52 protein-coding genes, 1 pseudogene and 1 riboswitch (2 of these 54 cut by a window edge) are annotated in these 56,159 nt (G+C 63.4%); of the genes and pseudogenes, 22 read left to right on the forward strand and 31 right to left on the reverse strand.

Annotation, left to right across the window (positions count from 1 at the left end):
* Positions 1-290, forward strand: the 3' end of a protein-coding gene (locus DBR44_RS11930) for a C45 family autoproteolytic acyltransferase/hydolase (protein ID WP_124644257.1). 703 nt of this gene lie to the left of the window's left edge; the window shows 290 of its 993 coding nt (coding positions 704-993); its start codon lies off the left edge, out of view; the stop codon is at positions 288-290.
* Positions 291-519: 229 nt separating this feature from the next.
* A complete protein-coding gene (locus DBR44_RS11935; RefSeq protein ID WP_124644258.1) occupies positions 520-918 on the forward strand; it encodes a hypothetical protein in 399 nt (132 codons plus the stop codon).
* Between the two features lie 127 nt (positions 919-1,045).
* Here the strand turns inward: DBR44_RS11935 and DBR44_RS11940 are convergent, their stop codons facing one another.
* Positions 1,046-1,930, reverse strand: coding sequence for an endonuclease (locus tag DBR44_RS11940; protein WP_233578519.1), 885 nt, complete (start codon positions 1,928-1,930; stop codon positions 1,046-1,048).
* Positions 1,931-2,086: 156 nt separating this feature from the next.
* Here DBR44_RS11940 and DBR44_RS11945 point away from each other — a divergent pair, with 156 nt between their 5' ends.
* The 3 genes from DBR44_RS11945 (at position 2,087) to DBR44_RS11955 (ending at position 5,242) form a co-directional block, all read left to right on the forward strand.
* Positions 2,087-3,112, forward strand: coding sequence for a LacI family DNA-binding transcriptional regulator (locus DBR44_RS11945; protein WP_124644259.1), 1,026 nt, complete (start codon positions 2,087-2,089; stop codon positions 3,110-3,112).
* A 284-nt stretch (positions 3,113-3,396) separates the two neighbouring features.
* The gene (locus tag DBR44_RS11950; RefSeq protein WP_124644260.1) at positions 3,397-3,906 is read left to right on the forward strand and encodes a gluconokinase; all 510 of its coding nucleotides are present in this window, start codon (positions 3,397-3,399) and stop codon (positions 3,904-3,906) included.
* A 28-nt stretch (positions 3,907-3,934) separates the two neighbouring features.
* Complete coding sequence (locus DBR44_RS11955; RefSeq protein ID WP_199731032.1) at positions 3,935-5,242, forward strand: MFS transporter; 1,308 nt, start codon at positions 3,935-3,937, stop codon at positions 5,240-5,242.
* Between the two features lie 82 nt (positions 5,243-5,324).
* On the opposite strand, the gene DBR44_RS11960 is transcribed toward DBR44_RS11955, so the two are convergent.
* Together DBR44_RS11960 and DBR44_RS11965 are read right to left on the reverse strand one after the other, a co-directional pair.
* A complete protein-coding gene (locus DBR44_RS11960) occupies positions 5,325-5,615 on the reverse strand; it encodes a putative quinol monooxygenase (RefSeq protein WP_158613605.1) in 291 nt (96 codons plus the stop codon).
* Positions 5,616-5,686: 71 nt separating this feature from the next.
* Complete coding sequence (locus tag DBR44_RS11965) at positions 5,687-6,379, reverse strand: type 1 glutamine amidotransferase domain-containing protein (protein ID WP_124644262.1); 693 nt, start codon at positions 6,377-6,379, stop codon at positions 5,687-5,689.
* A gap of 268 nt (positions 6,380-6,647) precedes the next feature.
* Here DBR44_RS11965 and DBR44_RS11970 point away from each other — a divergent pair, with 268 nt between their 5' ends.
* The 3 genes from DBR44_RS11970 to DBR44_RS11980 all read left to right on the forward strand — a co-directional run bounded on the left by DBR44_RS11970 (position 6,648) and on the right by DBR44_RS11980 (position 10,104).
* The gene (locus DBR44_RS11970; protein WP_124644263.1) at positions 6,648-7,550 is read left to right on the forward strand and encodes an AraC family transcriptional regulator; all 903 of its coding nucleotides are present in this window, start codon (positions 6,648-6,650) and stop codon (positions 7,548-7,550) included.
* Between the two features lie 112 nt (positions 7,551-7,662).
* On the forward strand, positions 7,663-8,844 hold the full coding sequence (locus DBR44_RS11975) for an acetyl-CoA C-acyltransferase family protein (RefSeq protein ID WP_124644264.1): 1,182 nt from the start codon (positions 7,663-7,665) through the stop codon (positions 8,842-8,844).
* A gap of 216 nt (positions 8,845-9,060) precedes the next feature.
* Entirely contained in the window at positions 9,061-10,104 is a 1,044-nt protein-coding gene (locus tag DBR44_RS11980) for a substrate-binding domain-containing protein (protein WP_199731033.1), read from the forward strand.
* 16 nt (positions 10,105-10,120) lie between these two features.
* Here DBR44_RS11980 and DBR44_RS11985 read toward each other — a convergent pair whose 3' ends face one another.
* Entirely contained in the window at positions 10,121-11,398 is a 1,278-nt protein-coding gene (locus DBR44_RS11985) for an HAD family hydrolase (RefSeq protein ID WP_124644265.1), read from the reverse strand.
* A gap of 217 nt (positions 11,399-11,615) precedes the next feature.
* Here DBR44_RS11985 and DBR44_RS11990 point away from each other — a divergent pair, with 217 nt between their 5' ends.
* From DBR44_RS11990 to DBR44_RS12010, 5 genes are all read left to right on the forward strand, one after another.
* Positions 11,616-12,383, forward strand: coding sequence for a DeoR/GlpR family DNA-binding transcription regulator (locus tag DBR44_RS11990; protein WP_124644266.1), 768 nt, complete (start codon positions 11,616-11,618; stop codon positions 12,381-12,383).
* A 189-nt stretch (positions 12,384-12,572) separates the two neighbouring features.
* On the forward strand, positions 12,573-13,502 hold the full coding sequence (locus DBR44_RS11995) for a CysB family HTH-type transcriptional regulator (protein ID WP_124644267.1): 930 nt from the start codon (positions 12,573-12,575) through the stop codon (positions 13,500-13,502).
* 190 nt (positions 13,503-13,692) lie between these two features.
* Positions 13,693-14,055 carry a hypothetical protein gene (locus DBR44_RS12000; protein WP_124644268.1) on the forward strand — a complete coding sequence of 121 codons (363 nt, stop codon included), beginning with the start codon at positions 13,693-13,695 and terminating at the stop codon, positions 14,053-14,055.
* 113 nt (positions 14,056-14,168) lie between these two features.
* Positions 14,169-14,723: a lipid IV(A) palmitoyltransferase PagP gene (gene pagP, locus DBR44_RS12005; RefSeq protein WP_124644269.1), complete on the forward strand. Its 555-nt coding sequence runs from the start codon at positions 14,169-14,171 to the stop codon at positions 14,721-14,723.
* A gap of 184 nt (positions 14,724-14,907) precedes the next feature.
* Positions 14,908-15,312 (forward strand): hypothetical protein, encoded by a 405-nt coding sequence (locus DBR44_RS12010; protein ID WP_124644270.1) that lies wholly within the window; start codon positions 14,908-14,910, stop codon positions 15,310-15,312.
* An 81-nt stretch (positions 15,313-15,393) separates the two neighbouring features.
* Here the strand turns inward: DBR44_RS12010 and ureG are convergent, their stop codons facing one another.
* The 13 genes and pseudogenes from ureG to urtA all read right to left on the reverse strand — a co-directional run.
* Positions 15,394-16,005, reverse strand: coding sequence for an urease accessory protein UreG (ureG, locus tag DBR44_RS12015; RefSeq protein ID WP_124644271.1), 612 nt, complete (start codon positions 16,003-16,005; stop codon positions 15,394-15,396).
* A complete protein-coding gene (locus tag DBR44_RS12020) occupies positions 16,002-16,511 on the reverse strand; it encodes a GNAT family N-acetyltransferase (RefSeq protein ID WP_124644272.1) in 510 nt (169 codons plus the stop codon). The genes ureG and DBR44_RS12020 overlap by 4 nt, the downstream gene beginning before the upstream one ends.
* 83 nt (positions 16,512-16,594) lie before the next feature.
* A complete protein-coding gene (locus DBR44_RS12025; protein ID WP_124644273.1) occupies positions 16,595-17,278 on the reverse strand; it encodes an urease accessory protein UreF in 684 nt (227 codons plus the stop codon).
* Positions 17,275-17,772 (reverse strand): urease accessory protein UreE, encoded by a 498-nt coding sequence (gene ureE, locus DBR44_RS12030; protein ID WP_124644274.1) that lies wholly within the window; start codon positions 17,770-17,772, stop codon positions 17,275-17,277. The genes DBR44_RS12025 and ureE overlap by 4 nt, the downstream gene beginning before the upstream one ends.
* A gap of 67 nt (positions 17,773-17,839) precedes the next feature.
* Positions 17,840-19,540, reverse strand: a complete 1,701-nt coding sequence (gene ureC / locus DBR44_RS12035; RefSeq protein ID WP_124644275.1) for an urease subunit alpha — start codon at positions 19,538-19,540, stop codon at positions 17,840-17,842.
* Positions 19,537-19,842 (reverse strand): urease subunit beta, encoded by a 306-nt coding sequence (locus DBR44_RS12040; RefSeq protein WP_124644276.1) that lies wholly within the window; start codon positions 19,840-19,842, stop codon positions 19,537-19,539. Before DBR44_RS12040 ends, ureC begins: the two co-directional genes overlap by 4 nt.
* A 27-nt stretch (positions 19,843-19,869) precedes the next feature.
* Entirely contained in the window at positions 19,870-20,172 is a 303-nt protein-coding gene (gene ureA, locus DBR44_RS12045; RefSeq protein WP_124644277.1) for an urease subunit gamma, read from the reverse strand.
* A gap of 14 nt (positions 20,173-20,186) precedes the next feature.
* Positions 20,187-21,047 (reverse strand): urease accessory protein UreD, encoded by an 861-nt coding sequence (locus tag DBR44_RS12050; protein ID WP_233578521.1) that lies wholly within the window; start codon positions 21,045-21,047, stop codon positions 20,187-20,189.
* Between the two features lie 60 nt (positions 21,048-21,107).
* Positions 21,108-21,806 (reverse strand): urea ABC transporter ATP-binding subunit UrtE, encoded by a 699-nt coding sequence (gene urtE, locus DBR44_RS12055; protein WP_124644279.1) that lies wholly within the window; start codon positions 21,804-21,806, stop codon positions 21,108-21,110.
* A gap of 1 nt (position 21,807) precedes the next feature.
* Positions 21,808-22,644 (reverse strand): urea ABC transporter ATP-binding protein UrtD, encoded by an 837-nt coding sequence (gene urtD / locus DBR44_RS12060; protein WP_124644280.1) that lies wholly within the window; start codon positions 22,642-22,644, stop codon positions 21,808-21,810.
* Positions 22,641-23,741 (reverse strand): urea ABC transporter permease subunit UrtC, encoded by a 1,101-nt coding sequence (urtC, locus tag DBR44_RS12065; RefSeq protein WP_124644281.1) that lies wholly within the window; start codon positions 23,739-23,741, stop codon positions 22,641-22,643. The genes urtD and urtC overlap by 4 nt, the downstream gene beginning before the upstream one ends.
* A gap of 11 nt (positions 23,742-23,752) precedes the next feature.
* Positions 23,753-25,333: an urea ABC transporter permease subunit UrtB gene (gene urtB, locus DBR44_RS12070; protein WP_124644282.1), complete on the reverse strand. Its 1,581-nt coding sequence runs from the start codon at positions 25,331-25,333 to the stop codon at positions 23,753-23,755.
* A 152-nt stretch (positions 25,334-25,485) separates the two neighbouring features.
* A pseudogene (urtA, locus tag DBR44_RS12075) lies at positions 25,486-26,673 on the reverse strand (urea ABC transporter substrate-binding protein); the annotation flags it as partial.
* Positions 26,674-26,931: 258 nt separating this feature from the next.
* Between urtA and DBR44_RS12080 the strand changes: the two are divergent.
* Positions 26,932-28,113, forward strand: coding sequence for an MFS transporter (locus DBR44_RS12080; RefSeq protein WP_124644283.1), 1,182 nt, complete (start codon positions 26,932-26,934; stop codon positions 28,111-28,113).
* Between the two features lie 188 nt (positions 28,114-28,301).
* On the forward strand, positions 28,302-29,396 hold the full coding sequence (locus DBR44_RS12085) for an FUSC family protein (RefSeq protein ID WP_124644284.1): 1,095 nt from the start codon (positions 28,302-28,304) through the stop codon (positions 29,394-29,396).
* 1 nt (position 29,397) lies between these two features.
* Here the strand turns inward: DBR44_RS12085 and DBR44_RS12090 are convergent, their stop codons facing one another.
* The gene (locus tag DBR44_RS12090; protein ID WP_199731034.1) at positions 29,398-30,762 is read right to left on the reverse strand and encodes a TAXI family TRAP transporter solute-binding subunit; all 1,365 of its coding nucleotides are present in this window, start codon (positions 30,760-30,762) and stop codon (positions 29,398-29,400) included.
* A gap of 156 nt (positions 30,763-30,918) precedes the next feature.
* Here DBR44_RS12090 and DBR44_RS12095 point away from each other — a divergent pair, with 156 nt between their 5' ends.
* Both DBR44_RS12095 and DBR44_RS12100 read left to right on the forward strand, forming a co-directional pair.
* Complete coding sequence (locus tag DBR44_RS12095; RefSeq protein WP_124644285.1) at positions 30,919-31,377, forward strand: MerR family transcriptional regulator; 459 nt, start codon at positions 30,919-30,921, stop codon at positions 31,375-31,377.
* Positions 31,328-31,744, forward strand: a complete 417-nt coding sequence (locus tag DBR44_RS12100; protein ID WP_124644286.1) for a carboxymuconolactone decarboxylase family protein — start codon at positions 31,328-31,330, stop codon at positions 31,742-31,744. The genes DBR44_RS12095 and DBR44_RS12100 overlap by 50 nt, the downstream gene beginning before the upstream one ends.
* An 88-nt stretch (positions 31,745-31,832) precedes the next feature.
* On the opposite strand, the gene DBR44_RS12105 is transcribed toward DBR44_RS12100, so the two are convergent.
* From DBR44_RS12105 to DBR44_RS12115, 3 genes are all read right to left on the reverse strand, one after another.
* On the reverse strand, positions 31,833-32,753 hold the full coding sequence (locus DBR44_RS12105) for a DNA-binding response regulator (protein WP_124644287.1): 921 nt from the start codon (positions 32,751-32,753) through the stop codon (positions 31,833-31,835).
* Positions 32,753-36,142: an ATP-binding protein gene (locus DBR44_RS12110; RefSeq protein ID WP_199731035.1), complete on the reverse strand. Its 3,390-nt coding sequence runs from the start codon at positions 36,140-36,142 to the stop codon at positions 32,753-32,755. The genes DBR44_RS12105 and DBR44_RS12110 overlap by 1 nt, the downstream gene beginning before the upstream one ends.
* Before the next feature lie 118 nt (positions 36,143-36,260).
* Positions 36,261-37,142: a LysR family transcriptional regulator gene (locus DBR44_RS12115; RefSeq protein WP_124644289.1), complete on the reverse strand. Its 882-nt coding sequence runs from the start codon at positions 37,140-37,142 to the stop codon at positions 36,261-36,263.
* Between the two features lie 128 nt (positions 37,143-37,270).
* Here DBR44_RS12115 and DBR44_RS12120 point away from each other — a divergent pair, with 128 nt between their 5' ends.
* Complete coding sequence (locus DBR44_RS12120) at positions 37,271-38,470, forward strand: MFS transporter (RefSeq protein ID WP_124644290.1); 1,200 nt, start codon at positions 37,271-37,273, stop codon at positions 38,468-38,470.
* 15 nt (positions 38,471-38,485) lie between these two features.
* Here the strand turns inward: DBR44_RS12120 and DBR44_RS12125 are convergent, their stop codons facing one another.
* The 5 genes from DBR44_RS12125 to htpX form a co-directional block, all read right to left on the reverse strand.
* The gene (locus DBR44_RS12125; RefSeq protein WP_124644291.1) at positions 38,486-39,265 is read right to left on the reverse strand and encodes a CDP-diacylglycerol diphosphatase; all 780 of its coding nucleotides are present in this window, start codon (positions 39,263-39,265) and stop codon (positions 38,486-38,488) included.
* A 62-nt stretch (positions 39,266-39,327) separates the two neighbouring features.
* On the reverse strand, positions 39,328-40,539 hold the full coding sequence (locus DBR44_RS12130; RefSeq protein ID WP_158613606.1) for an MFS transporter: 1,212 nt from the start codon (positions 40,537-40,539) through the stop codon (positions 39,328-39,330).
* A 119-nt stretch (positions 40,540-40,658) separates the two neighbouring features.
* Complete coding sequence (locus DBR44_RS12135) at positions 40,659-41,945, reverse strand: voltage-gated chloride channel family protein (protein WP_124644293.1); 1,287 nt, start codon at positions 41,943-41,945, stop codon at positions 40,659-40,661.
* A 76-nt stretch (positions 41,946-42,021) separates the two neighbouring features.
* Positions 42,022-42,121: riboswitch (Fluoride riboswitch) on the reverse strand.
* Between the two features lie 111 nt (positions 42,122-42,232).
* A complete protein-coding gene (locus tag DBR44_RS12140) occupies positions 42,233-43,228 on the reverse strand; it encodes a TerC family protein (protein ID WP_124644294.1) in 996 nt (331 codons plus the stop codon).
* 109 nt (positions 43,229-43,337) lie between these two features.
* A complete protein-coding gene (gene htpX, locus DBR44_RS12145; protein WP_124644295.1) occupies positions 43,338-44,219 on the reverse strand; it encodes a protease HtpX in 882 nt (293 codons plus the stop codon).
* A 141-nt stretch (positions 44,220-44,360) separates the two neighbouring features.
* Between htpX and nhaR the strand changes: the two genes are divergently transcribed.
* Positions 44,361-45,254 (forward strand): transcriptional activator NhaR, encoded by an 894-nt coding sequence (nhaR, locus tag DBR44_RS12150; RefSeq protein WP_124644296.1) that lies wholly within the window; start codon positions 44,361-44,363, stop codon positions 45,252-45,254.
* Positions 45,255-45,465: 211 nt separating this feature from the next.
* Positions 45,466-47,514, forward strand: a complete 2,049-nt coding sequence (locus tag DBR44_RS12155) for a site-specific recombinase (protein ID WP_124644297.1) — start codon at positions 45,466-45,468, stop codon at positions 47,512-47,514.
* A 30-nt stretch (positions 47,515-47,544) separates the two neighbouring features.
* Here DBR44_RS12155 and DBR44_RS12160 read toward each other — a convergent pair whose 3' ends face one another.
* From DBR44_RS12160 to DBR44_RS12170, 3 genes are all read right to left on the reverse strand, one after another.
* The gene (locus tag DBR44_RS12160; protein ID WP_124644298.1) at positions 47,545-49,251 is read right to left on the reverse strand and encodes a putative 2-aminoethylphosphonate ABC transporter permease subunit; all 1,707 of its coding nucleotides are present in this window, start codon (positions 49,249-49,251) and stop codon (positions 47,545-47,547) included.
* The gene (locus tag DBR44_RS12165; RefSeq protein ID WP_124644299.1) at positions 49,245-50,339 is read right to left on the reverse strand and encodes a putative 2-aminoethylphosphonate ABC transporter ATP-binding protein; all 1,095 of its coding nucleotides are present in this window, start codon (positions 50,337-50,339) and stop codon (positions 49,245-49,247) included. The genes DBR44_RS12160 and DBR44_RS12165 overlap by 7 nt, the downstream gene beginning before the upstream one ends.
* A gap of 236 nt (positions 50,340-50,575) precedes the next feature.
* Positions 50,576-51,598 (reverse strand): putative 2-aminoethylphosphonate ABC transporter substrate-binding protein, encoded by a 1,023-nt coding sequence (locus DBR44_RS12170; RefSeq protein ID WP_124644300.1) that lies wholly within the window; start codon positions 51,596-51,598, stop codon positions 50,576-50,578.
* A gap of 251 nt (positions 51,599-51,849) precedes the next feature.
* Between DBR44_RS12170 and DBR44_RS12175 the strand changes: the two genes are divergently transcribed.
* Complete coding sequence (locus DBR44_RS12175; protein WP_124644301.1) at positions 51,850-53,451, forward strand: sensor domain-containing diguanylate cyclase; 1,602 nt, start codon at positions 51,850-51,852, stop codon at positions 53,449-53,451.
* Between the two features lie 362 nt (positions 53,452-53,813).
* Entirely contained in the window at positions 53,814-54,935 is a 1,122-nt protein-coding gene (gene ald, locus DBR44_RS12180; RefSeq protein WP_124644302.1) for an alanine dehydrogenase, read from the forward strand.
* Positions 54,936-55,013: 78 nt separating this feature from the next.
* On the opposite strand, the gene phnN is transcribed toward ald, so the two are convergent.
* Both phnN and DBR44_RS12190 read right to left on the reverse strand, forming a co-directional pair.
* A complete protein-coding gene (gene phnN, locus DBR44_RS12185) occupies positions 55,014-55,562 on the reverse strand; it encodes a phosphonate metabolism protein/1,5-bisphosphokinase (PRPP-forming) PhnN (protein WP_124644303.1) in 549 nt (182 codons plus the stop codon).
* Positions 55,552-56,159, reverse strand: the 3' portion of a protein-coding gene (locus DBR44_RS12190; protein ID WP_124644304.1) for a DUF1045 domain-containing protein. The gene runs 79 nt beyond the window's last position; the window shows 608 of its 687 coding nt (coding positions 80-687); the start codon falls outside the window, past its right edge; the stop codon is at positions 55,552-55,554. Before DBR44_RS12190 ends, phnN begins: the two co-directional genes overlap by 11 nt.

A 56,159-nucleotide genomic window follows, 5' to 3' on the forward strand; every position in this document is an offset into this window, starting at 1 on the left:
TGGAATGGCAGGCCCATGCCCGTGCCACCTTGTCGGAAGAGCGGGAATGGATGCTGAGCCAGGGCGTGCGCAAGGCGGAAAGTGCCGATGACGTGCTGCGCACCCTGCTGCGGCCGCCACTGTTCCAGACCGCCTATGGCCGTGGTTATGGCACGCTCTACACCGCGGCCTACCATCCGCAAACCCTGACCGCCGAACTGCTGTGGCCAGACATGCGCTGGTCACAGTACTGCCTGGATGTGCAGGAAGGCGTACTGAACATGCGCTTCGACGCCAATCACGGCGGCTAGTCACTCAGTAGCCAGTCCACAAGCCGCCCGGCTGGTCTGGGCGGCTGCGCACACCCCGCTGGCATTCTTTACGCTGAGCGCAGATGACAATTTCGCTCACTGTCATAAATTGGTCATCATTTTCAAACAAAGCCTGTGGCAGACTGTACCCCGGTTTTTACAACACTTAAGTTCAGCTGTTGTTACTTGACATGATTAAGTCAGCGCTGTGACACCGAGGAATGCCATCATGAACGCCGCCAAGAAAATCCGCCGTTTTATCGAAGAGAACAAGGATCATGAGCAAGTCCAGGTATTGAAGGACCTGGCCGCCGCACTGGAAATGGGCCGGCCCTTTGACTTGGGTACGCTATACCAGATCGATATGCGCTATTTCGAAGTGGCATTGGATCTGCTGAAAGACTGGCGCTTCGATCACCATATTGCCGCCCGCAGCAAGCTGCTGGAACAACTGCTCACCGAAATCGCCCCCGACCTGCGTGTGGATGACAGCAGCACCCCGGCCGCTGCCAGTGCGGACAAACCGGCCGCCGAGATCGCCGCACCAGAGGCAGAACCGCCGGCCGCCAGCGAAGCCGTCGCCGCCAAACCCGCGCGCAGCCGGCGCAAGAACAGCCCCGCAGCCTGAGCGGCGCGGGACGAAAGCTGCAAAAAATCTCGCAGATGACCCCGGCCAGGGCGAGCCGACGCCGACACGACAAGTCGTACGGCAAGGAGGCGCACCCCAGCAGCAGGGCGGCTATCGTTAGCGAGTCTTAGCCGCAGACATCAGCCAGCCGCGCCGGCTGGCTGACCAGGAAGTTACCCTCGCCCTGCAGGCTGACGATGCGGGCATTGCGCCGCGTCTCCCAGCCATCCACCGGATATTGCCTGGCCCAGGCACACATCAGCTGTCGGTCCTGCCGGCTCATGTTCAGCCCGTAACGCTGATGCATGTACAAGGTGATGCGGGCCGCACGCCCACGCACTTCTTCACGCGGCTGAACCCGCTTGCCGGCAAAATCGACTACGGTGCCGCACTGGCCGTAAATGCGGGTCGGTTGTTTGGCCCAGGCACCATAGGACAGATTGCTGCGATCGGCATTCACCTCGCCCACTGCCGGCACCAGATTGTTCAGGTCACCTTCCGCCAGCCGGTAAACCTCATCATTGCTCGAGCAATTCTTGCGGCCGCCCTGCTGCCAACACTGGCGCTGGTGGCCCAGCACCCAGGCCGGCACCACGTGTTCCCACTCGATGCGACGGGCGCGTTCCGGGTTCTTGCGCGGCACATAACCGCAGGACAACCAGTCCACCGCCTTGCCCTCGTAAGCACAGCCGCAATAAAAATCCTCCTGCATGCCGGCAAACACCTTGGGCAGCACACGCTTGGCCCCGTTGAAATCGCGATGGCCCACCGCCTTGTCACCCCGCACCAGCGCAGACAGCACCACCTTGCCCTGTTGCCCACCCACCGGCCCTGCCGCCTGGCCACTGCCACCCTCCAGCTGCCGCATCACGGTTTCGCCCAACTGGGCAAGCGCCTTCACCTCACGCGGCAGCTTGACGCCACCGTCCCGGTCGCAGCCGCACAATGCCAGCAGCAACAAGCCATAAAACAGTTTTTGCATTTCTACCGTGCCACCACCGCGTGCGATCACGCCGGGTCGACTCCTGTACTTTGGGGAGGGGCACTATAACCGCCGCCGCCGCATTTTCAAACAGGGCAGAGCAAGCGGCAAACAGCGTGGGCGGGCCTGACTGCGTTACAATTCCGCCACCGGGCAGCGTCGCCCGGCTTTCACAGCAGGTAGAGCATGTCGAGAAAACCGCGCCTTCGTTCCGGCACCGGCGTCACCATGCATGATGTCGGTCTGGCTGCCGGCGTCAGCGCCATTACCGTTTCCCGCGCCTTGCACTCGCCAGAGCGGGTCACACCGGCCCTGCGTGAAAAAATCCTGCAGGTGGTCGAACAACTGGGCTATGTACCCAACCGTTCGGCCCGCCAGCTGGCATCAGCGCGCTCGCACACGGTACTGGTGCTGATCCCCTCGCTGAGCAATACCGTGTTCATCGACGCGCTGGCCGGCATCGAATCGGTGCTGCAGCCGGCCGGCTACCAGATGCTGATCGGCAATACCCATTACAGCGACAGCGAAGAACTGGCGCTGCTGCGCGCCTATCTGCAACACAGCCCGGACGGTTTGCTGGTCACCGGGCTGAAGCAGGCCGAAGCATTCAGCCGCATTGTCGAGGAACGCCAGTTGCCAGCGGTGTACATGATGGATCTGAGTGATGATGGCAGGCCCTGTGTCGGGCTGTCGCAGGAAGCTGCCGGTGCCGCCATGACCCGCCATCTGCTGCAACGCGGCAGACGGCGCATCGCCTATCTGGCTGCCCAGCTGGACGAGCGGGTGCTGAAGCGGCTGCAAGGCTACCGGCTGGAACTGTCTGCTGCCGGCTGCCATGATCCGGCGCTGGAATGGCTGAACCCGGCACCGTCCAGCATGCAGTTGGGCGCGGACATGCTCGATCAGCTGCTGGCCGCCCATCCCGACTGCGACGCCGTATTCTGCTGCAATGACGACCTGGCCATCGGTGCCATTGCCCGTTGCCAGCAGCGCGGCATTGCTGTTCCCGGGCAACTGGCCATTGCCGGCTTCAACGATCTACAAGCCGCAGCCTGGACCACCCCGGCACTGAGCACCATCGCCACCCCACGCTTTGCCATCGGCGAAGCCGCTGCCCGTCTGCTGCTGCAACAGCTGCAGGGACAGCACGACGATACTGGCAGCCGCTGCCTGGATCTGGGCTTCCAGCTACAACAGCGCGGCAGTACCTGAGCACAGCTGCTGTGGTGGCTTGCCCACAGTAGCGCCCCCGCTGGCAAACCGCCCCAGACCATCCACGCCAGCAAACCAAACCCTTGATTCACATACGCTTTCAGCAACAGCCAATTGCGTGACGCGCCAGCCGTGCGCTGACCGGCAACGCATGCGCTGGCAAAGCGGCCATGTTCTGCTGCCATGCAGCATGAAAAGACATTGCCGTCGCAAATTTGTTAGCGCTAACATTTCGCACTCACCGCTTCGGCGGTTTTCTTTCACCGCAATATGTTAGCGCTAACATGAAAATTCCCAATATCGTGGTCATGGGGGTGGCCGGCTGTGGCAAAAGCAGCCTGGGCCTGGCTCTGGCCAATGCGCTCCATGCCAGCTACATCGAAGGCGACAGCTATCACCCGGCGCAGAATATTGCGCGCATGTCGGCCAGCATCCCGCTGACCGATGCCGACCGGGCCAGCTGGCTGGACCTGCTGGCACAGCGGCTGGCCAGCGGGGTGGCCCAGGGCGAAGCCATGGTAATGGCCTGCTCGGCACTCAAGCGCCGCTACCGCGATACGCTGCGCCGGGGCGATCCGGAGCTGCTGTTTGTTCATCTTGCTGGCAGCAAAGCACTGATTGCCGAACGCATGGCCGCCCGCAGCGCCCATTTCATGCCCGGCACCCTGCTGGACAGCCAGTTCCGCGATCTGGAAGAACCCGCCGGCGATGAAAGCTTTATCCGCTGTGATGTCAGCCAGCCAGTGGACAGCCTGTTACAGCAGCTGCTGCAACAGCTGGTGCAAGACCAATAACAACACATCCCTACCAAGGAGAATTCAGGTGACAACACAACACACCATGACCATGCCGCAACGTCGCTGGCGCATAGGCGGCCTGCTGGGCATTGGCGTACTGGTCAATTATTTCGACCGCATCAGCCTGTCGGTGGCCGCACCGCAGCTGCAACAGGAATTTCACCTGTCCAACAGTGATCTGGGCCTGCTGTTCAGTGCCTTTTTCTGGACTTATGCGCTACTGCAGATTCCGACCGGCATGATTCTGGACCGGTTTGGCGTGACCCGGGTGGGCCGCTGGGGGGCATTGCTGTGGGGGGTGGCCTCCACCCTGACCGCCTGTGCCGGCGGCTTTGGCGGTATTTTCGTGGCACGCGCCCTGCTCGGTGTGGCCGAGGCACCAGGCTTTCCGGTCAGCGCCAAGGCCACCGGCTACTGGTTTCCGCGCCGTGAGCGCGCCATGGCGACGGCAGTTTTCGATGCTGCGGCCAAGTTTTCCAATGTGATTGGCGTGCCACTGGTGGCGCTGACCGTGGTGCATCTGGGCTGGCGCTGGGGTTTTGGCCTGACCGCACTGCTCAGCGTGGCTTACTTCATCGCCTTTACCCTGATCTATCGCGACCCTAGCCAGGACAGCAAGCTGTCGGCCGCCGAATACCGCCATATCGTGGAGGGGGGAGCCACAGCGGAAGGAGTGGGCCAGAGCGGATCGCTGGCCATGCTGGCTTACCTGTTGCGGCAACGCAAGGTATGGGGGCTGTCCATCGGCTTTGCCGCCTATGGCTATGTGTTCTATCTGTTTCTGACCTGGTTGCCCGGCTATCTGGTGCAGACCATGCATATGAGCATTCTGAAATCCGCCAGCTATGCCGCCATTCCGTGGATATTCGCCACCCTGTCCGACCTGCTGGTAGGCGGCTGGCTGATCGACCACCTGATTGCCCGTGGCCACGATGAAACCCGCGTGCGCAAAGGCGTGTTGCTGGGCGGCATGCTGCTGGGGCTGGCGGTTTTCGGTGCCACCACCACCAGCGACCCGGTCATCGCCATCATCTGGATCACCATCGCGCTCAGCGGGCTGGCGGCTGCCGCACCGGTGGGCTGGTCGCTGCCCTCGCTGATTGCACCGCATGGCGGCACCGGCACGGTGGGCGGCATCATGAACTTCGCCAACAATATGATGGGTGCGGTAGCTCCCATCGTCACCGGCTATATCGTGGGCAGCACCCACTCCTTTACCAATGCTTTTCTGGTCGCCGGGGTGATGCTGATCATCGGCATGCTGGCCTTTGTCTTCCTGCTGGGACGTATCGAAGCCATTGCAGAACCACTGGCAGCGCGCGCCAGCCGCTGAGGAAGCAGTCGCAACAGCAATGACAAGGCCCGCTAGCAGCGGGCCTTGTTTCGACAGAAGCCTGTCGCGATGAAAGGGGGTATCAGTCCAAGGGCTGCAGCAGTTTTACCTCAACCGGTGCGGCCAGCTTGTCCGCCACCCACTCGCGGTAAGCCAGATAATGCGCGGCGACCCGATGCGCCTCGACCGCCGCCATATCCTGATAGGCCTCGAACACATGCAGCACATCGGACTGATCCGCTGGCTGCAATACCTGATATTGCTGGCAGCCAGCCTCCTGCCGGCTGGCTTGCTGCATGTCGCGCATGGCGACACACACCGCGGCAGTACACTCCGGCTTGCATTGCAAGGTGGCAAAGATGAATACACTCATGACGATTCCTTGTGCTGACTGCGGCCACGGGCCGGAACAGGCGTATCTTACGCTGTGATCCGGCCGTGCAGTCACGGCCATGAGTGCGTGCGCAATGCCTCCAGCAATAATTCGGCCACCCGTGCGGTGGAGGCCGGGTTCTGACCGCTGATCACACGCTGGTCCACCAGCGCGAACGGGTCCCACGGTTCCGGTGCCTTGTGATAACGGGCACCCCGTTTGACCAGCTCGTTTTCCGGCAGAAAAGGCAGCTGCCCGGCCAGCCCGGAAAGCCGTTCCTCGGTATTGGAAAAACAGCTCATCTGCTTGCCTTCAACCAGCAGGCTGCCATCGTCCAGCCGGATATTCAGCAAGCCGGCCACGCCGTGACAAACCGCACACACCACGCCACCCTGCTGGTAGATCTCGCGGGCAATGGCTTGCAGCACGGCATTGTCCGGAAAATCCCACACCGCACCATGGCCGCCAGCGAAATAAATGGCGGCATAGTCTTGCGGACGCACCGCGGCGGGCTGCAGCGTGCTGCCCAGCCGGTTCATGAAGCTCTTGTTCTGATACCACTCCCAATCCAGCTCGTCGGCCAATGCCAGGCTGAGCGGATCAATCGGCGTGTAACCACCGCGCGGACTGACAATGTCCACGGTATAGCGCGCAGCCTCTACCCGACTGACAAAATGGACGGCTTCCCCCAGCCATAGCCCACAGGCCCTGGCGCTTTGCGGGTATTTTTCAAAACTGCTGACCACCATCAAGATCTTTTTCATGACTGCGTCCTTTGCCGGCTTGCCACCTGCCCTGCGCACCGCTATTGACTTAGCAAACAATTTAAACTGTAGTAAATGAAAAGTAGCACTCAGGCAGAGTAGGAGATCACGCAAGGCTGGACAAGTGCGCAAACTCCGCCAGCCTTGCCTATTCCTACGCATTTTGCCGCTTAGCACCGCGTGCAAACGGCATCTCACCAGAACAGGCAGTTGGGCAGGCAGCAGGCTGCCCGGCCGCGCCGCTATCGTGTTGGCCGAGATAAGGGGAATGATGATGACTGCGAACAAGGCAATCGATCTGGCCACCCATATATTGCAACAGGCAGCGCAAGCAGGCTGGCACCCCAGCCGGCTGGATGGCGTCAGCCTGCTGCGCCAGGACAGTAACAGCCCCCCCACTCCGGTATTGCATGAAGCCAGCGTGGTGATCGTGGCTCAGGGCTGCCAGCGCGGCTATCTGGGTGAGCAGGTGCTGAGTGTCGATCCCGGGCATTGCCTGGTGGTCGCCACCCCCATGCAGTTCGAATGCGATACCAGCCTGCAGCAAGACGAACACCTGCTGGCACTGGTCATCCGCATCGACCCCAGCCTGGTAGACCAGCTACTGCGGCTGATGGATGACCCGCCCCAGCACAAAACCAGCGGCAAACCACAGGGCATGCTGCTTTGTCCCATGACGCCAGCGCTGCAGGACGCAGCGCGGCGCTTGTTGCACAGCCTGCAGCAGGAGCAGGAAAGCCGGGTGCTGGGGCCGGGCATCGTGCGGGAAATCCTCTACCGCATCCTGCTGGCCGATGCCGGACAAACCCTGCGGGCCTTGTTTGCCCGCCATGGGCGGCTGCGCCAGATACAACGCAGCATCGAACACATCCACCGCCATTACGCCTTGCCGCTCAGCGTGGCCCTGCTGGCCGAACTGGCCGGTATGAGCAGCAGCGCCTTTCATGAAAGCTTCAAGGCCGTCACCGGCTATGCCCCCATCCAGTATCTGAAAAACACCCGCCTGCATCAGGCACGCCATTTATTGCTGCAGGATGGCCACAATATCAGCCAGGCCGCTTATGCCGTGGGCTATGCCAGCCCTTCGCAGTTCAGCCGCGAGTTCAAGCGCCTGTTCGGCCTGCCGCCACGTGAGGAAATCCAGCGCCTGGCCATGGCAACGGACGGCTAGGCTGGCTGGGGCCGGCCACGCCGCATGGCTGGCAAAGCCCCGGTGACGCTGGTATCGTTGGCAGGCACATTTGATGCACTGCACAAGCAGCACAAAACGGGAGAAACAGAAGATGAAACAACGCGAGATCGTGGTACTGAGCGCGGTACGCTCCGCCATTGGCACCTTTGGCGGCGCACTCAGCCACCTGGAGCCGGCCGAACTGGGCGGCCTGGTCATGAAGGAAGCCATTGCCCGCTCCGGCGTGGCTGCCGAACACATCCACCATGTCACCGTGGGCAATTGCATTCCCACCGAAGCCCGTTACGCCTATGTAGCACGGCTGGCCTCCATCGCCGCCGGTCTGCCGATGGAATCGGTGGCCATGGCGGTAAACCGCCTGTGCGGCTCCGGCCTGCAAGCCGTGGTATCCAGCGCCCAGGCCATCATGCTGGGCGACTGTGATTACGCCATCGGCGGCGGGGTGGAAGTCATGTCGCGCGGCGGCTATCTGCTGCCGCAACTGCGCAGCGGTGCGCGCATGGGCAATGCCACCGCCATCGACATGATGACCGCCGCACTGACCGACCCCTTCGGCGTCGGCCACATGGGCATCACGGCGGAAAACCTGGTCGACAAATGGCAGCTGACGCGCGAAGAGCAGGATGCCTTCGCCCTTGCCTCGCAGCAGCGTGCCGCCGCAGCCATCGCGGATGGCCGTTTCGTTTCGCAGATCGTCCCCATCGTCACCCAGACCCGCAAGGGCGAAGTGGTATTCGATACCGATGAACATCCGCGCGCCACCACGCTGGATGCGCTGGCCAAGATGAAACCTGCCTTCAAGAAAGATGGCTCGGTCACCGCCGGCAACGCTTCCGGCATCAATGACGGCGCAGCCTTCCTGGTGCTGGCTGCAGCCGATGCCGCCGCAGCCGCCGGCCAGCAGCCGCTGGCCCGTATCGTGTCTTATGCCGTGTGTGGCGTGCCCAATCACATCATGGGCGAAGGCCCGATTCCGGCCACCCAGGCAGCACTGCAGCGTGCCGGGCTTAGCCTGGACCAGATCGACGTGATCGAATCCAACGAAGCCTTTGCCGCCCAGTCGCTGGCGGTGAGCAAGGCACTGGGCCTGCCTGCCGACAAGACCAACCCCAATGGCGGGGCCATTGCGCTGGGGCATCCGGTGGGTGCCAGCGGCGGCGTGATCGCCACCAAGGCGCTGTACGAACTGCAGCGCATCAAGGGCCGCTATGCCATCGCCACCATGTGTATCGGCGGTGGCCAGGGTATTGCGGTGATTTTCGAACGGCTGTAAATCAGCGCTTTTCGCCGCCCGCACACCGCCCGCTTGCCGGGCGGTTTTGCATTGCCGGCTGTCTGCTCTGGCACAAATGCGATCAACATAAAAGCTGTCAATACCGGATTACCGTATAAAATGACAGGAGATCAGCCTGAGCTGACCGGGTAGCCACGGCCGTCCACCCTTCCCTGTTCCAACCCACATCACTGGCCCTGCCGCCAGAAAGTTGCCATGGCGATGAAAACACTTGGCTTGCTGTTGCTGCTTGCGTTGGGACTGGGGCTGGCACAAGCGGCCCCGCCGCAGGCGCTGAGCTGGGATGGCCCGCGTGATGGCCCGGCCCGCCAGAGTGGCGTGCACAAGGTCACCTTCATCGCCCAGGATTTGCGCAATGGTGGCATAGGCGGCAGTTATCGCGGTTTTGCCAGTGCCGCCCGGCTGCTGGGCTGGCAAATACAGGTGCTGGATGCGCAGGGCAGCACTATTTTGCTGCGCAAGGGATTTGCCGAAGCGATGGCCTCGCGCAGCGACGGCATCATTCTGGGAGGTTTTCAGGCCAGTGATCTGGCAGCCGAAGTCGCCGCCGCGCAGCGTGCCCGCATCGTGCTGGTGGGCTGGCATGCCGCCGCCCAGCCCGGCGTGGTGCCGGGGCTGTTTTTCAATGTCAGCAGCGACCCGCTGGCCGTGGCGCGCCGCGCCGCCGAGCATGTCATCCAGGACAGTCGTGGCAAGGCTGGCGTGGTGATTTTCAATGACGAACGCTTTGACATTGCCAACGCCAAAACCCGCTTCATGCAAGAGCTGATCCAGCACTGCAGCGGCTGCCAGATGCTGGAAGTGCAAAACCTGCCGCTCAACCATGCCGACCAGCGCATGGATGCCGTGGTGAAGGAGCTGAACCAGCGTCATGGCCGGCGCTGGACCCACACCCTGGCCATCAACGATGTCTATTTCGACGAGATGAACTACCCCTTGCTGCATGCCGGCCGTGGCGACGTGCGCAATGTGTCAGCCGGCGACGGCTCCAGCAAGGCCATCAACCGCATCCGCGCCGGGCTGTCACAGCAACTGGCAACCGTGGCCGAACCGCTGGGTGCACAGGGCTGGCAGCTGGCGGATGAAATGAACCGGGCCTTTGCCGGTGCCAAGCCCAGTGGCTATATCAGCAAGCCGATACTGGTGACCCGCGACTTGCTGCAACAGCTGGGCAATCAGGATATCGACGCCAGCCTGCCCTACCAGCAGGCTTACCGGGCCATCTGGTTCCCCCGCTGAGCAGGCAGCCGGCGGCTCAGGCCAGTAGCTTGCGTTCGCTCTTGCCGTATTTCAGCGACTTCTCATCCGGCAACATCAGGCCGGTGCTTTCATCCCGTCCCTGCAGAATGAAGCGTGCCTGCGGCTGCCCCAGCTGCTCGGCAGCCAGCTTGCTGTCGGCCCCGATCTCGCCTTTTTTCATGCGGTTCACAATCAGCCCCACCGAAGTATCGGCAAAGTCACGCAGCATCCAGGCATCGCCATCGCTGTCACCGGCGACCAGGATAGGGCCATAACCCTTTTTCGCCTGCAGCTGCTGGCGAATGCCCACGGTCTTGCCCGGCCCCCAGTTGAAATGCCAGCCCGGCTGATAGCGGTCGGTGTATTTGCCATCCGCCATCTCCAGCCGCAGGCCGATGACATTTTCCGCCGGCACGCCGTAGCCAAAATCTTCATGACCGGCAAATACCCGCACCACATCGTCGATGGAGGCGGTGCTGACATACACATCAATGCCGTTGGCGCGCAGGGTATGCATCAGGCCACGGATTTCCTCGTGCACGCGGATGCCGTGAAAATGGGTATCGGCCACCACGCCAGCCTTGCCCGGCAAGCTGTGCGGGCTTTCGTAGCGCACCTTGCGCAAGGCATCGCCCAGCGCGGCCTTGTTGGAGGCCAGCGCCATCGCCTGCAATTCCGCCGGGCTCATGTTCTTGTAGAAATAGATGATCCACTTGTAGCCGATCTCCAGCGGGAAGCTGTCGCAGATGGCGTCATACATGAAATAGAGCTTGGCGCGGAAATCCTTGAACTGGTCGCTGGCCTGGATTTCCTCCAGGCTGCGGCTGCCGGCCAGGCCCTGGTAATTGGCATGCAGCCAGCGGTAGTCGGACTCCACGTCCGCCGCGATATCTGCCATCCGCACCGGCTTGCCGTCCACCGTCTTGTAGTCGGCCATGAAGGTGGCATCCGGCACATCGCGCCACAACACCCGGGCGAACTCATCCGGCGTCAGCTTGTATTGCAGATGGTTGATCTGGTACATCAGCAGCGCTTCTTCGCAGTCGTTCATGATGCAGGTGTTGTCCCAGTCGAACACCGCATACGGCTTGCGATCTGCCCGATAGCTGGCGCTGGCACTGCCATGCTGGCTCAGCAGCAATTGCAGCCGCTGTGCATTGCGCGGCGACCAGCGCGCACTATGCAACGGTACGGTGACTTTGCCGCTAGCGGCACGGGCGGTGGCGGAAGCCAGCAACAGGGGGCTGCTGGCGGATACGGCGGCAAGGGCATGGATGAACTGGCGACGCTGCATGGTCTCTCCCGGGGCGGTGTAGGGGTAGACGGGCAGGCAGTCTGCCCGTCAGCATGCCCAGCATAATAAACACCCAATATTACAACTTTGCCACAAAAGTACACAAAATGCCGAAATGCGACGCCGCCCACTCCCGTGGCAAACGGCTTGACAGCGCCCCGCCCTCTCTCGCAATGTGCACTGCCTTTCTTCCACCGCACTCCCGCAGGAGAAGCCCATGTGGCAACAGGAGCGTTACCAGCGCATCCGCGCCTTGCTGTCCGCGCAACAACGCCTGAGCACCGAGCAACTGGTCAGTGCCTTGCAGGTGTCGCGTGAAACCGTGCGCCGCGATGTGGCGGCACTGGAAGCCATGGGCGAGCTGCGCCGCATCCACGGTGGCGTGATTGCCCGCAGCGGCGAGGAAGCACCGATTGCCGAGCGCGCCCTGCAGCAGGTGCGCTACAAGCAGGACATTGCCCGCGCCGCCTGCAGCCGGCTGCGCCAGGGGCAGACCCTGTTTATCGATGCCGGCACCACCACCGCACTGCTGGCGCGCGAACTGGCCACGCTCAGCGGCCTGACCATCATCACCAATGCCTTCGACGTGGCACTCGCGCTACGCCGGCCCGCGCAGGGCGGCGGCCATCAGCTCATCATGCTGGGCGGGGAGCTGGGCGAACGCGCCCCGGCCACGGTGGGGGGTAGCACCGTGGCGGAAATCGGCCGTTACCACGCCGACATCGCCCTGTTGTCGCCAGTCGGCGTCAGCACCGCCATGGGCGCCAGCAATTACGACCCGCGCGAGGCGGAAGTGGCGCGCGCCATGTGCGCCCAGGCGGATCAGGTATACATGCTGGCCGATTTCAGCAAGCTGGGCATCAGCAGCCGCATCAGCACCTGCGCGGCCAACGATATCGATTTGCTGATCAGCAACCGCAAGGCCGCCGACATGCCGGCCTGCCAGGCGCTGACAGCACAGGCAGGAGAAGTCTGGCTGGTGTGACAGCCAGCGCCGCGCTGAGATCAAGATGGCATATGCAAACAAGAAAACGTTATTTTTGTTATATTAAAAACAGAAATATCCTGTTTTAAGTTATATAAATCAGGATAGCGTCATGGCCAGTTTCTTCCTTCGTGCCGCGAGCACGCCGCCGCAGCCCCTTCTGTCGCTGTCCCGCAGGGGGGCCGTGGCATGAACTTCCAGCAACTGCGCATCATCCGTGAAACCGTGCGGCAGAACTTCAACCTGACTGAAGTGGCCAATGCGCTGTACACCTCGCAATCCGGCGTCAGCAAACACATCAAGGACCTGGAAGACGAACTGGGCGTGGAGCTGTTCGTGCGCAAGGGCAAGCGTTTTCTCGGCCTGACCGATCCGGGCAAGGAATTGCTCACCATCGTGGAACGCATGTTGCTGGACGCCGGCAACATCAAGCGGCTGGCCGAACAATTCAGCCAGCGTGACGAAGGCCAGCTCACCATTGCCACCACCCATACCCAGGCGCGCTATGCACTGCCGCAGGTGGTCACCGCCTTCAAGAAGGCCTTCCCCAAGGTGCATCTGGTGTTGCATCAGGCCAGCCCGGAAGAGCTGGTACGCCTGCTGCAATCGGGTGACGCTGACATCGGCATCGCCACCGAGGCCGTGGCCGAAGTGCCGGAACTGGTGTCCTTTCCCTACTACGGCTGGTATCACAGCGTGATCGCCCCGCCGCACCACCCCTTGCATCAGCAGACGCTGTCGCTGGAAACGCTGGCGGAATACCCCATCGTCACCTATCACCAGGGCTTTACCGGCCGCGCCCAGATCGACCGGGCCTTTGCCCGCGCCGGGCTGGTGCCGGACATCGTGATGTCGGCGCTGGATGCCGACGTGATCAAGACCTATGTCGAGCTGGAGCTGGCGGTAGGCATCGTGGCGTCGATGGCGGTGGACCCCGTGCGTGACCAGGCGGTAAAAGTGGTGGCCGGCGAACCGCTGTTCGGCCAGCAGACCACCCGCATTGCCATCCGCCGTGGCCACTACCTGCGCAGCTATGCCTACCGCTTTATCGAGCTGTGCTCGGCGGCACTGGATGAAAGCACGGTGCGCAGCGCGCTCAGCCCGGCCATGCAGGACTAAGGCCGGCCACGAACAGGATTTCCGATCCACCGCGCCGGGTACTCAACAAGCCATCGGCTACCGTCGCCGCCCGCAACGGGCCATTACAGGAATTGATGTTTCTTGCCGCAAGTTGACAGCCCGCCGGGGTATTCTGCCGCCCACAGCTGCCGAATACCCGGCGGCAGCACCGGCAAGGAATTCCTGTTTCATGCGCCAGCTGATTGTCCGCCTCCTCTCCCGTCGTCAGGCCCCTGCCGAACTGGATAGCGCCAGCGAAAGCCGCCTGTGCGCGCAGTTTCTGCCGGTGGTGCAGACCCTGTGCCGCCAGCGGCTGGATGCATGGCAGGGCAAGCTGGCAAACATGCCGTCACCGCGCAACGAAGACAGCATGAATCTTTACGAACGCGCCTGCCTGTATCTGGAGTTTGGCCAATGGCAGAAGGCGCTGGCCCTGCTGGAAGCGGCCGCCCTGCGGCTGCATGGCCATTCACCCAGCGCAGCCGCCAGACTGATGCGGCTCACTAGCGACATGCGCGCGGCTGACCGCGTGGCACGGGAACTTCTCGCTTGATCTGCCAGTCTGCCGTCCTGACTTGACCCGTACTATCGGACAGGTAATATCCACTCCCTCCCATTTCTGAAACCGCCATGTCGCCCTGTGCGCCCTGCTGCTAGCCGAATCACATGCTTTCACACACCCGCCTGACCACCGCACTTGCCCTTGGCACCGTACTGTCCTGTAGCCTGTCCACCCCGGCACACGCCGAATCGCTGTGGGAGTCTGCCCGCAACGAAGTACAGCATGTCTGGGATGACGGCACGCTGGATGCCTACCTGCCGCTGAACACCTATCACATGCGCTGGGCCTATACCCAAGAGAAAATTGCCGAGTTCAACGAAAACCCCTGGGGCTTTGGCCTGGGCCGCAGCCTGCGTGACGACAAGGACAACTGGCATGCGCTGTATGCCATGGCCTTTCTGGACTCGCACAAGAAAGTAGAGCCCATCGTCGGCTACGCCTACACCCACCCCTTTGCCCGCGCCGGCGAATGGCGGGCGGAAATCGGCTATACCGCCTTCATCACCTCGCGTACCGACACCCTGCACTCCTTCCCCTTCCCCGGCGTGCTGCCGCTGGTCGGCATCAGCTATGGCAAGTTCACCATCAACAGCACCTACATCCCCGGCGGCCAGGGCAATGGCAATGTGCTGTTCACCTTTGCGCATTACAACTTCTAGCACAGGGAAGCGCAGGCAGTGATGAGGCGGCCGCCAGCCACGGCCGCAGCATGTAAAGCATGTAAAACGGGGCTAATTGGCTTCACTTCACTCAAAGCGGTGTAAAGCCGGCCGCAGCTGGCTTGTCGCGCTGTGCCGGCCTGACTAAGGTGAGCGCATTGTTCACCATGAATGCAGGCCCATCATGCGCCCCACCCTCTTTCTGTTTGCCAGCACCAGCCTGGCCCTGCTGCTGAGCAGCACCAGCCATGCTGCAGAGTCATCCGCACCGTTCGATGCTGCCTCTCCTCATCACTGCCAGGCCGAACACCATGATGCCTCGGCCGCCGAACACCAGCACTGCGCTAGCCGCGATCCGCATGCCGCTGATGAACACGGCCACCAGCCGCCCCCGCCGCCGCACGAAGCACCGCTGGCTGCAGTAAAAGCCTGCCTTGGCAAAAAGGTGGGCGCCAAAACCACCGTGTATTGGCATGGCGACAGCATTCCCGCCGTCTGCCAGCCCTACGATGGCATGCTACTGGCCAAACCGCTGCGCCCGCTGGTGCCGCCCGCGCCGCCGCAAGACGCGCCGCACCCGACAGAGTGAGTTCCCTGTAAACGTAACAAGGCCGGGCATTGCCCGGCCTTGTCTCGTTTACCAATAGCCGCTCTGGCCGCTGCGCCATGCTTACAGCTTGAGCATGCCCTTCTCTTCGATGATGGCGATGATGTCGGCCAGCCCCTGCCCGCTTTTCAGATTACTGAACACAAACGGCCGTTCGCCACGCATCTTGCGCGCATCCCGCTCCATCACTTCCAGCGAAGCCCCCACCAGCGGGGCCAGGTCGATCTTGTTGATCACCAAGAGGTCCGACTTGCAAATGCCCGGCCCGCCCTTGCGCGGAATCTTGTCGCCGGCGGACACATCGATCACGTAGATGGTGAAGTCGGACAGCTCCGGGCTGAAGGTGGCCGCCAGATTGTCGCCACCACTTTCGATGAAGATCACGTCCAGCCCCGGATGGCGGGCATTCAGCCGTGCCACGGCCTCCAGATTGATCGACGCATCCTCGCGGATGGCGGTGTGCGGACAACCGCCGGTTTCCACGCCGATGATGCGGTCTGGTGACAGGGCTTCGTTCTTCACCAGGAACTGCGCGTCTTCCTGGGTGTAGATGTCGTTGGTAACCACGGCCACGTTGTAGCTGTCGCGCAGGGCGCTGCACAGTGCCCAGGTGAGGTGGGTCTTGCCCGAGCCGACCGGCCCGCCAATACCCACGCGAAGTGCGCTCTGTTTCATGCCGGATGTCCTTTGTGCTGAGGTAATGCGGTGGCAGATAAGGGCTTAGCCTGGATTTCCAGGCTCATGAAAATGCTGAAGGGATCTTCACGGTAATCGGCAAACGGCCCACAGCGGCTAAAGCCAAAGCTTTCATACAAGGCCAGGGCGGGCTGGAATGCCGCAGTGCTGCCGGTTTCCAGGCTGAGCCGCTGATAGCCGCGTTGCTGCGCTGTCTGCAGAATGTGCGCCAGAATGCGCTGCGCCACCCCCTGGCGCAGATGGGCGGCAGCAGTGCGCATGGATTTGATTTCGCCATGCGTGGGGTCAAGCTGTTTGAGCGCGCCGCAACCCAGCACTTCCTCGCCCTCCCACGCGGTCCAGAAGGTGACCGCAGCGGCCTTCAAGCCGGTCAGGTCCAGCGCGTGTACGCTTTCCGGCGGGGAGTTGGCATACATGCCGGCCAGATGCTCTTGCAACAGCGCGTGCACGCGCGGGTCAGTCAGGTGATCGATGATGATTTGCATAGTGTTACGCTTGTTGAAACGTTAAAACGAAGGCTTGCTGCCTTGTCGCGCCAGCCCGACCGGCGCACGGGCTATCTGCTGCCTCATGATCGGAACAGCCTGCTGTATTGGCTTTCGTGTTTCATCGCCGCCCACATCAGGCCGGGGGCGAAGTTGCTGCATTGTGTTGCAGGCAGGCTGATGGCGCGCTCCACCACACGGGCCAGTACCGGCAACAGCGCAGACAGCAGTTGCTGGCCGGCAGTCTGCCCCATGGGCATGGCCTTGAGCAGTACCATCACCTGATTTTCCAGCCAGCTCCACAAGAGGGCGGTAACCGCTTCGCGCTCGGCAATACCCAGTGCCTGCGCCGCCATGGCCCAGGCTGTGGGCAGGCAGATTTCCTCGTCTGCCACCCCGGCTGGCCAGCACATGGCCTGGCTTTCCGGCAGGCTGACCAGCAGCTGGCGCAGCGAATAGCCCATCTGCACGGTTTCCTGCCGCTGTTCGCGGCTGTCACGGCTGGCCAGATAGCGCTGGTTGAGCCGGTACAGGCAATGCTCATCATCAGCCGCGATGGCCTGCATCATCTGCACCAGCATGGCCGCGTCAAACTGGCAGGCCGGGCCTTGCAAGACATCCGCCAGCCACAGGCGGGCACTGGCGGCATCGTGTACCAGGCCCAGCTCCAGCGCACTTTCCAGCCCTTGCGAATAGCTGAAGCCGCCAATTGGCAGGCCGGGGCTGGCCAGACGCAACAGTTGCAGCAGGGACAGCAGCGTCGTCATGCCGGCTGGCCGAACAGATGCAGCTTGGGCGCGTACTGGAAGGCGGCATCCTTGCCGTGCGAATGATGATGGCCGCCACCGTAGGCACCGCTTTCCGGATGGAACGGTGCCTGCAGGCGGCTCACTTCGGCCCCCAGTTGTTGCAGCATCTGTTCCAGCACGCTGTCGTCCAGCAGCCGCAGCCAGCCATCGCCCACCTGCAGATGCACATGGCGATTGCCCAGATGGTAGGCAGCGCGGCACAGCTCCTGTGCATTGGCACAGCGCACATGCAGTAGAGCCTCGTCCGCCGCCAGCACCCGCAGCACCCGCCCGTCTTCGGCCTGCAGCAGCTGACCATCGGCCAGTGGCGCGCCTGCCGACAGGAACAGGCCGACTTCTTCGCCATTGCTGGCGCGGGTACGCAAGCGGGTCTTGCTGCGCAGCTCGAAGGTCAGCCGCAGCTCGGCATCCCAGCCAGCAGCCTGTTCCAGCCGTTGATTGATGATCAGCATTTTCCTGTCTCGCTTTCTTGTTTTCCTGGTGGGGAAACACCATTTGCCGTGTCCGGATTTTTCATTATCAGAACAGGAAATAGCGCTGCGCCATGGGCAGGCTGGTAGCCGGTTCGCACCACAGCAACTGGCCATCGGCCTTCACCTGATAGTTTTGCGGGTCCACCTCGATCTGCGGCAGGTAGTCGTTGTGGATCAGGTCGGTCTTTTGCACGCTGCGGCAGTTCTGCACCGCCACCAGCCGCTTGCTCAGGCCCAGCGCCTGGCCTATCCCGGCATCCAGCGCAGCCTGCGACACAAAGGTGACGCTGCCATCGGCAATGGCCTTGCCGAAGCTGCCGAACATCGGCCGGCTATGCACCGGCTGCGGTGTGGGAATGCTGGCATTGGCATCGCCCATGGCCGCCATGGCGATGATGCCGCCCTTGATAATCAGGCTGGGTTTGACGCCAAAGAACATCGGCTTCCACAACACCAGGTCGGCCAGCTTGCCCGCCTCGATGCTGCCCACCTCGTGGCTGATGCCATGGGTAATGGCCGGGTTGATGGTGTATTTGGCGATATAGCGCTTGATGCGGGCGTTGTCGCAGCCCTCGTCATCGCCTGCCAGCGGGCCGCGCTGCTGCTTCATCTTGTCGGCGGTCTGCCAGCAACGCAGGATGGTTTCTCCCACCCGGCCCATGGCCTGGCTGTCGGAGGACATCATGGCGAAGGCGCCCAGATCATGCAGGATGTCCTCGGCAGCAATCGTCTCGCGGCGGATACGGCTTTCGGCAAAGGCCACATCCTCGGCAATGGCCGGGTCCAGGTGGTGGCACACCATCAGCATGTCCAGATGCTCGTCGATGGTGTTGACGGTAAACGGCCGTGTGGGATTGGTGGAGCTGGGCAGCACATTGGCAAAGCCGCAGGCCTTGATGATGTCCGGCGCATGGCCGCCGCCGGCACCCTCCGTGTGATAGGTGTGGATGGTGCGGCCCTTGAGCGCCGCCAGCGTGGCTTCGACAAAGCCGGATTCGTTCAGCGTATCGGTGTGAATCGCCACCTGCACGTCCATCTCGTCGGCCACGCTCAGACAGTTGTCGATGGCCGCCGGGGTGCTGCCCCAGTCTTCATGCAGCTTCAGGCCGATGGCCCCGGCGCGTACCTGTTCGCGCAGCGCTTCCGGCAGGCTGGCATTGCCCTTGCCGGTAAAGCCCAGGTTCATGGCAAAGCCTTCCGCCGCCTTGAGCATGCTGGCCATATGCCACGGCCCCGGCGTGCAGGTGGTGGCATTGGTGCCGGTGGCCGGGCCGGTGCCGCCGCCTATCATGCTGGTGATGCCGGAAGCCAGCGCTTCTTCGATCTGCTGCGGGCAGATGAAGTGGATGTGGGTGTCGATGCCGCCGGCGGTCACGATCATACCTTCACCGGCGATGATTTCCGTTGCCGCGCCGATGACGATGTCCACGCCGGGCTGGATGTCCGGGTTGCCGGCCTTGCCGATGGCAGCGATACGGCCGGCTTTCAGGCCGATATCGGCCTTGACCACACCCCAGTGGTCGATGATCAGCGCATTGGTAATCACGGTATCGGCCACCGCGGCCGCCAGCGCCTGGCCTTGCCCCATGCCGTCGCGGATCACCTTGCCGCCGCCGAACTTCACCTCTTCACCGTAAACGGTGTAGTCACGCTCCACCTGCGCCCACAGCCCGGTATCGGCCAGTCGCACCGCATCGCCCACAGTGGGGCCGAACATTTCGGCATAGGCCTGTCTGCTGATTTTCATAAGTCCCCCATCACCCGGCCCTGAAAGCCGAATACCCGGCGCGCACCAGCCAGCGCCACCAGCTCCACCGTGCGTGTCTGCCCCGGCTCGAAACGCACGGCGGTGCCGGCGGCAATATTCAGCCGGAAGCCGCGTGCCGCGGCGCGGTCAAACAGCAGCGCGTCATTGGTTTCGGCAAAGTGATAATGCGAGCCCACCTGTATTGGCCGGTCGCCACTATTGGCCACCACCAGGCTGATGGTGTCGCGGCCGGCATTGAGGGCGATCTCGCCATCCTGCACGCGCAGTTCTCCTGGAATCATCTGTATCTCCTGTGGGCAGACTGTGGTTCAGACAATGGGCTGGTGCACGGTGACCAGCTTGGTGCCGTCCGGGAAAGTGGCTTCCACCTGGATGTCCGGAATCATCTCCGGCACGCCCGCCATCACCTGTACACGTGATAGCAGCGTGGTGCCGTAATGCATCAGTTCGGCCACGCTACGGCCATCGCGCGCGCCTTCCAGAATGGCCGCGCTGATATAGGCCACGGCCTCGGGGTAATTCAGTTGCAGGCCACGCGCCAGCCGGCGCTCCGCCACCAGTCCGGCGGTGAAGATCAGCAGCTTGTCTTTTTCGCGGGGGGTCAGTTCCATGGAATGCTTTCTTGTCAGCTCGCCCAGATGCGCGGCTGGCTGGCCGCACGTCCGTGGCTGAAGGGATAGATCAGGTCGCGACAGCCACGCAGCCAGTGATGGGCTGCTTCGGCACTGTCGCCGATGAAACGGGCCAGCCAGACGCCAGGCAACTGGCTGGCTGCGGCACGCCCGGCACAGGGCAGTTCCAGGCAGGCCTGATGCAGTTCGGGCGGCAAGTCCGGCCCGGCCCACAGCAGGGTGGCCAGCACGCTGTGGCCGCCCATGCCCACCGGCGAGGCCAGCAAGGGGCAGTCACCCGGCACATGGCTGTGCTCGCACCACAGCAGCTGCTCATCCCGCCACACTTCACCGCTTTGCTGCCAGCAGCCGCGATCAAAGCGCTCGGCACTGGCCGGTCGCCCCAGGCACATGACCTCGCCGGCCAGCAGACAGGCATCGCCCTGCAGCTGGAAGCGGTTGTCGAGTGCCACCACGCTGCCGGCATACAGAATGGTTTCCTGTGGCAGCCATTCCAGCAGGCTGCCCGGCTGCTGCTCCACCCGCAGCTGCTGGGAGGAGGCCCGGCCAAAACCGTCATACCACTTGGCCGCACCGGGGCTGGTCAGCAGCACGGCAGCCCCCTCGGCCAGATGAATGTCCAGCGTCAGCCGGTCGCCACCGGCCATGCCGCCGGGCGGATGCACCACGATGTGCTGGCACTGGCCGTGGCCATCGATAAAGTGTTTCTGCACCCGCAGCGGCCCCTGATGGCGGCGATGCACCGGCACGGTGCGGCCCTGCACCACGGCATAGCCCAATTCCAGTGCAGCCGGCCAGCCGGCCAGCAGCCCGCTCGGCAAGGGGCTGGCAGAGGGCAGCTCGTTCATGTTCATCAGCAGTCAACCAGCAAGGCGAATGCACTTGAATCAGCAATTACCATGCCGGGGCCATCATCAGATGGCCAACAGTTCGCGCACGCCATCGCTGGCCATCTGGCTGCCCTGCCCGCTGCGGATCACTTCGCCGCGCGACATCACCAGATAGCGGTCGGCCAGTGCTTCGGCAAAATCGTAGTACTGCTCCACCAACAGGATGGCCATGTCGCGCCGCGCCGCCAGGCTGCGGATGACTTCGCCGATCTGCTTGATGATGGAGGGCTGGATGCCCTCGGTGGGTTCGTCCAGCACCAGCAGCGAAGGCTGGCTGACCAGCGCCCGGCCGATGGCCAGTTGTTGCTGCTGGCCGCCGGACAGGTCGCCGCCACGGCGCTGGCGCATGTCGTACAGCACCGGGAACATCTCGTACACCGAGGCCGGAATCTCGCGCCCGGCCTTGCCGCCAAAGCGCGCCAGCCCCATGCGCAGGTTTTCTTCCACCGTCAGCCGGCCAAAAATCTCCCGCCCCTGCGGCACATAAGCAATGCCACGCGCCACGCGCTGGTGCGGTGCACAGCGGCTGATGTCCTCTCCCTGCCAGCGTATGCTGCCGCTTTTGGCCGGCAGCTGCCCCATCAGGCAGCGCAGCAAGGTGGATTTGCCCACGCCGTTACGGCCGAGCAGGCAGGTCACCTGGCCGATTTCGGCCTGCAGGCTGACGCGGCGCAGAATGTGGCTGCCGCCGTAGTATTGGTCCAGTTCTTGTATGTCCAGCATGTCAGCGCCCCAGATAGACTTCGATCACCCGTTCATCCGCCTGCACTTGCTGCAGGCTGCCCTCGGCCAGTACCGCGCCCTCGGCCAGCACCGTCACCTTGCCGGCAATGCTGGCGATGAAATCCATATCGTGTTCCACCACCATCAGCGAATGCCGGCCCTTGAGGGTGAGCAGCAGCTCGGCGGTCTTTTCGGTTTCGGCATCGGTCATGCCGGCCACCGGTTCGTCCAGCAGCAATAGCTGTGGCTCCTGCGCCAGCAACATGCCGATTTCCAGCCACTGCTTCTGGCCATGCGACAGCAGCCCGGCCAGCCGCGCCCGCTGCTCGCCCAGGCGGATCAGCGTCAGCAATTCGTCGATACGGTCACGCTGCTGCCCGGAGAGACGGGCGCGCAGGCTGGCCCACACCGAACGCGGCCCGGCCAGCGCCAGTTCCAGGTTTTCCTGCACCGTCATCGCCTCGAACACCGTGGGTTTCTGGAATTTGCGCCCTATGCCCAGTTGGACGATTTCCGCCTCGGAATGCTGGGCCAGATTGATGGTCTGGCCGAAAAAGGCCGAGCCGCTGTCGGCGCGGGTCTTGCCGGTAATCACGTCCATCATGGTGGTCTTGCCCGCGCCGTTGGGGCCGATGATGCAGCGCAGCTCGCCCACGGCGATGGACAGCGACAGGCGGTTGAGCGCACGGAAGCCATCAAAGCTGACACTGATGTCATCCAGATAGAGAATCTGGCCGTGGGTCACATCCAGTCCCGGCTGCAGCAAGCGGCCACTGGCAGCGGTATCGCCATCCCAGCTTTCACGCTGCACCGTTTGCGAGGTGGTGGCAGGCATCATGCATTCTCCTTGTGGCCACGCATCAGGCCCAACAGGCCGCGCGGCAGGAACAGCGTGGTGGCAATGAACAGCCCACCCAGGAAGAACAGCCAGTATTCGGGAAAGGCCACGGTAAACCAGCTCTTGGCCACATTGATGAAGCCCGCGCCCAGCACCGGGCCAATCAGGCTGCCGCGCCCACCCACCGCCACCCAGATGGCGATTTCAATGGAGTTGGCCGGCGACATTTCCCCCGGATTGATAATGCCCACCTGCGGCACGTACAGCGCCCCGGCCAGGCCGCACAACATGGCCGAAGCCACCCAGATGAACAGCTTGTAATACAGCGGGTTGTAGCCGCAGAACATCAGCCGCGACTCGGCATCGCGAATGGCAGTGAGGATGCGCCCGAACTTGCTGTGCACCAGCCAGAAACCGGCCGCCAGCGCGGCCAAGAGCAACAGCACGGTCAGCAGGAACAAGGTGGCGCGGGTGGCCGGCTCGGCAATACCATAGCCAAGGATGCGCTTGAAGTCGGTAAAGCCGTTATTGCCGCCAAAGCCGGTTTCATTGCGGAAAAACAGCAACATGGCGGCATAGGTGAGCGCCTGGGTCATGATGGAAAAATACACGCCCTTGATGCGCGATCGGAAAGCCAGCCAGCCAAACACCAGCGCCAGCAGGCCGGGCACACCCACCGCCAGACACAGCGCCCAGGCCAGATGCTCGCTGCCCTGCCAGAACCAGGGCAGGGTTTTCCAGTCGAGAAACACCATGAAGTCGGGCAGATCGCTCTGGTAATTGCCGTCATGGCCGATGGCACGCATCAGATACATGCCCATGCCGTAGCCACCCAGGGCAAAGAACAGGCCGTGGCCCAGGCTGAGCAGGCCGGTATAGCCCCATACCAGGTCCATGGCCAGCGCCACGATGGCATAGCACAGGATCTTGCCGGTCAGCATCAGCGCATAGGCCGACACATGCAGGCTGCTGGACGGTGCGGTCCACAGATAAAGCGCCGGCATGGCCAGCAGCACGGCGAGGACTGCCGCGCCGGCCAGCTTGAGCGGCTGCGGCCCCACACGGGCGGCCAGCCGCAGGGAAAGTGCGGTTTGCATGATGGTCTCTCCTAGTCCAGTACCCGGCCCTTGAGGGCAAACAGGCCTTGCGGACGCTTCTGGATGAACAGGATGATGAAGCCGAGGATGAGGATCTTGCCCAGCACCGCCCCCAGCGACGGCTCCAGAATCTTGTTGACGATGCCCAGGCCCATGGCCCCGGTCACGGTACCGGCCAGTTGGCCCACCCCGCCCAGCACCACCACCATGAAGCTGTCCACGATATAGCCCTGGCCCAGCTCCGGCCCGACGTTACCGATCTGGCTCAGCGCCACCCCGCCCAGCCCGGCAATGCCCGAGCCCAGGCCGAAGGCCAGCATGTCCACCTTGCCGGTGGGCACGCCCACGCTGTCGGCCATGCGGCGGTTTTGCGTGACCGCACGCACGAACAGGCCCAGCCGCGTCTTGTTCAGCGCCAGCCAGGTCAGCACCAGTACGGCAGCCACGAAGCCGATGATGGCCAGCCGGTTGTACGGCAATGTCAGCGCCGGGGTGATCGCCCAGCCACCGGACAGCCAGGACGGATTGGCCACCTCCACGTTCTGCGCGCCAAACAGCATGCGCACCGCCTGGATCAGCATCAGGCTGATGCCCCAGGTGGCGAGCAGGGTTTCCAGCGGACGGCCATACAGGTGGCGGATGATCAGCCGCTCCAGCGCCATGCCGATGACAAAGGTGACGGCAAAGGCTACCGGCAGCGCAGCCAGCAGATAGGCATCGAAAGCGCCCGGCCACCAGCTGCGGAACAGGTTCTGCACCACATAGCTGGCGTAGGCACCAATCATCAGCATCTCGCCATGCGCCATATTGATGACGCCCAACAGGCCATAGGTAATGGCCAGCCCCAGGGCGGCCAGCAACAGCACCGAGCCCAGGCTGACGCCGCTGAAGGCATAGCCCAGCATGTTGTAACGCCACTGGCTGTTTTTCAGATCAAGCAAAGCTTGGGCCGCTGCCACCCGCACGCGGGAGTCTGGTTCACTGGCACTGTCGGCCAGCGGCGCCAGCAGCGTCTGCGTGGCCGGGTCGGCACTATCCGCCAGGGTAAGGATGGCCTTCAGGCGCTGGGTGGCATCCGGGCTGGCCAGTTGCAGACGGGCGCTGGCCATATGCAGGGCCTGTTGCACCTGGCTGTCTTGTTCCTGTTGTTGCCGACTCAGTAGCAAGGGCAGCAGGGCCGGGTTGGCACTGTCCTGCAAGGACTGGATGGCCGCCAGCCGTTTGCTGCACTCCGGGTCGGCCAGATCGCTGGCGGCATGAAAGGCTTGCAGCGCGCTGCGCACGCTGTTGTTGACTGGCTGCGCGTCCAGACTGCTGGCATCGCCGGCGACAGCCTGGGCAGTATCGACATCGCTCAGCTTGCCGTCCTCGGCTTGCAACAGCATGTGCTTGCCGTCGCTGCTGGCGAACAGCCTGCCCTCTTCCAGTGCGGCCACCGCCTGACGGCGGGCGGCATCGGGCTGGATGGTCCAGCCCTCGATCAGGCCGGCACGGTCGGCCGGGTCGGCATGGGCTAGCTCGGCCAGCGGGCCGGCCGCCGTCAGGCCGCTGTACAGCAACAGCAGCAGGAGCAAGGGTTTGAACAATTGCATGGTGCATTCCTTACTGAATGGACCGCCAGGCCGCCCTGCCTGTTGCGGGCAGGGCGGCAGCGGTCAAGGGCGCGAGTCGTCCCGTACTGCACTTGGAACAATCAATCAAAGCGGCTGAGAAACAGGCGCAGCAGCGATGTTGTCAGCCGCTGTTACTTGCTCTTGACCGGGGTGTCGGGCTTCTTGTCATTCCCCGGGATAAAGGGGCTCCACGGCTGGGCGCGGATCGGGGTCTTGGTCTTCCACACCACCGAGAACTGGCCATTGGACTGAATCTCGCCAATCATCACCGGCTTGTGCAGGTGATGGTTTTTCGGGTCCATTTCCAGGGTGAAGCCGGACGGCGCGGCCAGCTTGATACCGGCCATGGCCTTGGTCACGGCGGCCACATCGGTGGTGCCGGCTTTCTTCACCGCTTCGGCCCACATATTGATACCCACATAAGTGGCTTCCATCGGGTCGTTGGTGACCAGCTTGTCGGCATTGGCCAGGCCCTTCTTCTTGGCCCAGGCGCGGTAGTCGGCAATCCACTTGCTGTTGACCGGGTTCTTCACGCTCATGAAGTAGTTCCAGGCGGCCAGATGGCCCACCAGCGGCTTGGCATCGATGCCCTTGAGTTCTTCCTCACCCACCGAGAAGGCCACCACCGGCACGTCGGTCGCCTTCAGGCCCTGATTGCCCAGTTCCTTGTAGAAAGGCACGTTGGAGTCGCCATTAATGGTGGAGATGACGGCAGTCTTGCCGCCGGCGGCAAACTTCTTGATGTTGCCGACGATGGTCTGGTAATCGCTGTGGCCGAAGGGGGTGTACATCTCCTGGATGTTTTCGTCCTTCACCCCCTTGGAGTGCAGGAAGGCCCGCAGGATCTTGTTGGTGGTGCGCGGGTAGACATAGTCGGTCCCCAGCAGGAAGAAGCGCTTGGCACTGCCGCCCTCCTTGCTCATCAGGTACTCCACCGCCGGAATGGCCTGCTGGTTGGGCGCAGCACCGGTGTAGAACACATTGGGTGACATTTCCTCACCCTCGTACTGCACCGGGTAGAACAGCAGGCCGTTCAACTCCTCGAACACCGGCAGCACCGACTTGCGCGAGACCGAAGTCCAACAGCCGAAGGTCACCGCCACCTTGTCCTTGCTCAGCAGCTGACGCGCCTTTTCGGCAAACAGCGGCCAGTTGGAGGCCGGGTCCACCACCACCGGTTCCAGCTTCTTGCCCAGCACGCCGCCCTTGGCATTGATCTGGTCGATGGCAAACAGCGCCATGTCCTTGAGCGAGGTTTCCGAAATGGCCATGGTGCCAGACAGGGAGTGCAACACCCCTACCTTGATGGTGTCGGCGGCAAAGGCTGGCATGGACACGAGGCCGGCGGCGGCCAGGACCAGCGGAGCGGACTTCAGAAACATGCGACGAGTAGATGCCATGAGATTCCCCTGATGATTGCTATGGATGTTGCGCTGCGTCATCAGAGTACGATCCGCGCCGGGCCTGCAAAATACGTTACATGACGTACAAGCCTGCGCAGGCCAGACCGGGCGCATGCTTGCCGCTGTGCCATGCCCTTGTGCTAGGCTGTGTCTCCCCGTCGATGGAGTCTGTTTATGCTGCCACGCAGCGCCTGGCGTGATTTCACCGCCGTCATTTTCAGCGTGGCCCTGCTTGGCCTGGGGCTGGGCAGCACCATGCCGCTGACCGCCCTTACCCTGACCGCACGCGGTTTCAGCCCGGAGGTAATCGGCTGGACCGTAGCCGCCGGCGCACTGGGCGGGGTGCTGGCCACCGTGGCCGCGCCGGCGCTGGCGCTGCGGCTGGGGCGGCGCAATGTGATGCTGGGCTGCCTGCTGCTGGCGACACTATCGGTGATGCCGCTGCAATACCTGCAGTCGATTCCCGGCTGGATGCTGGCGCGCTTCCTGTTTGGCGCGGCCATGGCCCCGCTGTTCGTGCTGGGGGAAAGCTGGATCAACACCCTGGCCGGCGACCATGCGCGTGGCCGCATCGTGGCCATTTACTCCACCTGCTTCACCGCCTGTCAGGTGCTGGGACCGCTGCTGACTGACCTGCTGGCGCGCTGGCCGGAGCAATCCTTCCTGCTGTGCGGCGGGCTGTTCTTGCTGGGGGTGCCGGGCGTGATGCTGGCGCGGCCCGAACAGCCGGCCGGCCAGCAGGCGGCCCACCCTGCGCCGTCTGCACCCGGTACGCTGGGCAAACAGAGCGCCACCTCCTGGCTGGGCATCATCCGCAGCGCGCCGGCCATCCTGCTGGGCACCGCTTTCTTTGCCTCATTCGATACCGTCATGCTCAGCTTTCTGCCGCTGGTGGCCATGGACGCCGGCATGAGCCAGAGCCGCGCACTGGCTTCGGCCTCCATCCTGCTGGCCGGCGATGCCGCGCTGCAATTCGCCATCGGCTGGTTAGCCGACCACTTTGGCCGCCGCCGGGTGCAGCTGTTGTGCGGCATGCTGGTCTGCCTGCTGCTGCCCTTGTTGCCGTGGCTGATGCAGCTGCCGGGGCTGTGGGAAGTCTATCTGTTTGTGCTGGGCGGCTGCGCCGGTGCCATCTATACCTTATCCATGGTGGCCAGCGGCGAGCTGTTCAGCGGCGCGGCGCTATTGCGTATTTCCGGGCTGATTTCGCTGAGCTGGAATGCCTCCAGCAGCCTGGGGCCGGCGGCCACCGGGCTGGTGATGCAGCATGCCGGCGGCAGCTGGATGGTGGCGGTACTGTGGGGCATGGCCCTGCTGTTTGTCCTCTGCGGCTGGCGGCAGCGCGCGGCAAGGTAGGCCGTCGCCCTACACTGAGCGCTTGCCAGCACACTGACTTTTTCGCAGGCTAGAGCCGCTAACAAAACCCTGCCGCTGCGTTGCGCCTCCTTGCCGTACTGCTTGTACTGTCTGCGTCGGCGCGCCTTGCCCCAGGGGTGCTACGCTCTTGTTAGCCGCTCTTAACAAATGTTCGATGGAAGCCAAGCATGCAATCAGCCAGATGGCCCCAGGAGATACGCGCTCTGATTGCGCGGGAATGGCAGCAGTTACGCAGTTTTCAGGCCAGTGACCGGCCGTGGCAGATGCCGCTGACAGCAGCGCTGGCCACCGGTCTGCCGCTGCTGATTGCCGCCTGGACCGGCCAGCTTGGCTACGGCCTGCTGTCCTCCCTGGGCGGCATGGCTTTTCTCTACCTGCCGGCCACGCCCATGCACCACCGCATGGTCACCATCATGGCCTGCAGCTTTGGGCTGATCGCCAGCTTCACCCTGGGCCTGTTAAGCCAGCTGCTACCGCTGGCCGCAGCCCCGGTACTGACCGTCATCACCATTCTGGTAACGATGATCTGCCGCTTTTACCGCCTGCCGCCGCCCGGCAGCTATTTCTTCGTGATGGTGGCCGCGCTGGCCGCTTATACCCCGGTGCCGGTGCTGCAGATACCACTGCGGGTGGGCCTGCTGGCCATGGGCAGCCTGCTGGCCTGTGTGCTGGCCTTCGGCTACAGCCTGCATGTGCTGAGCCAGCGCACACCCAGACCGATACAAGCCCTGCCGGCTGCCGATTTCGACTTCGTGGTGGTGGATGCGCTGATCATCGGGCTGACTGTCGGCCTGTCGCTGCTGCTGGCCGAACTGCTGCAACTGGAGCGTCCCTACTGGGTGCCGGTGAGCTGTCTGGCCGTGCTGCAAGGGGCCAGCCTGCGGGCGGTATGGAACCGCCAGTTCCAGCGGCTGCTGGGCACGGCGCTGGGGCTGCTGCTGACCTGGGCGGTGCTGAGCCTGCCCTTGAATGCGTGGTCGGTCGCGCTGCTGGTGATGTTGCTGAGCGGGGTGGTGGAAACCCTGGTGGTGCGCCACTACGGCATGGCGGCGGTGTTCATCACCCCCATGGCCATTTTGCTGGCCGAAGCCGCGCACCTGGGCCAGGGCTCTGCTTCCAGCCTGATCGAGGCGCGCTTCTACGACACCCTGGCCGGCGGCCTGGTCGGCTTGCTGGGTGGGCTGAGCCTGCACCGGCCACCGCTGCGCCAGGGCATCAGCCGGCTGATACGGCGGGTACTGCCGCACAAGGACAACAGCTGACTCAGCGCTGGCGGTGCTCGGCGTCGGCATCGGCATCGGCCTGCAGCCGGCTGCGGACAAAGTCGATATGGCCGCGCAATTCATACAGCAAATCGCCAAAGGCAGCCGGCACCACGATCTTGCTTACCGTGGCATCGACATGCTGCAGGCGGTGCAGCAATTCCTCCTGCTTGCCCGGCACGCTGCGCTGTGCCACCGCCTCGCGCTCAATATCGAACAGCACCCGATACCAGCGATTGATGCCGGACTGGATGCGCCAGCGGTAAATGGCCGGGGCCATTTTCAGCGCCGGAATCAGCAACAGCGCCAGCGGCAGCATCACCGCCAGCCCGCGCGCCACCAGACCGGCCAGCCAGAAGGGGAAGGTGCGATAGAAAAAGCTCTTGCCGGAGGCGTAATAGCGCTGCGCATCCGGGCTCAGGCGGATTTCATGCTCGGCCAGCACCGGAAACTCGCCAGCCTTCTTGAACAGACCGGGCTTGCCGTGGACTTCGCGCGCGGCCTCCAGCAGCAGATCGGACAAGGCCGGATGCAAGCCCTCGCGTGCTACCAGTTCCACCGTGGGGCCGACCAGATTGGTGTTTTCCGGCGGGAGATCCCGCCCCAGGTCCAGCGCGCCACGCGGCAGCTCCAGCTTGTTCAGATAGCTGACCCGCCGCGCGTAGCCATCAGCCTGGATGAAGCTGAAAAGATGAATGTCCGGCGTGTGCAGCAACTGGCGTAGCAGATCGGTGGAGCTGGAGTCACCCATCACGAACAGCGCATCCACCTGCTGCTCCAGCAGGGACTTGACGGCATCGCCCGGCAGCGCATTCAGCAGCGTGGTTTCAGCCCCCGGCGTGATGCCATTGAGCTTGAGCAGCGCCAGCGCCAGGCTGTGAGTACCGCTGCCCTCTTCGCCGATAGCCAGCCGCATGCCTTTGAAATCGGACAGCAATGCCTTGGGTGCACCGCGATAGAACACCATCAGCGGCTGATAGGAAATGCTGCCCAGCGACATCAGCCGGCTGGTATCGGCACTGCCCGCCTCGCCGCCCAGTACGAAGCCGACATCCACATCCAGCCGGGGGTTGCTCAGCTTGTGCAGATTATCCAGCGAGCCGCCGCTAGGCAGGATTTTCACCGTCACCCCCTCGCGCGCCAGGATCTTCTGGTAACGCAAGGCGGTTTTCTGGAACACGCTGCCCGGCGGGCCGCTGACGATGGTGAGGCTGGTTGGTGCCGCCGCATTGGTCAGCACCAACGCCAACAGCATGATGAGCACGCCGGCCAGCACAATCATCACCATCGACAGCACCAGGCCACGGCCAAACAAGGCCGTCAGCCGGCCGGCAAGGCGGGGAAACAGGCTTCGGGGAGAGAACAAGGCAAGACTCCTGACTGGGGCCGGCCAGCGCAACAGGTGGCATGGCCGGACCGCCGCAATCTACCACGGCAGCCCCGCCGCCGCGACCCTGGCCGGCGGCAGGCCGGGTATGATGGCGCTTGACTTCGAGTGCACTCCAACTAGCAGACTGCCCCCATGACCACACTGAGCATCCGCCAGATGGCCCGCCACAGCGGACTGTCAGCCCACACCCTGCGCTATTACGAGGATATCGGGCTGATCGACCCGGTGGCGCGCAGCGCCAGCGGCCACCGCTGCTACGGCGAACAGGAACAGCGCTGGATAGACTTCCTGCTGCGCCTGCGCGCTACCGGCATGCCGATACGCGACATGCTGCACTACGCCGCACTGCGGCGCAGTGGCAATCAGCTGGACAGTGTGGTCGCGCGTCAGCAGATGCTGCAACAGCATGTGCTGACACTGGAAACCCGGCTGGCCACCCTGCAGGAAAATCTGGCACTGATGCGCGACAAGGTCGCCATCTATGCCGGCATGGCGACAGAACTGCAGGCCGCCAGCCACCGCACCGCGACAGGAGTCACTCATGCACACCCCACTATACCAACAGGGCTGGAACCGCCTGCGTCAGGTTGACGCTGCGGCCGGCGAGCGCGTCATCGCCAGCCTGCAGGACATCAGCCCCGATCTGGCCAGCTACATCATCGAATTCGCCTTTGGCGAAGTGTATTGCCGCCCCGGCCTCAGCCTGCAACAGCGCGAACTGGCCACCATCGCCGCCCTCACCGCGCTGGGCCATGCCACACCGCAGCTCAAGGTACATATTGCCGCCGGGCTGAATGTGGGCCTGAGCCAGCAGGAAATCCACGAAACCATCCTGCAGATGGCGGTGTATGCCGGTTTTCCGGCAGCGCTCAACGGCATGTTTGCAGCAAAAGAGGTGTTTGCCGAGCACGACGGGCCTGCAGCAACAGCTTCGGGCCAAGAGCCGCTAAGCGCGTAGAGAACCCGGGCCAAGGCGCGCCGCCGCAGACAGTACATGGCGTACGGCAAGGCGGCGCAATGCTGGAGCGGGGGTTTTGTTATCGGGTCTAAGCATGCCCGCGCCCCAGCGCCAGTGCTGCCGCCGAGGTACGGGTTTCCACACCCAGCTTGGCGAATACATGCTCCAGATGCTTGTTGACGGTGCGCGGGCTCATGCCAAGGATGTCGGCAATATCGCGATTGGTCTTGCCCAGGCTCAGCCAGTGCAACACCTCGGCCTCGCGCTGGGTCAGGCGGAACGCCGCCACCAGCGCGGCCACGCTGGATTGCACACCATCTTCGCGCAATACCACCAGCCACTCCGGCTCGCCGGGGGCCAGATGAAAACTGGCCAACAGCCGCTGGCCGGCCTCACCCGGCCACTGCCCCGGCAGCTCCTGCCCGGCCTGTCTGGCCTGCTGGGCGTTGAAGGCCCAGCGCAGCAGCGCCTCCGGTGCCTGTTCACCTGCCACCGCAAAATAGCGCTGCAACAGCTGGCGGGCCAGCGCGGTCTGCCATAGCAGGCGGCCGTTGTGCGGGTCCAGCGCCAGTGTGGCCTGGCCAAAGGCATCCAGCGCGCTGCGCGCCTGCTGCATCTGGCGGGCGCTGGCAGTATGTGCGGCAATGCGCGCCAGCACTTCCGGCGGACGCAGCGGTTTGGTGACATAGTCGGCCCCGCCGGCGGCAAAAGCCGCCACCACGTGTTCGCTCTCGGTCAGGCCGGTCATGAATACGATGGGAATGGGCCGGGTGACAAAATCCGCCTTCAGCCGCCGTGCTACTTCGAAACCGTCCATCCCCGGCATGACCGCGTCCAGCAGGATCACATCCGGCAGGCTGAGCCGGGCGCGTTGCAGGGCGGCCTCGCCATGGGTGGCCACCAGCACGGTGTGGCCGGCGGCATCCAGCGCATCGTGCAGCAACTGCAGATTGTCCGGCACATCATCCACGATCAGCACCAGTGCGCTGCGTTGTGCGGCCTTGTCCATCAGGCTTGGTCCTCATCCGGCTGCACCAGGCTGCGCAGCGCATCAAATTGAAAGTTTGCCGCCAGCGCCTCGGCGCGGCGCAGGAATTCACCATGCTGGACGGTCTGGTTGGCCAAGGTCTGCAAGGCCGCTTTCACCCCCTTGGGGTAGCCCAGCTCCAGCGCTTGCAGCAAGGGTTGCAGCAAATCGGCAGGTGGCAGGCTCAATGCCGCCGCGCTGGCGTGCAGTGCTTGCAGGGCAGCGGCCTCGGCTGGCTGGCTGTCGGTGTGCCATTGCAGCGCCAGCCGCTGCCCCAGCCAGTCGAGTATTTCTTCCAGCCGGATCGGCTTGACGAAGAAATCGGCCATGCCGATGCCGACATCATTGTCCTGGCCTTTTTCAAAGGCATTGGCCGAGATGACCGCCAGCTGTGCCGCACCGGGCTGGCCGGACTGCTGCTGGCGGATAGCCCGCAGCGTTTGCCAGCCGTCCATGCCGGGCATGGCCAGGTCCATGAACACTGCATGCGGGCGAAAGCTGGCCAGCTGCGCCAGACAAGCTGCGCCGCTACTGGCCTCGGCCAGCTCAAAGCCCAGCGGCTGCAGCATGCGTCCCAGCATGGCGCGGTCCACCGCCTCGTTATCCACCAGCAGCAAGCGGCGGCGCGGCCCGGCATAGCCGGTGCGCTGCAGCCGTGGCACCGCCTGTTCGGCCTGCTGGCCGTGCAGCGCCGGCAGGAACAGCCGCACGGTAAACAGCGCGCCCTGCCCCGGCGTGCTGTCCAGGCGGATTTCGCCGCCCATCAGGTCGGTCAGCATCTTGCTGATGGTCAGCCCCAGCCCACTGCCACCCTGTTGCGACTGGCGGCCACGTTCGAAGGGCTCGAACAGCCGCGCCTGATCCTCGGCCGCCATACCCGGCCCGCTGTCGCGGATGGTAAAGGTGGCCATTTCGCGCTGATAGCGCAGCCCCAGGCTGACCTCGCCGCGCAGGGTGAACTTGACCGCATTGCCCAGCAGGTTGATCAGGATCTGCCGCAGCCGCTTTTCATCGGCGCGCACCACCGCCGGCAGCTCGCCTAGCGGTTCGAAGCGGAAATCCAGCCCCTTTTGCTGCGCCTGCAGGCTGAACATGGCCACCAGCTGCTTGATGAAGGCGGTAAAGTCCAGCGGCCGCATGTCCAGCGTCAGCTTGCCGCTTTCGATGCGGGCAATGTCCATGGTGCCTTCGATCACCGACAACAGATGGTCGCCACTCTTGTACACCACCTCCACCGCCTGGCGCGCCGCTGCTGGCAGGCTGGCATCCGCATGCAGAATCTGCGCATAACCCAGCATGCTGTTGAGCGGCGTGCGCAATTCATGGCTGATGGTAGTGACATAGCGGCTCTTGGCCTGATTGGCCTGTTCGGCGGCTTCACGCGCCTGTTGCAGCAGCAGGTCGGTCTGGCGGTGCGAGTCGATCTCCTGCCACAGCAGGCCGGTCTGGCGGCGCGATTCCTCCTGTGCCACCTGCCGGCTATTGCGGGTCAGCACCATCCACCAGGCCAGCACGCTGCTGGCCAGCAGCAGCACGGCAAACAGGCGGAACAGCAGGCCGGACAGGCCGGCCACCGCCCCCTCCTGCCGGGCGATGAAATACAACAGGCCCAGCAGCAATAGCAAGAAAGCCGTGATGCCGGTCATCAGCAGCAGGTAATGCCCCAGCCCGCGCTGCAGATAAGGTTGCAGGCCACGCGGTAGCAGGCGCTGCAACAGCCCCTGCCATTGCGCCGCCAGCGTGGCCTGCGGCTTGCACAGGTCGCCGCAGCGCACATCCAGCGTGCAGCACAGCGAACAGATATGGCCTTGATAAGCCGGGCAGCCGACGATGTCTTCAGCCTCGTATTCGCGCTGGCACAGCACACAACGATAGTGCGCCTGCTGCATGCCGGAGGGGCGGCGCGCCAGATAATAGCGCCCGCCACTGAGCCAGGCGAACAGCGGCGACAGCAACAGCGCTGCACACATGGCCACCAGTGGTGACAGCGCCTGTGCCGTCTCGCCCAGCGCGCCCAGATGGGCGGCCACCGCCAGCAGGGATGAGAGCGCCATCGCGCCCAGGCCCACCGGATTGATGTCGTACAGATAGCCGCGCCGGAACTCGATGCCGGGCGGACTCAGCCCCAGCGGCTTGTTGATCAGCAAATCCGCCACCACCGCCATGATCCAGGAAATGGCGATATTGCTGTACAGCGCCAGCACCTGTCCCAGCGCCTGGAATACTTCCAGCTCCATCAACAGCAGGGCAATCAGCGTATTGAACACCACCCATACCACCCGGCCCGGATGGCTGTGGGTGAGGCGGGAAAAGAAATTGGACCAGGCCAGGCTGCCGGCATAGGCATTGGTAACGTTGATCTTCAGCTGCGACACGATGACAAACAGCGTGGTGGCGGCAATCGCCAGCCGGCCATCGCTGAATACATGGGAATAGCCGATCAGATACATCTGGTTCGGGTCCACCGCCTTGGCCAGCGGCACGGCATTGCGCAGCGCCAGCCAGGCCAGTAGCGCCCCACCCAGCATCTTGGCCACGCCCGGCAGCACCCAGCCCGGCCCGCCCAGCAGGCAGGCCAGCCACCAGCTGCGCGCATTGCCGGCAGTGCGCGGCGGCATGAAGCGCAAGTAGTCGGCCTGCTCGCCCATCTGGGTAATCAGCGCAATGCCCACCGCAAACGCCGCACCAAAACTGCGCAGGTCGAAGTGCGTGCCCGCACCCTGTGCACCAGGGTAATGCCACAGGCCCTGCACGGCAGATGGCTCCTGCCACAGCACAAAGCCATAGGGCAGCAGCAAGAGCAGCAGCCACAAGGGCTGGGTCCAGCTTTGCAGGCGGCTGATGGCGGTGACACCGTGGGTGACCAGCGGCAGCACCAACAAGGCGCACAACAGGTAACCCGCCACTGGCGGAATGCCGAAGCCCAGCTCCAGTGCATAGGCCATGATGGCCGCTTCCAGCGCGAAGAAGATGAAGGTGAAGGAGGCGTAGATCAGCGAGGTGACGGTGGAACCGATATAGCCGAAACCGGCACCACGGGTCAGCAGATCCATGTCCACGCCGTAGCGGGCGGCATACACCGAAATCGGCAGGCCGGCCAGCAAGATCACCAGCCCGGTCAGCAGGATGGCCAGCAAGGCGTTGAAGAAGCCCGCCTGCACCAGCATGGTGGCACCCACCGCCTCCAGCACCAGGAACGAGGCCGCCCCGCCCAGCGCGGTATTGGCCACCCGCCACAGCGACCACTGGCGAAAGCGGCGCGGGGTAAAGCGCAAGGCGTAGTCTTCCAGTGATTCGCGCGCTACCCAACTGTTGTAATCGCGCCGCAGCTGGATGACTTGTTGCGGGGGTGATGGCGGCTCTGCGGACACGGGGCAATCCTGTTGGCGATGACACCCGTCACAGACGCAAGAAGCCTGCCAGCACCGCCAGCCTAGCCCCTCCTCCGCCAGGCAAACTCGTGTGACGCAGCGGCAGGCCCGGTCAATATCATGACGCAGCCTGCAGATAGCCATCCACCAGTGCCAGCAAGGCAGCGGCCGCTGGTGTGGGGCTATCGTGACAGGCCAGATAGACGCGCCGGCGCGGGCCATCCACCACCGGCAAGGCCAGCAGGTCGGCATGCTGGCCTGCCCCCAGTGCCGGCACCATGCCAACGGCACAGCCACTACGCACCAGGCTGACCAGTGTTTCGGCATGATTCACCTCGAAGGTCACCCGCCGCCGGATGCCCTGGGCGGCAAACGCCATATCGGTCTGCTGACGCGGGCCGGTGCCGGCCGGCCAGTCCACCAGGGTTTGCTGCGCCAGCTGCTGCAAGGTCAATTCCTGACAGCCGGCCAGCGGGTGCTGGGGATGCAGCAAGGCCAGCAGCGGCTCCTCCCACAGCAGGCGAGCATCCAGCCCCAGCACCGGTTCGCCCGGCCACACGCCGATGAAGGCGATATCGGTCTGCTGCTGCCGCAGCTCTTCCATCAGCACATCACTCATGCGCAAGGCCAGCTGTACATCCACCTGCGGATGGCGGCGGTGGTATTCCGCCAGCAAGCCGGGCAGATCCAGCCTGCTGAGCGTGGAAATACAGCCTAGGCGCAGACAGCCGCGAATTTCACCGGTGGCCGCCGCCATTTCGTCTTCCAACCGGCGCGCAGCATCGCGTACCTGGCGGGCATGGTTGACGAAGGTATGACCGGCCGGCGTCAGGGTGACCTGGCGTGAAGTACGTTCGAACAGGCGGGTGCCAAACTCCTGCTCCAGCCGCGATATCTGGTGGCTGAGCGCAGACTGCACGGTGTGGCAACGCTCGGCGGCGCGGGTGAAGTTCTCTTCTTCGGCCACCGCCAGCACATAGTCGATCTGGCGCAGATTCATGCAATCAATCTCGTTTCACGATTAAAAACATGAAAACAATACATTGGTGTCATTGCTTAGGCCAGCCAATACTGCAGGGGCATGCAGTTTCCCACCGGCTAGCGCAGCCACCCACCGAAAGCCTGAACATGAACGCTGCAGACACCCTGCTCTCTCCGGCCAGCCGCACCACCAGCCTCAATCCCTTGCTGGTGTGGCTGATGACCGTGGCCACCGGCCTCGCCGTCGCCGGCAACTACTATGCCCAGCCGCTATTGCCGGAAATTTCCCGCAGCCTGGGTATTTCCGCTGCCAGCGCCGGCAGCATCGTCACCACCGCCCAGCTCGGTTACGCCCTGGGCTTGCTATTGATCGTGCCACTGGGCGACATGCTGGAACGGCGACGGCTGATCATCAGCATGATGTTGCTGGCCACTGCCGGCCTGCTGATCAGCGCCAGCGCCAACAGCATGAGCCAGCTGCTGCTTGGCACGGCACTGGCCGGCGTGTGCTCGGTCGTGGCACAAGTCCTGCTGCCGCTGGGTGCCAGCCTGGCCGCCGAGGCCGAACGCGGCCGCGTGGTGGGCACCATCATGAGCGGCCTGCTCACCGGCATCCTGCTGGCCCGCACCGTGGCCGGCACACTGGCCGACCTGGGCAGCTGGCACACGGTTTACTGGTGCGGCGCGGCAGGCATGCTGCTGATGACGGTGGTGCTGGCGCGCCAGCTGCCAGTCAGCCGCGTGGGCAACGGCCTGTCCTATCCGCAGCTACTGCGCTCGGTCTTGCGCTTGTTCAAGGAGGAAGCCAGCCTGCGCCTGCGCGGCCTGCTGGGGGCGATGGCTTTTGCCACCTTCAGCGTGATGTGGACCTCGCTGGCCTTCTTGCTGTCAGCGCCGCCATTTTCCTTCTCCAACAGCACCATCGGCCTGTTCGGGCTGGCCGGTGCGGCCGGGGCCATGTCCGCCAATATCGTTGGCCGGCTGAGCGACCGGGGCCATGGCCCGCTGGCTACCCGGCTGAGCCTGGGTCTGATGTTGCTGGCGTGGCTGCCGCTGGCGCTGGCACCGCACTCCATTGCCGCCTTGCTGGTGGGCATTCTGCTGCTGGATCTGGGTGTGGCAGGCTGCCACGTCAGTAATCAGGGGGCGATCTACCGCATCCGCCCGGAAGCGCGTAACCGGCTGACCTCGGCCTATATGACCAGTTACTTCATCGGCGGGGCCGTTGGTTCGCTGGCCTCGGCCTGGGCATATGGCCACTGGGGCTGGGCAGGCGTGGTGGTGGTGGGCGCGGCTTGCAGCCTGACTGGCCTTAGCGCCTGGGAGCTGTCCAGAACACAGCGCTGAACGATGGATGATTGTTCATGGCGCTACTGCCGGCTGCAGTATCTGGCAGTCATGATCCTGCACATCGCCTTCGGCCGAGGCAAAGTTGCCGGCCAGCAGGTCGGCCTTGCTGGCCAGCAGCCAGAAGCCCGGCCCGCTGTCGAAACGGGTGGCAATTACTGCCAAGGTGTAGCGGCCCATGTCCTCGCGGGCAGCAGGAATCCCCTCCGCCAGCAGGCGGAAGGGCTGCACACCGGCCAGCGTCTCGCCCATGATGGCCCTTGCCAGGTAGGCATGGCCGTTGATGCCGCCAGGCAGCTCATGCCACTGCAGCTCGATGGCTGCCTGTTGCAACTGCTGACGCAATGCCGGCTGCACACAGGAAACATGAATGTGCAACTGGTTCTGGCTGCGGCCCCATGGCGAGTTCACCGTCAGCGCCAGCGCCTCGCGTGGCAAGGGGCTGCCGTGCAGACGGTCCAGCCACTGGTGGGCGTCCCAGGCTGCAGCCCAGTAATCGGGAGCATCTTCCTGTAGCAGTAGCGGGCTTTCGATGCCGCTGACGCGGGCTGTGGGAATCAGCAAGTATTGCAGCACACCGTGGATGTCCTTGAGCATGGCAAAACCCTGCGCTTCGCCCTGCCCGGTCTCCACCCGGGCACAGGGTGCCGGGTCCTCTGCCTGCTGCCAGTGCGGCACACACTGCTCGTGCACGATATTCCACAAGGCATCGGCATTGGCGGCATGCACCGCCCAGGATACCAATAGCAGCAGCGCGGCCAGCACACTGCCGCCACGGATGATTTTCACCGTCATGGAATGATGCTTTCGCCAGAGGAAAAACCGCATGATGAATCAGCCAGGTGACAAACTGTCGCTCAGCGCGGCGGCAGCAGGCTGGGCAGCGGCCAGCGCTTGACCGTCCACCAGGCATAGCCGCCCAGCGTGGCCGACAAGCCCAGCGACACCACGAAATAACCAGCCGGGCCGATGGCTGCCATCACCGAAGAACACAACAGCGGCCCCAGCGTGCCGCCCAGCGCATACACCATCAGCAGCGAGGCACTCACCTCCACCCTATGGCGCGATGGCATGGCGTCGTTGGCGATGCCGCTGAGCGTGCCGTAAAAGGTAAAGGCCACCGACACATACACCATCACCAGTGGCAGCATCCAGCAGGTGTTCAGCAACTGGGTCAGCATCAGCGACAGCACCGCCACCACCAGCGCACAACGCGCCAGCAAGGTGGCACGGTCGCTGCTGTCCGCCCATTTGCCCATCGGCCACTGCAATAGCGGCGCAGCCAGCAAGGCCAGGCCCATGAAGCTGGCAATATCCGGCGCGGTGCGGCCGGACTGGCTGAGCATGGCCGGCAGCATGGTGTAGAAGGCACTGTTGAAACAGCCGGCCAGCACCGCACCGGCCAGGCTGAGCGGAGCGCGCCGGCCCAGCAGACGCAGGGTGCGCATGGCCCGCGCCAGCACATTGCCAGGCGGCGGCGCGGCCAGCACTTGCGGGCGCTGCTGGGTCAGGGTGACGGGAATGATGGCCAGGGCAAACAACATGGCGACGATGATGAAAGGCCAGCCAGTCTGGCTGAACGGCAGTTTGAGCAGCCACTGGCCGGCACTGGCGCCCAGATAGCTGATGATCAGGTATAGGGAAAACAGCTGGCCGCGCTGGCTGTTACTGACACAGCCGTTCAGCCAGCTTTCCACCACCATATAGATGCCCACCATGGCCAGACCATTACCCAGCCGCGCCAGCAGCCACAGCCACGGTGTGGTAAACAGCGCCTGGCACAAGGTCAGCACGCAGATGATGGCGGTCAGGGTGGCAAAGGTGCGGTGGTGGCCGTACTGGCGGATCATGCCGCTGCAGAAAAATCCACCCAGAAAAAAACCAGCGTAATAGGCCGACTGCACCATGCCGGCCACCGCCACCGGCACGCCATTGGCCAGCAGGCTGAGCGAGGTTTCGGTGCTGCCCAGCGCATTACCCACCACCAGCAAGGCATAGGCCAGCAACAGGCTGGCCACCGCCCGCAGCATGCTGCGCCAACTATGCTCCACCACCGTCACGCTGTGCATGAACTGACTACTCCCCCGACGCATTCCATTTAAATATCATTATGGCTGATCCGCTGTCATCGGCCATGCCAGCAAACGACTGCATCAGGGGTAGAAACCGTCCACACCCTGCCCTCAGGCTACTTGTCCTGCCGCTGCCGCCAGGCGGCCAGCTCGCTCAGTTTCAGCCCGCGCGGAAACGGCCGGTGCTTGCCGTGGGCGATGCGCTGTGAGCGGTAAATGCCGCTATGACCAGAAAAATAATAGCTGGCCACGCACGCCAGTGCGGCGTAGATGCCCACTTCGCTGCCAAACAGCTCCATCGCCATGATGGTGGAGGCCAGCGGCGTATTGGCCGCTCCGGCAAACACGGCGACAAAACCCAGCCCGGCCAGCAGGGAAAACGGCAGATGCAGCAAGGGAGACAGGGCATTGCCCAGCGTGGCACCGATGTAAAACAGCGGGGTCACTTCCCCACCCTTGAAACCGCTGGCCAGCGACAGCACGGTCAGGCCCAGCTTGGCGGCAAAATCATAAGGGGCCAGCGGCTGCTGGAAGGCGTCCACAATCACCGGAATACCCAGGCCGATATAGCGATCCGCCCCCGTCGGCCAGACGATGGCCAACAATAGCAGGCCGCCCAGCAAGGGGCGCAGCGGCGGGTACTTCACATAATGCTTGATGCGTGCCGACAAGGCATGGGTGCTGTCGGCAAACAGCTTGCCGGTGAGGCCGAACAGCGCGCCGGCCACCAGCGTAGCCAGCAGGGTCCAGCCGCTGATGGCCGGGATAAGTTGAATGGCGTAGTGAGTGTGCAGCACACCCCAGGCGAGGCCCACCTGGTCGGCCACAATGGCCGCCAGCAGGCAGGGAAACAAGGCGTCGTAACGCATGCGGCCAATGGCCAGCACCTCCAGTGCAAACACTGCGCCAGCCAGCGGCGTGCCGAATACCGAGGCAAAACCGGCGGCAATGCCGCACATCAGCAAGATGCGCCGGTCGGCATTACCAAGCTTGAGCAGGTGGGTGAGCTGGTCGGCCAGCGCTCCGCCCATCTGTACGGCAGTGCCTTCACGGCCGACCGAGGCACCGAACAGATGCGACATCACCGTGCCCCACAACACCAGCGGCACCATGCGCAAGGGCACGATGCGGGTGGGATCGTGAATCTCGTCGATCAACAGATTATTGCCTGCCTCCACCCGGCTACCATAGCGCAGATAGACCCAGCCAACCACAAAGCCGGCCAGCGGCAACAAACACAGCAGATAACGGTGGCTGTCACGCATGGCCGTCGCCCACACCAGGCTGTGCAGGAAAAAGGCCGAGGCAGAGCCGGCCAGCAAGGCAACCAGGCAGGCCAGTAACAGCAGCTTGCTCATGCGCGGCAGCATGGCAAGGGTTTCGGAACGGGAAATGGCAGACATGGGGTTCTTCTGAATGACAACACATAATCACCCCCGGCCGGAAAACACAGACGCACCTGCAGCTCCCGGCAAGGGGAAGCCTGCAGGCATCATCAGCCCGGATGGGCGGTTTGCAGTTGCTGCATCCGTGCTGGCTGCGGCAAACAGGCGGGAGGAATGCCATCTCCCTCAAAGAAAAGCCATGCTAGCGGCAAAGCCTGGGCGCGACAAGCAAAAAGCCGGGCCGCCCCAGAGGGACAGCCCGGCCAGACCAGCAGCAGGACAGCGACAAAACCGGCAGATCAGCTTCAGGACAGGCTGTCGCCTTTGTCGTCGCGGGTCTTGTACAGCGAATACAGCACGCCGCTGATCAGCAGACCCAGCGTCACCACCAGCGACACGCCGGTGGGAATGTGGAAACTCACCAGCTGAATGTCGTTGAGATACACCAGCCCCACTTTCACCCCGATGAATACCAGCACGATGGCCAGCGAATACTTGAGGTATTCGAAGCGGTGCACCATGGCCGACAGCGCAAAGAACAGCGCACGCAGGCCCAGGATGGCGAAAATGTTGGAGGTGTAGATCAGGAAAGGGTCCTGGGTGATGGCGAAAATCGCCGGAATGCTGTCCACCGCAAACACCAGGTCGGCGCTTTCCACCAGCATCAGCGTCAACAGCAAGGGCGTGGCCCACCAGCCACGGGACAAACCATGCTGCTCGCCGCGCACCAGGAAATGATGGCCATGCAGCGTGGGCGTGAGGCGCAGATGACGGCGCAGCCACTGGTAGAGCTTGTTGTCATCCAGCGAGGGATGGCCCTCATCCTTGCCCAGCAGCATCTTGATACCGGTCAGCAGCAGGAACAGGCCAAACAGCACCAGCACCCACTTGAATTCAGCCACCAGCACCGCACCCAGACCAATCATCACCGCGCGCAGCACGATCACCCCCAGAATGCCCCAGAACAGCACCCGGTGCTGGTACAGCCGTGGCACGGCCATGCCGCTGAAAATCAGCGACATCACAAAGATGTTGTCCATCGACAGCGATTTTTCCACCAGATAGCCGGTGAGATACTGCATGCCGGCATCGCCACCCCGGTACCACCATACCCAGCCACCAAAGGCCAGACCCATGGCGATGTAAAACGCCGACAGCTTCAGGCTTTCCTTGACGCCAATCTCGTGGTCGTCCTTGTTGAGCACACCCAGATCAAACAACAGCAGGGCCGCCACGATGGCCATGAACATCAGCCACATCCACAGCGGGGTGCCGGCAAACAACACATTCAACCATTCCATTTTCTTGTCTTTCGCTCTGCGTCTGACTGCCACATGGCAACAGACCGGATAAAACAACAATGAGCAGGACAGGCCTGCTCATTGTTAACAGCAATATCAGACCGGAAACTCAGCGTACTGCCTGCAAGGCCGCGATACGGGACTCCAGCGACGGGTGACTGGACATCAGCCCCATCAGCCCAGCACCACCGGAGATGCCCGAGGCCGCCATGTTCTGCGGCAGCTCACCGGCATGCACGCCACCCAGACGGTGCAGTGCGGCAATCATCGGCTGCGGGCTGCCCAGCAGCTTGGCCGCACCGGCATCGGCGCGGTACTCCCGCTGACGCGAGAAGTACATCACGATAAAGGATGCCAGAATGCCGAACACGATTTCACACACAATCACGGTAATGAAGTAGCCGATACCGGTGCCGCTGGACGACTCCTCGTCGTTGCGGCGCAGGAAGTTGTCCACCAGATAGCCCACCACGCGCGCCAGGAAAAACACAAAGGTATTCACCACGCCCTGAATCAGCGTCAGCGTCACCATGTCGCCGTTCTGGATGTGGGCGATTTCATGGGCCAGCACGGCTTCGACTTCCTGCTCGGTCATCGAGGACAGCAGGCCAGTAGAAACCGCCACCAGCGAATTGGACTTGCTGGCACCGGTGGCAAAGGCATTCGGCTCACCTTCGTACACGGCAACTTCCGGCATCGGCAGGCCGGCGCGGTCCGCCAGCTTGCGCACGGTAAACAGCAACCAGCGTTCGGTTTCATTGCTCGGCTGCTCGATCACCCGTGCGCCGGTACTCCACTTGGCCATGGTCTTGGACATCCACAGCGAAATGAAGGCACCGCCAAAACCCATCAGGCCGGCAAAGGCCAGCAGGCTGCCCATATTCAGGCCGCCAGCGGTGATAAAACGGTTGATGCCCAGCAACTGGGCGGCGATGCTCAGCACCAGCATCACCGCGATATTGGTGGCGATCAGCAAGATCACACGTTTCATGATCAATCCTCTCAGTGGTGGTTGATGACAGACCGGCGCTGACCGCCGGCCCGTATGAATCAGACGCTGCATGATAGATGTTTCCAGCCCACGAAAAAATCAAATAAACTGGTAATATTCATCAGAATTTTTCGAACAATCATGCTCAGCGATCTCAATTACAAGCATCTGCACTATTTCTGGGCGGTCGCCCGTGCCGGCAGCGTCACGGCAGCGGCACGCCAGCTGGGCATGACGGCCCAGACCGTCAGCGGCCAGATCTCCCGGCTGGAACAGCACATCGGCCGCGCACTGTTTACCCAGCAAGGTCGTGGCCTGGTGCTGACCGAGGCCGGCCGCATGGCACTGGGCTATGCCGACCGTATTTTCCAGCTGGGCGAAGAGTTGCAGGAAATGCTGGCCGACGAGCAACTGGACCACACCCTGCGGCTGAGCAGCGGCATCAGCGATGTGCTGCCCAAGAGCATTGCCTACCGCCTGCTGCAACCAGCCCTGGCCTTGCCACAACGTGTCAGGCTGCATTGCACCGAGGGGACGTTTGACCAGCTACTGCACGAGCTGAGCAGCCACAGCCTGGATCTGGTGCTGGCCGACCGCCCGGCACCGGCGGCAGCACAGCAGACGCTGCAATCCTATTTGCTTGCCCGCTGTCCGGTGATGATTTTCGCCACACCAGCACTGGCCGAGCGCTACCAGCCGGGCTTTCCGCACAGCCTGCAGCGGGCACCGCTGTTGCTGCCCAGCCGCGACAATGTGCTGCGCGGCCAGCTGGAACACTGGCTGGACGAGCGCGGCATCCGCCCGGACATCGTGGGGGAATTCAAGGATGGCGCATTGCTGCATACCTTTGGCGAACAGGGTGCCGGCCTGTTTCCGGCACCGGCCTTTGCCGCCAGCGATATCGCCAGCAGCGGCAAGCTCTGCCTGCTGGGTCTGGTGGAGGGCGTGGAAGAGCAGTATTACGCCATCGCCAACCGCCGCAAATTGCAGCATACGGCGGTACAGGCGATCATTCAGCATGCCGAGTCGGAATAATCACCACACGGAAAAGCTCAGTTCCGCTGTACGATTTTTCCCGGCACGACTGAACCAGCCGTAAATCAGCATGGTCTGATTTGACTGACTTACACAGGCTGCTGCCAAAAGCAGCTGGCCGATACTGTTGTTCTGCTTGCAAATTACCCATACTGCATGACAAGCCGGCTACCAGCAGCCGGCATACACTGGCCTGACACTATCTGACCGAATGACCAATTTGCCCAATCCGACTCTCGATTCCATCTTTCAAAGCCTGAGCGCAGGCGAATGCAGCAGCGGAGCCGCGCTGGCCGAGCTGGTGCGCAGCCTGCGCCCATCCAGTGCCACCGATCATGAACAGGCGGTGATGAACCTGCGCGCGCTGGCCTGGCTGCTGGAGCACAACCCCACCTATCGCCAGGCACTGCGCTCTGCCCTGCTGGAACTGCTGACCCAGACCCGGCAGATACCGCTCTATACCGAATCAGGCATCCTGGCCAATACCGGCTTCTTCTCCACGCTGTCCAAGCGCGTGGGAGAACGGCTGCTGCCCATGCCCATCCGCGAAGACTCCTTGCAGGACCGCTTCGGCCGCCTCTTCCGCTGGAAGCAGGACCACATCTGGCTGGCTGGCATACCGGATGAAACCTGGCAGCAGCTATGGCAGGCCATGGCCTGGCCGGAAGAGGAGAATCGTGCGGGCTGGGTACAAACCCGGCTGCAAATGGTGGAGGCAGTACAGATCCTGTCGGCACGGGTGACCGCCATCGGTCTGGAACCGGAGCTGGTGCGGGTGTATCCGGACATCGAGCGCTTCGAGTCGCCTTTCCTGCACCTGAATGCTGCCGTGCTGAGCTATGCCGACAGCTATCGCCGGGCACTGGCCGATGACACGGCCCTGGCAGAAGACGACAAGCACGTGCTGGTGCTGCTGGATCAGTGCGAGGAAATACTGGGCAAAATCCGCAAGAATGCCTCGCGCAACGGCATCTCGGTCAACCTCACCTATCAGGCACTGCGCCTGCTGCAAAGCCTGAACCGCCTGCGCGCCCTGTTGTCGCTGCTGGAGCCGGGTCACGATCCGGGCCACAACCCGGCGCTGTTTCACCTGATTCTGGATTTTGCCCGCGCGGAAAACCGCAAATACAGCGTCAGCGATGTGTTCAAGTCCAATACCGAACTGCTGGCACTGCAGGTGACCGAGCATGCCGGCCGCCATGGCGAACACTATATTGCCGAATCGCGCCGGGAATGGGGCAGCATGGCCAAGGCCGCCATGGGTGCCGGGCTGATCGTCGGGGTGATGGCGCTGATCAAGCTGCTGCTGGCCCAGGCCCACCTGCCGCTGCTGTGGGAGGGGCTGTCGTATGGTCTCAACTACGCCGTCGGCTTCATCATCGTGCAATTGCTGCACTTCACCATTGCCACCAAACAGCCGGCGATGACCGCCGCCCGCATTGCCGCCGCCCTGCACCAGCAGGAAAAAAGCGGCCCGCGAGTGCCACTGGATGAGCTGGCCGAGCTGGTGGTCAAGGTGATGCGCACGCAGTTCGTCGCCATTCTGGGCAATGTACTGCTGGCCATCCCCACCGCCGCCATCATTGCCCTTGGCTGGCAGGCACTGTTCGGCCAGCCGGTGGTTGGCACGGCCAAGGCACAACATCTGCTGCATGATCTGGACCCGCTGGGCAGCCTGGCGCTGGTGCATGCCGGCATCGCCGGGGTGTATCTCTTCCTGTCCGGGCTGATTGCCGGCTATTACGACAACAAGGCCATCTATCGCCGCATCCCGGAACGGCTGGCTGCCCACCCGCTGCTGAACAAGCTGTTGGGCAAACATCGCGCCTGGCAGCTGGGGCATTACGTCGAGCACAATCTGGGGGCCTTGGCCGGCAACTTCTATTTCGGCCTGTTCCTGGGGCTGACCGGCACCATCGGCATCATTCTCGGCCTGCCGCTGGACATTCGTCACATCACCTTCTCCGCCGCCAATCTGGCATTCGGCCTGGTGGCGCTGGACTTCCAGCTGCCCTTGGGGATGATGGCCCTGTACTGCGGCGGCGTGGCGCTGATCGGCTTCACCAATCTGGCCGTCAGCTTCAGCATGGCGCTGTGGGTGGCGCTGCGTTCGCGCAAACTGAGCGGCCGTCAGGTGCTGCCGCTGCTGCCGCTGCTGCTCAAACGCTTCATCCGCCAGCCGCTGCAGTTCTTCATCCCGCCCGCCGCACCGCGCCCGGCGGCCGACGAGGCAGCCGGGGACAAGCCGGCTGGCTCCTGAGCAGCCCTCACGCTACGGCCAGGCCCGGTTTCAGCCGGGCTTGCGCCAGCGCTGATTGCGCCGGCCCAGTACCCGCTCCAGCAGGCTGAGCAGCAGGGATACCCCGGCCGAGCTCAATACCACCAGCGTGGCCATGGCCGCTGCCGCAGCGGTATCACCGGCATCGTCCATGGTGATGATGGACACCGCCGCCAGGCTGTGTTCCGGCGTCATGATGAAGATCAGCGCGGACAGCGTGGTCATGGCCGACACAAACAGAAAACGCGCCACATCCACCAGCGCCGGCAGGCAGACCGGCAGGCTCACCCGCCACCAGGTCACCCAGAACGGTACTTTGAGTGAGGCAGCCACCGCTTCGAATTCACCATCCAGTTGCTTGAGCGCCGTGGCGGCAGTCAGGTGCGCCGTGGTATAGAAATGGGCAATGCAGCACAGCACCATCAGGCCCAGGCTGCCATACCAGCCATGCAGCGGATTGGCCGGGTGATTGAAAAAGAACACATAGCCCAGCCCCAGCACCAGCCCCGGTACCGCCATCGGCAGCATGGCCAGAAAGCGCAGCAGGCCCCGCCCCAGCGCCATGCCCGGCAGTTTTTCGCAGACATAAGCCCCGACAAACACCAGCAGGCTGCCCAGCAGCGCCGTAGCCGTGGCCAACTGCAGGCTGTTGCCATAGGCCGACCAGCCGCCACCATCCACCGCATCGAATTGATAGTGGGCCAGGGTAAAGTCCAGATTGTACGGCCAGTATTTGATGAAGGAGGCCGCCACCCCCACCCCCAGCAGCGCGAGCAAAAGCAGGCCGATGGCCAGCAACAGCAACAGGGCACAGCCATCGCGCAGCCATGATGGCGCCGGCGTAAACGGCTGCGCCCGCGCGGTGAGCGCCGCCTGCTGTCGCCCGGCCATGCGCCGCTCCACCAGGCAGGACAGGATGGCCGGCAGCAACAGCAACAAGCCCACCACCGCCCCACGCGGGAAATTCTGCTGGCCGATCACCTGCTTGAAGGCCTCCACCGCCAACACATTGAAATCACCGCCCACCACCTTGGGCACGCCAAAATCGGTCAGCACCAGGGTGAACACCACCAGCGCCGCCGAGACCAGCCCGTAACGCACACCGGGCAGGGTAATGGTCAAGAACTGGCGCAAGGGGCCGGCCCCCAGCACACGGCCAGCTTCGTACAGCCGGGCATCGGCGGCGGACAGCGCCGTCATGATGATCAGCAAGGCATGGGGAAAGGTGTAGAACAACTCGCCCAGCACCACGCCCCAGAAACCGTAAATATTGCCGCCATGCAGCCAGTCCTTGAGCAGGCCCTGGTTGCCGAACAGGTAAACCAGCGAAATGGCCGGCATCAGCGAAGGGGCCAGCAACGGCGACAGGCCGACCTGCCGCCACAGCCCCCTGCCCCACAGCCGGCTGCGCAGCAAGGCCCAGGCAAAGGCAAAAGCCAGCGGCAGCACCAGCGCCGTCACGGTCAGCCCCAGTTGCAGGCTGTTGCTGCTGGCGCGCAGCAGGCCGGGCGATTGCAACACCTGGGCAAAATTGGCGAGGCCGACAAAGCCGCCGTCGCCATCCTGCACGGCCTTGGCAAAGATGAACAACAAGGGCAGGCCCAAGCCCAGCAGCAAAACAGCCACCAGCGCCCACAGCAGCAGGCTGGCCATGCGCGCCTCGCCAGCGATGCCGGCCTGCTCGCCACGCGGCAGCCAGCGCCATACCGCGCTCAGCATGGCAGGTCTCCGGCAAAGGCCAACAGGCGGGATGCCGGCAATTCCACCGGCACAATCTCGCCCGGCACCAGCGGCTGGCGATCCAGCATGCCGGGGCACACTTCGGCATACAGCACCTGGCCGGGCATGCCTTCGGGTAGCAGGCGGATGCGGGTCAGCGCACCACCAAAGCTGATATTGTCGACTCTGGCCAGCACGGTATTCGCGGCATTTTCCCAGCGCGGCTTGATGATGACGTCCTCCGGCCGCAAAAACAGCTGCAAGGCCGGACCTGGCGGCAAGGCTGCTTCCAGCTGCAGCAGATGGTTGCCCACGCGCACCTGTTGCGCGCCGCAGGCCGTGGCCGGCAGCCAGTTGGCCTCGCCGACGAATTCCGCCACAAAGCGGCTGCAGGGCTGGCGGTAGATTTCCGCCGGCGTGCCGATCTGCTCGATACGGCCGGCATTCATCACCACCACCCGGTCGGCAATGGCCAGCGCCTCTTCCTGATCATGCGTCACCATCAGCGTGGTCACCCCGAGCCGTTGCTGCAGGCCTTTCAGCTCTTCGCGCAGCTTGTCGCGCACCCGTGCGTCCAGCGCCGACAGCGGCTCATCCAGCAACAGCATGCCGGGCGAGGTAGCCAGCGCGCGCGCCAGGGCCACGCGCTGCTGCTGGCCACCGGACAGTTGCGCCGGGTATTTTTCCTCGGCACCGGGCAGGCCAACCATGTCCAGCAGCTCGCGCACCCGCAGGCGGTGGCGTTGCCGCTCATGCCGTGGCTTGAGCCCGTAGGCGATATTGTCGGCCACGCTCAGGTTGGGAAACAGCGCATAGCTCTGGAAGACAATGCCGTAATCACGCTGGGCCGGTGCGGCACGGGTAATGTCGCGCGCTTGCAGCGCGATGCTGCCGGCGTCTGGCAGATCAAGCCCGGCAATCAGCCGCAGCAAGGTGGTCTTGCCGCAGCCGGAAGGCCCCAGCAGGCAGACGAATTCGCCCTTGCGAATGGATAGCGATACCGCATCCAGCGCGGTAAAACTGCCAAAGCGCCGGGAAAGCCCGTGCATGGTCAGGTGATCGCTCAAGCCGTTTTCGGCCGGTTTCATGACACACTCCTCCTGCCGCCGCCGGGCAAGCGCTACCGGCATGCGTGGTATAAATCGACACATGACAAACTGCTGGCCAAGTGATTGAGAAAATGGCCCAAGCTGCGTTAAGCCAGCCCGGCCAAGCCTCGCAGGACTCCGTGACTGGCTGCGAAAGGCACCAAACAAATGACACCAACAGTCGACTGACTGCTGGTGTCGCGGGTATTGGACCATTAGCCGTTCAGCACGCCGCCTCAGTTCTTCGCAGCAGCCTTGCTTTCATAGCGACGCGACCATTCCTGCAGGATGGCTTCGCGGTTTTTGGCCGCCCAGGCAAAATTGTTCTTGCTCAGACGCTTGGCATAGTCGGTGGGGATGTAGGGGTTCTGCTTGGCCACGCCCGGCATGGCGACCACGGCGTAGTTCTTTTCATACAGCTGCATGGCCGGCAGGCTGACCGAGAAATCCGCCAGTTTCTTGGCAGCGGCCAGGTTCTTGCTACCCTTGAGGATGGCCGTGGCCTCCAGATCCCAGCCCAGACCTTCCTTGGGATAGACCAGATCGATCGGCGCGCCCTTTGCTTTCAGCTCGGCACCACGGTATTCAAAGGAAATGCCGATGGGGTATTCGCCGGCGGCGGCCATCTTGCAGGGCTTGCTGCCGGAGTGCACATACTGGGCCATGTTGACGTGCAGCTTGTCCATGTAGTCCCAGCCTTGTTTCTCGCCCATCATCTGCAGCCAGGCGGACACATCCAGATAGCCGGTGCCGGACGAGGCCGGGTGCGGCATCACGATCTGGCCCTTGTACACCGGTTTGGTCAGGTCGGCCCAGCTCTCCGGCTTGGGCAGGCCTTTCTTGGCCGCTTCCACGGTATTGAAACAGATGGTGGCGGCCCACACGTCCATGCCCGTCCACTTGGGCGGATGCGCCTTGTCGACGAATTCGCGATTGAGCTTTTCCACGCCCTTGGGCGCATAGCCTTGCAGCATGCCCTGCTGATCCAGAATCATCAGGCTGGTGGCGGCCAGGCCCCACACCACGTCAGCCTGCGGATTGTTCTTTTCCGACAGCAGTTTGGCGGTAATCACCCCGGTGGATTCGCGCACAAAGCGCAGCTCGATATCCGGATTGGCCTTTTCAAAAGCCTCCTTGTAATCCTTCACCTGATCGGCCTCCAGTGCGGAATAAACCGTCAGCGTGCTTGCAGCCTGTGCCAGCGGTGCCATCAGGCCGGTGCACACCAGGCCAATACATGCAGCCATCTGCTTTTTCATCGACATTGCTCCATTGATTTAGACGTATAGACAAATTTACCGGCACTCGAAGGCTGGTCGGCCAGTCAATGGCTGCCATCATGCTCAGCCTGAATGACAAGGCAGTTAAGCCGACATGAAACTTGTCTTGCGCTGCTAGACCTTTCCCACAGCAAGCCCGTCCAGCATGGCGATGCCGATTTTCTTGGCCGTAGCCAATGCCCACGGTATACACTGCAAGCATAAAATCAACGGACCTCGAAGCTGCTCCAATGACCCTGCGTCGCATCTTTGACAGCATCATCACCCGCTTGCTGATACTGGTCGTCTGCCTGGTGTGTATCGGCTCGCTGGCACGCTACTACGCACTAAGCCATTTCCTGCGCCAGGACCTCAGCATGGTGGTGCAAGACCAGCAGCTGGCACTGGCCAGCTATGTGGCACACGATATCGATGACAAGATCAGCCAGCGCCAGAGCGTGCTGACCCACCTCGCCAGCGACCTGCCGCAACAGCTGCTGCAGCAGCCAGAACAGCTGCGCCAGTGGCTGCGCCAGCAATACCAGTACCAGAGCCTGTTTTCCGGCGGCCTGTTCGTGGCCGATCTGCACGGCCGGGCCGTGGCCGATTACCCGGTGGCACCCGGCCGCATGCAGCGCAGCTATATCGAGCGCGACTACATCAGGGCCGCCTTGCAGGGCAACAGCTATATCGGCCGCCCGGTGATGGGTCATGCCCTGGGTGTTCCGGTGTTGCCGATGGCAGCGCCGGTTTTCAATCGCGACATGCAGGTGGTGGGCGTACTGGCCGGCATCACCCCGCTGGCATCCGCCGGCTTTCTCGATCTGCTGCAAAAAGCCCAGATAGGCCATGACAGCGGTGGTTTTCTGCTGGTTTCGCCACGCGACAATATCTACGTGGCCTCCTCGCAAAAGGGCATGAGCTTGCAAAAGCTGCCCGCCAGCGGCATCAACCCGCTGCATGACCGAGCCATGGCGGGTTATCGCGGCAGCGGCATCACCACCAATGCCGCAGGCCAGGAAGAAGTGGCCGCCATTGTTTCGGTGCCCAGCAGCGGCTGGTTTGTGGTGGCACGGCTGCCCAGCAGCGAAGCCTTCGCCACCGTGGGCCATGTACAAACCTTCGCCATCCACGGGGCCATCATCGCCACCATCCTGTTTGCCCTGCTGGCATCGGCCTGCATGTATTACGTGTTACGGCCGCTGTTTCATGCAGCCGCCGACGCCGAACGCATGACACGCGGCGAATTGCCGCTGGTGCCGCTGACCATCCGCCGCAATGACGAAGTGGGCCACTTCATCGCCGCCTTTAACCGGCTGCTGCGCAAGCTGCACGAACAGCAGGCCCAGCTGGAACGCATCGCCCACCACGACACCCTGACCGGGCTGCCCAATCGCCTGCTGCTGGCCGACCGGCTGAAGCTGGCGCTGGCGCAGTCACGCCGCCACGGCAAGCACGTGGCGCTGCTGTTCATGGATCTGGACGGTTTCAAGCACATCAACGACAGCCAGGGGCATGATGCCGGCGATGAGGCCTTGCGCATGGTCACCAGCAGGCTGCAAGCGGTGCTGCGCGAAACCGATACCCTGGCGCGCATCGGCGGCGACGAGTTTGTACTGCTGCTGTGTGATCTGGACGGACAGGCCAGGGAGGTTGCCCGCATCGTGGCGGAGAAATGCCTCGCCGCCATGCAGCCGCCGCTGCGCATTGGCGCGGAGGAATTCCAGCTGGGCATTTCCATTGGCCTGACCCTGGCCACCGCTGAGAGCACACCGGATTCGCTGCTGCAGGAGGCGGACCAGGCGATGTATCTGGCCAAACATGCCGGTGGCAACTGCTTCATGCGCAACTAGGGCCAGCGCGGCCGGCACGCCGATATTTGACCATGATCAAACCAATCCGGCCGCCCTGCATTTTCGATGTTTTCTCACCAGCAATCAGAAATATCCGGCAAATAACGCTGTTGTAGCGAAAAACTACAGTGAATACCCCTGTCGCCGCCTCCATATACTACAAATCATCCCGCCACGGGATCGGACGCCGGCCAGCCACTGGCCACGCCATTGCACGTGCAGAATGCCAGCGCGCTGCCGTCCGGATGACAAGTCTTGTCATCGCTGCTTGACCGAGCAGGCCGCCTGTCGCCAACAGGTCGCCCGGCTACCTGCCCAAGACGTTTGCTGTTGCTTCCATCCAATAACAGAAGGAGACGGTAATGTTGATCGGTGTTCCAAAGGAAATCAAAAACCACGAGTATCGTGTGGGTCTCACCCCTGCCGGCGTGCGCGAACTGGTTGCGCACGGCCACAAGGTGCTGGTGCAGACCCAGGCCGGGCTGGCCATCGGTTTTACCGACGAGCAGTACATCCAGTCCGGGGCCTCGATAGCTTCTTCGGCAGAAGAAGTATTTTCAAAGGCCGAGATGGTGGTGAAAGTGAAAGAACCGCAGCCGGTGGAGTGCCGCATGCTGCGCCCCGGCCAGATCCTGTTTACCTATCTGCATCTGGCACCGGACCCGGAGCAGACCAAGCTGCTGACCGAATCCGGCGCGGTGGCCATTGCCTACGAAACCGTCACCGACGAGCGCGGCGGCCTGCCCTTGCTGGCACCGATGTCGGAAGTGGCCGGCCGCATGGCCATTCAGGCCGGCGCGCATGCCCTGGAAAAAGCCCAGGGCGGCCGTGGCGTGCTGCTGGGCGGCGTGCCGGGCGTGGCACCGGCCCGCGTGGTGGTGATCGGTGGGGGTGTGGTTGGCCTGAATGCGGCGCGCATGGCCGCCGGGTTGGGCGCGGATGTCACCATTCTGGACAAGTCCTTACCCCGCCTGAAAGAAATCGACATGGTGTTTGGCGGCCGCATCAAGACCCTGGTGTCCAATACCGCCAATATCGACGAATCCATCCGCGAAGCCGATATGGTAGTCGGTGCGGTACTGATTCCGGGGGCCGCCGCACCCAAGCTGGTTACCCGCGCCATGCTGGGCAATATGAAACCGGGCGCGGTGCTGGTGGATGTGGCCATCGACCAGGGCGGCTGTTTCGAAACCAGCCGCGCCACCACCCATCAGGACCCGATCTACGTGGTGGATGGCATCGTGCACTACTGCGTGGCCAATATGCCGGGCGGCGTGGCCCGTACCTCCACCCAGGCGCTGAACAACGCCACCCTGCCCTTCACGCTGGAACTGGCCAACAAGGGCTGGCGGCAGGCCCTGCTGGACAATGCCCATCTGCGCAATGGCCTGAATGTGTGCCATGGCAAGATCACCTACAAGGCGGTGGCCGATGATCTGGGCTACCACTATGTCGATCCGGTGGAAGCCATCAAGACAGCCTGATTCCCGTCAGACTGCTCGCTGCTGACAAGGCCGGCCCACGCCAGAATCATGGCGCAGGCCGGCCTTGTCGCATCTTCTTCAAGCCTGCAGCAAGGACAGCAGCCGTGCGCCGGCCTGCGCAAGCGCGCCGTCATTCTGCAATACGATACAGTCCTGTGGCGGCTGATAGGCATCGGCCTCGCGCAGGCGGGCGGCAATCTGCTGCGGCGTCTCCCGTCCGCGCGCGGCCAGCCGGGCAGCCCTGACCGCCGCGCTGGCGGTAATCCACAGCGGCTGCAGCGAGGGAAACACCGCCCGCGCCTGGGGCAAGGTGGCACGCGAACCATTGACTACCACATCCAGCCCGCTCGCCAGCCAGCTTTGCACCTCCAGCCCCAGTGCATAATCCAGGCCATGGCGTTGCCAGCACAGGGCAAAGCAGCCACTGGCCTGGCGTTGACGGAATTCCTCACCACTCAGCGCGATATGGTTCTCGCCGCCGGCATCCGCCGCGCGCGTGATATAGCGGTGGGCGAACACCACACCGGCCGTCGCTGGCAACTGCTGCCGCACATAGGCCAGCACACTGTCCTTGCCTGCCGCCGACGGCCCCATCACATACCACAGCCTCCCCGGTTCAGCCGACATGTAGCAGCTCTCCCGCAAAGGTGCAGCTCGCCAGATAGCGCAGGGGACTTGCCGGCTGCGGCTCGACAAACAAGGCCAGCCGGTCCACCAGCAGCGGTGGCAGGCCGGCAAAATGGCGCTCGGCAGCGTGCAACAACTGCTGTGCCTCGGCGGCATCGGCCAGCGTATCGCTCAGGGTGAAGTGGCAGCGATATTGCTCGAACACATAGGGATAGCCCCAGCGTTGCTGTAACTGCTGCTGACGCTCGCTCAGGCCCGGCCGTGGTCGCAGTGCTTGCTGCCGGTCGGCCAGTCCATCCAGTGCCACCACGCAGCTGCTGGCCAGCTCATCCAGCATGGCGCAGGGGGCAGACGGGCGCAGGGCCAGAAAATCGCCCAGCATGACCGGTTGCAAGGGCAGGCTGAAAGGCTGGAAACGCTGTGCCAGCGCCAGCAACTGCTGCAACAGCATGGCTTCGCTGACATGGGTTGCCGGTATAAACGGCGCTTTCAGGGTGGCATGCCAGCCATAGCGTGCTGGCGTGCGGGTAAGCAGCGCCAGACGTTCGGCACTGATGCCGGCGAGCGCCGGCTGCATCACCGCCACATCGCGCGCGG

Source organism: Aquitalea sp. FJL05, from assembly GCF_003852595.1.
Lineage (GTDB): Bacteria > Pseudomonadota > Gammaproteobacteria > Burkholderiales > Chromobacteriaceae > Aquitalea > Aquitalea aquatilis.

Excerpts from the sequence above, each read along its gene's own strand:
- DBR44_RS11935 (WP_124644258.1), top strand. The coding sequence starts at position 520 with ATGAACGCCGCCAAGAAAATCCGCCGTTTTATCGAAGAGAACAAGGAT.
- DBR44_RS11945 (WP_124644259.1), top strand. The coding sequence starts at position 2,087 with ATGTCGAGAAAACCGCGCCTTCGTTCCGGCACCGGCGTCACCATGCAT.
- DBR44_RS11950 (WP_124644260.1), top strand. The coding sequence starts at position 3,397 with ATGAAAATTCCCAATATCGTGGTCATGGGGGTGGCCGGCTGTGGCAAA.
- DBR44_RS11960 (WP_158613605.1), bottom strand. The coding sequence starts at position 5,615 with ATGAGTGTATTCATCTTTGCCACCTTGCAATGCAAGCCGGAGTGTACT.
- DBR44_RS11965 (WP_124644262.1), bottom strand. The coding sequence starts at position 6,379 with ATGAAAAAGATCTTGATGGTGGTCAGCAGTTTTGAAAAATACCCGCAA.
- DBR44_RS11970 (WP_124644263.1), top strand. The coding sequence starts at position 6,648 with ATGATGATGACTGCGAACAAGGCAATCGATCTGGCCACCCATATATTG.
- DBR44_RS11975 (WP_124644264.1), top strand. The coding sequence starts at position 7,663 with ATGAAACAACGCGAGATCGTGGTACTGAGCGCGGTACGCTCCGCCATT.
- DBR44_RS11980 (WP_199731033.1), top strand. The coding sequence starts at position 9,061 with ATGGCGATGAAAACACTTGGCTTGCTGTTGCTGCTTGCGTTGGGACTG.
- DBR44_RS11985 (WP_124644265.1), bottom strand. The coding sequence starts at position 11,398 with ATGCAGCGTCGCCAGTTCATCCATGCCCTTGCCGCCGTATCCGCCAGC.
- DBR44_RS11990 (WP_124644266.1), top strand. The coding sequence starts at position 11,616 with ATGTGGCAACAGGAGCGTTACCAGCGCATCCGCGCCTTGCTGTCCGCG.
- DBR44_RS11995 (WP_124644267.1), top strand. The coding sequence starts at position 12,573 with ATGAACTTCCAGCAACTGCGCATCATCCGTGAAACCGTGCGGCAGAAC.
- DBR44_RS12000 (WP_124644268.1), top strand. The coding sequence starts at position 13,693 with ATGCGCCAGCTGATTGTCCGCCTCCTCTCCCGTCGTCAGGCCCCTGCC.
- pagP (WP_124644269.1), top strand. The coding sequence starts at position 14,169 with ATGCTTTCACACACCCGCCTGACCACCGCACTTGCCCTTGGCACCGTA.
- DBR44_RS12010 (WP_124644270.1), top strand. The coding sequence starts at position 14,908 with ATGCGCCCCACCCTCTTTCTGTTTGCCAGCACCAGCCTGGCCCTGCTG.
- ureG (WP_124644271.1), bottom strand. The coding sequence starts at position 16,005 with ATGAAACAGAGCGCACTTCGCGTGGGTATTGGCGGGCCGGTCGGCTCG.
- DBR44_RS12020 (WP_124644272.1), bottom strand. The coding sequence starts at position 16,511 with ATGCAAATCATCATCGATCACCTGACTGACCCGCGCGTGCACGCGCTG.
- DBR44_RS12025 (WP_124644273.1), bottom strand. The coding sequence starts at position 17,278 with ATGACGACGCTGCTGTCCCTGCTGCAACTGTTGCGTCTGGCCAGCCCC.
- ureE (WP_124644274.1), bottom strand. The coding sequence starts at position 17,772 with ATGCTGATCATCAATCAACGGCTGGAACAGGCTGCTGGCTGGGATGCC.
- ureC (WP_124644275.1), bottom strand. The coding sequence starts at position 19,540 with ATGAAAATCAGCAGACAGGCCTATGCCGAAATGTTCGGCCCCACTGTG.
- DBR44_RS12040 (WP_124644276.1), bottom strand. The coding sequence starts at position 19,842 with ATGATTCCAGGAGAACTGCGCGTGCAGGATGGCGAGATCGCCCTCAAT.
- ureA (WP_124644277.1), bottom strand. The coding sequence starts at position 20,172 with ATGGAACTGACCCCCCGCGAAAAAGACAAGCTGCTGATCTTCACCGCC.
- DBR44_RS12050 (WP_233578521.1), bottom strand. The coding sequence starts at position 21,047 with ATGAACATGAACGAGCTGCCCTCTGCCAGCCCCTTGCCGAGCGGGCTG.
- urtE (WP_124644279.1), bottom strand. The coding sequence starts at position 21,806 with ATGCTGGACATACAAGAACTGGACCAATACTACGGCGGCAGCCACATT.
- urtD (WP_124644280.1), bottom strand. The coding sequence starts at position 22,644 with ATGATGCCTGCCACCACCTCGCAAACGGTGCAGCGTGAAAGCTGGGAT.
- urtC (WP_124644281.1), bottom strand. The coding sequence starts at position 23,741 with ATGCAAACCGCACTTTCCCTGCGGCTGGCCGCCCGTGTGGGGCCGCAG.
- urtB (WP_124644282.1), bottom strand. The coding sequence starts at position 25,333 with ATGCAATTGTTCAAACCCTTGCTCCTGCTGCTGTTGCTGTACAGCGGC.
- DBR44_RS12080 (WP_124644283.1), top strand. The coding sequence starts at position 26,932 with ATGCTGCCACGCAGCGCCTGGCGTGATTTCACCGCCGTCATTTTCAGC.
- DBR44_RS12085 (WP_124644284.1), top strand. The coding sequence starts at position 28,302 with ATGCAATCAGCCAGATGGCCCCAGGAGATACGCGCTCTGATTGCGCGG.
- DBR44_RS12095 (WP_124644285.1), top strand. The coding sequence starts at position 30,919 with ATGACCACACTGAGCATCCGCCAGATGGCCCGCCACAGCGGACTGTCA.
- DBR44_RS12100 (WP_124644286.1), top strand. The coding sequence starts at position 31,328 with ATGCACACCCCACTATACCAACAGGGCTGGAACCGCCTGCGTCAGGTT.
- DBR44_RS12105 (WP_124644287.1), bottom strand. The coding sequence starts at position 32,753 with ATGGACAAGGCCGCACAACGCAGCGCACTGGTGCTGATCGTGGATGAT.
- DBR44_RS12115 (WP_124644289.1), bottom strand. The coding sequence starts at position 37,142 with ATGAATCTGCGCCAGATCGACTATGTGCTGGCGGTGGCCGAAGAAGAG.
- DBR44_RS12120 (WP_124644290.1), top strand. The coding sequence starts at position 37,271 with ATGAACGCTGCAGACACCCTGCTCTCTCCGGCCAGCCGCACCACCAGC.
- DBR44_RS12125 (WP_124644291.1), bottom strand. The coding sequence starts at position 39,265 with ATGACGGTGAAAATCATCCGTGGCGGCAGTGTGCTGGCCGCGCTGCTG.
- DBR44_RS12130 (WP_158613606.1), bottom strand. The coding sequence starts at position 40,539 with ATGCACAGCGTGACGGTGGTGGAGCATAGTTGGCGCAGCATGCTGCGG.
- DBR44_RS12135 (WP_124644293.1), bottom strand. The coding sequence starts at position 41,945 with ATGTCTGCCATTTCCCGTTCCGAAACCCTTGCCATGCTGCCGCGCATG.
- DBR44_RS12140 (WP_124644294.1), bottom strand. The coding sequence starts at position 43,228 with ATGGAATGGTTGAATGTGTTGTTTGCCGGCACCCCGCTGTGGATGTGG.
- htpX (WP_124644295.1), bottom strand. The coding sequence starts at position 44,219 with ATGAAACGTGTGATCTTGCTGATCGCCACCAATATCGCGGTGATGCTG.
- nhaR (WP_124644296.1), top strand. The coding sequence starts at position 44,361 with ATGCTCAGCGATCTCAATTACAAGCATCTGCACTATTTCTGGGCGGTC.
- DBR44_RS12155 (WP_124644297.1), top strand. The coding sequence starts at position 45,466 with ATGACCAATTTGCCCAATCCGACTCTCGATTCCATCTTTCAAAGCCTG.
- DBR44_RS12160 (WP_124644298.1), bottom strand. The coding sequence starts at position 49,251 with ATGCTGAGCGCGGTATGGCGCTGGCTGCCGCGTGGCGAGCAGGCCGGC.
- DBR44_RS12165 (WP_124644299.1), bottom strand. The coding sequence starts at position 50,339 with ATGAAACCGGCCGAAAACGGCTTGAGCGATCACCTGACCATGCACGGG.
- DBR44_RS12170 (WP_124644300.1), bottom strand. The coding sequence starts at position 51,598 with ATGAAAAAGCAGATGGCTGCATGTATTGGCCTGGTGTGCACCGGCCTG.
- DBR44_RS12175 (WP_124644301.1), top strand. The coding sequence starts at position 51,850 with ATGACCCTGCGTCGCATCTTTGACAGCATCATCACCCGCTTGCTGATA.
- ald (WP_124644302.1), top strand. The coding sequence starts at position 53,814 with ATGTTGATCGGTGTTCCAAAGGAAATCAAAAACCACGAGTATCGTGTG.
- phnN (WP_124644303.1), bottom strand. The coding sequence starts at position 55,562 with ATGTCGGCTGAACCGGGGAGGCTGTGGTATGTGATGGGGCCGTCGGCG.